At 47.4% G+C, this 57,671-nt stretch carries 53 protein-coding genes (1 of these 53 only partly in view); 28 read left to right on the plus strand and 25 right to left on the minus strand.

What is annotated here, in order from left to right; all coding sequences use genetic code 11:
• A protein-coding gene (locus B5P39_RS05075) for a S8 family serine peptidase (RefSeq protein WP_088210693.1) crosses the window boundary here: on the minus strand, nt 1–1,055 show its 5' portion. It extends 511 nt beyond the left edge of the window; only the first 1,055 of its 1,566 coding nucleotides appear in the window; the start codon lies at nt 1,053–1,055; its stop codon lies off the left edge, out of view.
• Nucleotides 1,056–1,423: 368 nt separating this feature from the next.
• Between B5P39_RS05075 and B5P39_RS05080 the strand changes: the two genes are divergently transcribed.
• Nucleotides 1,424–1,897 carry an NTF2 fold immunity protein gene (locus B5P39_RS05080; protein WP_088210694.1) on the plus strand — a complete coding sequence of 158 codons (474 nt, stop codon included), beginning with the start codon at nt 1,424–1,426 and terminating at the stop codon, nt 1,895–1,897.
• A 75-nt stretch (nt 1,898–1,972) separates the two neighbouring features.
• On the opposite strand, the gene B5P39_RS05085 is transcribed toward B5P39_RS05080, so the two are convergent.
• Together B5P39_RS05085 and B5P39_RS05090 are read right to left on the minus strand one after the other, a co-directional pair.
• Entirely contained in the window at nt 1,973–2,521 is a 549-nt protein-coding gene (locus B5P39_RS05085; protein WP_088210695.1) for a DUF1415 domain-containing protein, read from the minus strand.
• A 27-nt stretch (nt 2,522–2,548) separates the two neighbouring features.
• On the minus strand, nt 2,549–3,142 hold the full coding sequence (locus B5P39_RS05090) for a LysE family translocator (RefSeq protein WP_011623319.1): 594 nt from the start codon (nt 3,140–3,142) through the stop codon (nt 2,549–2,551).
• Nucleotides 3,143–3,449: 307 nt separating this feature from the next.
• Between B5P39_RS05090 and B5P39_RS05095 the strand changes: the two genes are divergently transcribed.
• Together B5P39_RS05095 and B5P39_RS05100 are read left to right on the plus strand one after the other, a co-directional pair.
• Nucleotides 3,450–4,052 (plus strand): DUF4136 domain-containing protein, encoded by a 603-nt coding sequence (locus tag B5P39_RS05095; protein WP_088210696.1) that lies wholly within the window; start codon nt 3,450–3,452, stop codon nt 4,050–4,052.
• Between the two features lie 295 nt (nt 4,053–4,347).
• Nucleotides 4,348–4,746 carry a VOC family protein gene (locus B5P39_RS05100; RefSeq protein WP_088210697.1) on the plus strand — a complete coding sequence of 133 codons (399 nt, stop codon included), beginning with the start codon at nt 4,348–4,350 and terminating at the stop codon, nt 4,744–4,746.
• Between the two features lie 222 nt (nt 4,747–4,968).
• Here B5P39_RS05100 and B5P39_RS05105 read toward each other — a convergent pair whose 3' ends face one another.
• The gene (locus B5P39_RS05105) at nt 4,969–5,793 is read right to left on the minus strand and encodes a DUF2797 domain-containing protein (protein WP_088210698.1); all 825 of its coding nucleotides are present in this window, start codon (nt 5,791–5,793) and stop codon (nt 4,969–4,971) included.
• 265 nt (nt 5,794–6,058) lie between these two features.
• On the opposite strand from B5P39_RS05105, the gene B5P39_RS05110 reads away from it, so the two are divergent.
• Entirely contained in the window at nt 6,059–6,946 is an 888-nt protein-coding gene (locus B5P39_RS05110) for a DMT family transporter (RefSeq protein WP_088210699.1), read from the plus strand.
• A gap of 60 nt (nt 6,947–7,006) precedes the next feature.
• Here B5P39_RS05110 and B5P39_RS05115 read toward each other — a convergent pair whose 3' ends face one another.
• On the minus strand, nt 7,007–7,507 hold the full coding sequence (locus tag B5P39_RS05115) for a glycine cleavage system protein R (RefSeq protein WP_011623313.1): 501 nt from the start codon (nt 7,505–7,507) through the stop codon (nt 7,007–7,009).
• A gap of 199 nt (nt 7,508–7,706) precedes the next feature.
• Between B5P39_RS05115 and B5P39_RS05120 the strand changes: the two genes are divergently transcribed.
• The 5 genes from B5P39_RS05120 (at nt 7,707) to B5P39_RS05140 (ending at nt 14,774) form a co-directional block, all read left to right on the plus strand.
• Nucleotides 7,707–9,965 (plus strand): ABC transporter permease subunit, encoded by a 2,259-nt coding sequence (locus B5P39_RS05120; protein WP_011623312.1) that lies wholly within the window; start codon nt 7,707–7,709, stop codon nt 9,963–9,965.
• Nucleotides 9,966–10,024: 59 nt separating this feature from the next.
• Nucleotides 10,025–11,683, plus strand: coding sequence for a phosphate ABC transporter permease PstA (gene pstA / locus B5P39_RS05125; RefSeq protein WP_011623311.1), 1,659 nt, complete (start codon nt 10,025–10,027; stop codon nt 11,681–11,683).
• 33 nt (nt 11,684–11,716) lie between these two features.
• Nucleotides 11,717–12,535: a phosphate ABC transporter ATP-binding protein PstB gene (pstB, locus tag B5P39_RS05130; protein ID WP_011623310.1), complete on the plus strand. Its 819-nt coding sequence runs from the start codon at nt 11,717–11,719 to the stop codon at nt 12,533–12,535.
• 127 nt (nt 12,536–12,662) lie between these two features.
• Nucleotides 12,663–13,373, plus strand: coding sequence for a phosphate signaling complex protein PhoU (gene phoU / locus B5P39_RS05135; RefSeq protein WP_011623309.1), 711 nt, complete (start codon nt 12,663–12,665; stop codon nt 13,371–13,373).
• Nucleotides 13,374–13,691: 318 nt separating this feature from the next.
• Nucleotides 13,692–14,774, plus strand: coding sequence for a DUF3137 domain-containing protein (locus B5P39_RS05140; RefSeq protein ID WP_086904543.1), 1,083 nt, complete (start codon nt 13,692–13,694; stop codon nt 14,772–14,774).
• A 265-nt stretch (nt 14,775–15,039) separates the two neighbouring features.
• Here the strand turns inward: B5P39_RS05140 and B5P39_RS05145 are convergent, their stop codons facing one another.
• Both B5P39_RS05145 and B5P39_RS05150 read right to left on the minus strand, forming a co-directional pair.
• Nucleotides 15,040–15,630 carry a hypothetical protein gene (locus B5P39_RS05145; protein ID WP_086904542.1) on the minus strand — a complete coding sequence of 197 codons (591 nt, stop codon included), beginning with the start codon at nt 15,628–15,630 and terminating at the stop codon, nt 15,040–15,042.
• A gap of 498 nt (nt 15,631–16,128) precedes the next feature.
• A complete protein-coding gene (locus B5P39_RS05150) occupies nt 16,129–17,058 on the minus strand; it encodes a DMT family transporter (protein ID WP_088210700.1) in 930 nt (309 codons plus the stop codon).
• 84 nt (nt 17,059–17,142) lie between these two features.
• Between B5P39_RS05150 and B5P39_RS05155 the strand changes: the two genes are divergently transcribed.
• Complete coding sequence (locus B5P39_RS05155) at nt 17,143–18,039, plus strand: LysR family transcriptional regulator (RefSeq protein ID WP_232015303.1); 897 nt, start codon at nt 17,143–17,145, stop codon at nt 18,037–18,039.
• Nucleotides 18,040–18,104: 65 nt separating this feature from the next.
• Here B5P39_RS05155 and B5P39_RS05160 read toward each other — a convergent pair whose 3' ends face one another.
• Nucleotides 18,105–18,500, minus strand: a complete 396-nt coding sequence (locus tag B5P39_RS05160; protein WP_088210702.1) for a VOC family protein — start codon at nt 18,498–18,500, stop codon at nt 18,105–18,107.
• 161 nt (nt 18,501–18,661) lie between these two features.
• Between B5P39_RS05160 and B5P39_RS05165 the strand changes: the two genes are divergently transcribed.
• The 3 genes from B5P39_RS05165 to B5P39_RS05175 all read left to right on the plus strand — a co-directional run bounded on the left by B5P39_RS05165 (nt 18,662) and on the right by B5P39_RS05175 (nt 22,368).
• Entirely contained in the window at nt 18,662–19,267 is a 606-nt protein-coding gene (locus B5P39_RS05165; protein WP_011717603.1) for a DUF502 domain-containing protein, read from the plus strand.
• A gap of 673 nt (nt 19,268–19,940) precedes the next feature.
• Nucleotides 19,941–21,917, plus strand: coding sequence for a BCCT family transporter (locus B5P39_RS05170; RefSeq protein ID WP_088210703.1), 1,977 nt, complete (start codon nt 19,941–19,943; stop codon nt 21,915–21,917).
• An 88-nt stretch (nt 21,918–22,005) separates the two neighbouring features.
• Nucleotides 22,006–22,368: a YajD family HNH nuclease gene (locus tag B5P39_RS05175; protein WP_011717601.1), complete on the plus strand. Its 363-nt coding sequence runs from the start codon at nt 22,006–22,008 to the stop codon at nt 22,366–22,368.
• Nucleotides 22,369–22,394: 26 nt separating this feature from the next.
• Here the strand turns inward: B5P39_RS05175 and B5P39_RS05180 are convergent, their stop codons facing one another.
• A complete protein-coding gene (locus B5P39_RS05180) occupies nt 22,395–22,628 on the minus strand; it encodes a DUF1289 domain-containing protein (RefSeq protein ID WP_011717600.1) in 234 nt (77 codons plus the stop codon).
• A 279-nt stretch (nt 22,629–22,907) separates the two neighbouring features.
• Between B5P39_RS05180 and B5P39_RS05185 the strand changes: the two genes are divergently transcribed.
• The 5 genes from B5P39_RS05185 (at nt 22,908) to oleD (ending at nt 29,808) form a co-directional block, all read left to right on the plus strand.
• Nucleotides 22,908–24,290, plus strand: a complete 1,383-nt coding sequence (locus B5P39_RS05185) for a methyltransferase (RefSeq protein ID WP_088210704.1) — start codon at nt 22,908–22,910, stop codon at nt 24,288–24,290.
• 254 nt (nt 24,291–24,544) lie between these two features.
• Entirely contained in the window at nt 24,545–25,594 is a 1,050-nt protein-coding gene (locus tag B5P39_RS05190; RefSeq protein ID WP_011717598.1) for a 3-oxoacyl-ACP synthase III, read from the plus strand.
• 170 nt (nt 25,595–25,764) lie between these two features.
• Nucleotides 25,765–26,727 (plus strand): alpha/beta fold hydrolase, encoded by a 963-nt coding sequence (locus tag B5P39_RS05195; RefSeq protein ID WP_088210705.1) that lies wholly within the window; start codon nt 25,765–25,767, stop codon nt 26,725–26,727.
• Entirely contained in the window at nt 26,727–28,538 is a 1,812-nt protein-coding gene (gene oleC / locus B5P39_RS05200) for an olefin beta-lactone synthetase (protein WP_088210706.1), read from the plus strand. Before B5P39_RS05195 ends, oleC begins: the two co-directional genes overlap by 1 nt.
• A gap of 142 nt (nt 28,539–28,680) precedes the next feature.
• On the plus strand, nt 28,681–29,808 hold the full coding sequence (gene oleD, locus B5P39_RS05205; RefSeq protein ID WP_088210781.1) for a 2-alkyl-3-oxoalkanoate reductase: 1,128 nt from the start codon (nt 28,681–28,683) through the stop codon (nt 29,806–29,808).
• Between the two features lie 75 nt (nt 29,809–29,883).
• Here the strand turns inward: oleD and B5P39_RS05210 are convergent, their stop codons facing one another.
• Complete coding sequence (locus tag B5P39_RS05210) at nt 29,884–31,437, minus strand: glycosyltransferase family 1 protein (protein WP_088210707.1); 1,554 nt, start codon at nt 31,435–31,437, stop codon at nt 29,884–29,886.
• 492 nt (nt 31,438–31,929) lie between these two features.
• Between B5P39_RS05210 and B5P39_RS05215 the strand changes: the two genes are divergently transcribed.
• The 8 genes from B5P39_RS05215 (at nt 31,930) to B5P39_RS05250 (ending at nt 39,329) form a co-directional block, all read left to right on the plus strand.
• On the plus strand, nt 31,930–32,169 hold the full coding sequence (locus B5P39_RS05215; RefSeq protein WP_088210708.1) for a DUF3624 domain-containing protein: 240 nt from the start codon (nt 31,930–31,932) through the stop codon (nt 32,167–32,169).
• Between the two features lie 468 nt (nt 32,170–32,637).
• Nucleotides 32,638–33,615 carry a TerC family protein gene (locus B5P39_RS05220; RefSeq protein WP_011717593.1) on the plus strand — a complete coding sequence of 326 codons (978 nt, stop codon included), beginning with the start codon at nt 32,638–32,640 and terminating at the stop codon, nt 33,613–33,615.
• 443 nt (nt 33,616–34,058) lie between these two features.
• Nucleotides 34,059–34,364, plus strand: a complete 306-nt coding sequence (locus B5P39_RS05225; protein WP_088210709.1) for a hypothetical protein — start codon at nt 34,059–34,061, stop codon at nt 34,362–34,364.
• A gap of 272 nt (nt 34,365–34,636) precedes the next feature.
• On the plus strand, nt 34,637–36,358 hold the full coding sequence (locus tag B5P39_RS05230; protein ID WP_088210710.1) for a phospho-sugar mutase: 1,722 nt from the start codon (nt 34,637–34,639) through the stop codon (nt 36,356–36,358).
• 153 nt (nt 36,359–36,511) lie between these two features.
• Entirely contained in the window at nt 36,512–36,895 is a 384-nt protein-coding gene (locus tag B5P39_RS05235) for a VOC family protein (RefSeq protein WP_011623292.1), read from the plus strand.
• A 182-nt stretch (nt 36,896–37,077) separates the two neighbouring features.
• Nucleotides 37,078–37,527: a GyrI-like domain-containing protein gene (locus tag B5P39_RS05240; RefSeq protein ID WP_088210711.1), complete on the plus strand. Its 450-nt coding sequence runs from the start codon at nt 37,078–37,080 to the stop codon at nt 37,525–37,527.
• Between the two features lie 110 nt (nt 37,528–37,637).
• Nucleotides 37,638–38,324 (plus strand): helix-turn-helix transcriptional regulator, encoded by a 687-nt coding sequence (locus tag B5P39_RS05245; RefSeq protein WP_088210712.1) that lies wholly within the window; start codon nt 37,638–37,640, stop codon nt 38,322–38,324.
• Between the two features lie 75 nt (nt 38,325–38,399).
• Nucleotides 38,400–39,329, plus strand: coding sequence for a hypothetical protein (locus B5P39_RS05250; RefSeq protein WP_232015302.1), 930 nt, complete (start codon nt 38,400–38,402; stop codon nt 39,327–39,329).
• Nucleotides 39,330–39,402: 73 nt separating this feature from the next.
• Here B5P39_RS05250 and B5P39_RS05255 read toward each other — a convergent pair whose 3' ends face one another.
• From B5P39_RS05255 to B5P39_RS05290, 8 genes are all read right to left on the minus strand, one after another.
• Nucleotides 39,403–39,705 carry an AzlD domain-containing protein gene (locus B5P39_RS05255; protein WP_088210713.1) on the minus strand — a complete coding sequence of 101 codons (303 nt, stop codon included), beginning with the start codon at nt 39,703–39,705 and terminating at the stop codon, nt 39,403–39,405.
• Entirely contained in the window at nt 39,702–40,397 is a 696-nt protein-coding gene (locus B5P39_RS05260; RefSeq protein WP_232015343.1) for an AzlC family ABC transporter permease, read from the minus strand. Before B5P39_RS05260 ends, B5P39_RS05255 begins: the two co-directional genes overlap by 4 nt.
• A 137-nt stretch (nt 40,398–40,534) precedes the next feature.
• Complete coding sequence (locus B5P39_RS05265) at nt 40,535–41,371, minus strand: AraC family transcriptional regulator (RefSeq protein ID WP_088210715.1); 837 nt, start codon at nt 41,369–41,371, stop codon at nt 40,535–40,537.
• A 169-nt stretch (nt 41,372–41,540) separates the two neighbouring features.
• The gene (locus tag B5P39_RS05270) at nt 41,541–42,209 is read right to left on the minus strand and encodes a Vat family streptogramin A O-acetyltransferase (protein WP_441347604.1); all 669 of its coding nucleotides are present in this window, start codon (nt 42,207–42,209) and stop codon (nt 41,541–41,543) included.
• Between the two features lie 130 nt (nt 42,210–42,339).
• The gene (locus B5P39_RS05275) at nt 42,340–43,233 is read right to left on the minus strand and encodes a bifunctional transcriptional activator/DNA repair enzyme AdaA (protein WP_086902536.1); all 894 of its coding nucleotides are present in this window, start codon (nt 43,231–43,233) and stop codon (nt 42,340–42,342) included.
• 13 nt (nt 43,234–43,246) lie between these two features.
• A complete protein-coding gene (locus tag B5P39_RS05280; RefSeq protein ID WP_088210717.1) occupies nt 43,247–44,014 on the minus strand; it encodes an SDR family oxidoreductase in 768 nt (255 codons plus the stop codon).
• 141 nt (nt 44,015–44,155) lie between these two features.
• Entirely contained in the window at nt 44,156–44,530 is a 375-nt protein-coding gene (locus tag B5P39_RS05285) for a hypothetical protein (RefSeq protein ID WP_088210718.1), read from the minus strand.
• Between the two features lie 114 nt (nt 44,531–44,644).
• Nucleotides 44,645–45,100, minus strand: coding sequence for a nuclear transport factor 2 family protein (locus B5P39_RS05290; protein ID WP_088210719.1), 456 nt, complete (start codon nt 45,098–45,100; stop codon nt 44,645–44,647).
• A gap of 751 nt (nt 45,101–45,851) precedes the next feature.
• On the opposite strand from B5P39_RS05290, the gene B5P39_RS05300 reads away from it, so the two are divergent.
• Nucleotides 45,852–46,736 (plus strand): hypothetical protein, encoded by an 885-nt coding sequence (locus B5P39_RS05300; protein WP_088210721.1) that lies wholly within the window; start codon nt 45,852–45,854, stop codon nt 46,734–46,736.
• 525 nt (nt 46,737–47,261) lie between these two features.
• Here B5P39_RS05300 and panP read toward each other — a convergent pair.
• The 5 genes from panP to B5P39_RS05325 all read right to left on the minus strand — a co-directional run bounded on the left by panP (nt 47,262) and on the right by B5P39_RS05325 (nt 54,458).
• On the minus strand, nt 47,262–48,911 hold the full coding sequence (gene panP / locus B5P39_RS05305) for a pyridoxal-dependent aspartate 1-decarboxylase PanP (RefSeq protein ID WP_088210722.1): 1,650 nt from the start codon (nt 48,909–48,911) through the stop codon (nt 47,262–47,264).
• Between the two features lie 242 nt (nt 48,912–49,153).
• A complete protein-coding gene (locus tag B5P39_RS05310; protein WP_088210723.1) occupies nt 49,154–50,299 on the minus strand; it encodes a glycerate kinase in 1,146 nt (381 codons plus the stop codon).
• Nucleotides 50,300–50,357: 58 nt separating this feature from the next.
• Nucleotides 50,358–51,716 (minus strand): GntP family permease, encoded by a 1,359-nt coding sequence (locus B5P39_RS05315; RefSeq protein WP_011717569.1) that lies wholly within the window; start codon nt 51,714–51,716, stop codon nt 50,358–50,360.
• Between the two features lie 271 nt (nt 51,717–51,987).
• Nucleotides 51,988–52,986 (minus strand): catalase family peroxidase, encoded by a 999-nt coding sequence (locus B5P39_RS05320; RefSeq protein ID WP_088210724.1) that lies wholly within the window; start codon nt 52,984–52,986, stop codon nt 51,988–51,990.
• A 239-nt stretch (nt 52,987–53,225) separates the two neighbouring features.
• The gene (locus B5P39_RS05325; protein ID WP_088210725.1) at nt 53,226–54,458 is read right to left on the minus strand and encodes a sugar diacid recognition domain-containing protein; all 1,233 of its coding nucleotides are present in this window, start codon (nt 54,456–54,458) and stop codon (nt 53,226–53,228) included.
• A gap of 232 nt (nt 54,459–54,690) precedes the next feature.
• Here B5P39_RS05325 and B5P39_RS05330 point away from each other — a divergent pair, with 232 nt between their 5' ends.
• The gene (locus tag B5P39_RS05330) at nt 54,691–56,196 is read left to right on the plus strand and encodes a M4 family metallopeptidase (RefSeq protein WP_088210726.1); all 1,506 of its coding nucleotides are present in this window, start codon (nt 54,691–54,693) and stop codon (nt 56,194–56,196) included.
• Nucleotides 56,197–56,323: 127 nt separating this feature from the next.
• Here the strand turns inward: B5P39_RS05330 and B5P39_RS05335 are convergent, their stop codons facing one another.
• On the minus strand, nt 56,324–57,046 hold the full coding sequence (locus B5P39_RS05335; RefSeq protein WP_176399863.1) for a uracil-DNA glycosylase family protein: 723 nt from the start codon (nt 57,044–57,046) through the stop codon (nt 56,324–56,326).
• Entirely contained in the window at nt 57,046–57,660 is a 615-nt protein-coding gene (locus B5P39_RS05340; protein ID WP_088210727.1) for a hypothetical protein, read from the minus strand. The genes B5P39_RS05335 and B5P39_RS05340 overlap by 1 nt, the downstream gene beginning before the upstream one ends.
• Between the last annotated feature and the right edge of the window lie 11 nt (nt 57,661–57,671).

Raw genomic sequence — 57,671 nt, forward strand, 5'->3', positions numbered from 1 at the left:
GTGGCTGAACCTGGGTTTTCCATTGCTGATGAGGCGACTGCCGCGCCATCGGCTGTTAAGGTTGAGGCCGTTGCCATGCCTGCAGGGTAGGTTGATAGGGTATCGACACCGCCTGCGGTCACTTCAACACAGATGCCATCATCGTTGACGGCTTTTTTACCACGACCGCTCACGCAGCTTGGGTATTGGGAGAAGTCGGCAATCTTATTGTTGGCATCGTTAGCACCGATCATCATCACCGATGGGTAACCCGCTGGATAGGAGCGCACTGAGTTACCGTCGTTACCCGCAGCCGCGACCACTAAACCACCCGCCGCAGTAAAGGCGTCGAAGGCATTCTTTTCAGTATTGTTAGCTGCGCCGCCACCTAAACTCATGCTGATGATCTTAGCGCCAGCATTGCTACATTTGTTGGCAGCATAGGCTAAGTCAGAGGAGTAACCCCAACCCGAGGCGTTGAATACTTTTACGATATGCATAGGTACGCCAGGCGCCATACCGACAACACCGATATTGTTGTCTGCCGCACCAATGGTACCCGCTACGTGGGTGCCGTGTGGGCCACCGTTCTGATTCCAGTTACCCGTACCAGAGTCGTTATCGCCAGTGATGTTGTTCCAGTTAAAGTCTGGGTTTGAGCTATCTAAACCCGAGTCAATAATACACACCTTCATGCCCGCATTTGGGTTAAAGGTCACTTCGTTGGCATGGGATTGATATACGGCATAGGGCGTAACTTGCTGGGTCATTGGATTGCCCGCATCATCGTTAAATAGCGCCATTGGATGACGGCGAACGTCTTCTTCAATCAGGGTGATATGTGGGTTGTTTAGCAGGCCTTTTACTTGGGCGAGATCTTTGCCGGTAAAAGTCGCAGCGATAAATTCATCCCCTTCAAGATTAATTTCTGCGCCCAATTTATTGGCCAGTGCTTTAACAATGCCTTTATGACCCGCTTCGACTTGAATGACATAACGATTGTCGTCGGCATGGGCTTGGGCAATAACGCCCACAGATAAGGCAATAACGGCACTGGCGATTTTGGTTAATTTCATTGTGCTTGCTCCATTTGTTATCAAGGTTGTAAGACCTAAGCGACACGGAGCATCTACTTGTGCTCCTATGGACAGACGGGTGTCTGCTGACTTAGGCGATTTCAACCTAACACAGGAATTTGTTTTTAACAAACAAATAACAAAAGTAGCAATTTGTAAACATTTTGAGCTGTAAATAAAGAATGACAATCATGGCAGCGTTAACAGCCAAGCTATCTAGGGGAAAATATGCTGGCTAATTCACCCTAAGCTAATGAATTATCATTATGTTTTTTATTGATGTGATAGAGAGCTAGGCTTGTGACCGACAGGCCGTTTGATTATAGTGTCCGCCGTAAGTATTCCTAGGAGAGGACGAGATAATCGACATGGATGAGATTGAATTAAAAGCGTATTTAACACAGCGTGTGTTATCTTTCTGCCAAAGTTGGAATGAGATCGAAAATAATCTTTATGCCAAACTGCAAGCAGAGGAAGAAGCCTTAAGCAAAGCCGTGCCCGAAACTGAGTTCCACTATGCAGAGCGGACCGATTGGTTTGCACTGCTCAATGAACAAATCTCCCCCTTATTCGATGGGTTTTGTACCGATAAGCCCCGTGTGTACGGCGGTAAAGTTCGCAACTCCTTTGGTTTTCCTTCAAAGTTTAATGGTTGTGACCATCCTCTTGAGCTGCTCGTTAACTTAAAACATAAGAGCAGAGCCGAAATCTATATCAAAACCAACACTCACTTCGAAGATGAGTATCTGTTTATCGTCCTTAAAAAGGCCGATGAATGGCGTATCGATAGCTATAAGAATCGTCGCTATGGCAATGAGAAATGGAGCGCACAAATCCTGTGATTGGGTGTAAAGCGGCGCGATCTTTCCCAAAGCTTATGCTTAGAAGTTGTTGAGTTTATAGCTTTGAAATAAAAGCTATTTCCCCATGCACTCTGCGAGTAATTTAATAAAAAATTCGCTGCCTTTACGCTCACAAAATTGAATATTGCGCTCGGGAATTGATTCGGGGTCGTTGTAGTTAGCAAGGGCTAACTCCATACTGGCCTCGCGAATAATATGCAGGGTTGGGTAGGGGGCGCGGTTGGTAAAATTGGCCGCAGAATCCTGTGGTTCATCCTCGAAGCAGTAATCGGGATGAAAATGCGCGAGCTGATACACGCCTTCATAGTCTTTGTCGAATAATGCGTCGTTCGCCATATCGACGAGATCGAGGTAAGTGTAAAAGCCCTCAAAACCCCGCGGCAGAATAAACAGTGTGGTTTCGGCTTCGGGATGCGCATCTAGATATTGGCATTCTTCAATCAAGGCTTTAAGTACTAGCTTGACTTTGGTTTGTTCAACAACGAGATAGCGAATACTGCCGCGCTCGACCTCACGTCTGGCGAAGGGGCAAATATTGTATTTCATGATCACTTTTTTCACCCAGTTATCGGTTTGTTCAATGATCAGATCTATCTCATTCATGCTAGTGCTTAACTCTTACGGCCAAAATTAGGGGGCGATCATAGGGATGATAGACGCCACAAGCAAGATGGCCATAGTGATATTAAAGATCTTCTGCTGGCGCTCATTTTTCAAAATACGTTTAAGCGCCACACCAAACCCAAGCCACACCACGGCGCAGGGAAAGGCGACGCATAAAAACACTGTGGCGATAGTGACCACTTGCGGTGTGAGATCCTGTTGCACCGAGGTAAAAGTGGCAATCGCGCCCACCGCCATAATCCAGCCTTTAGGGTTAACCCATTGAAATGCGGCGGCTTGCAAAAAGCTAAAGGGTTTAGCGATGCTCTTGCCCTCCATCTTGCTACTGCTGTTGGCAATTAGCCAAGACAGGTACAGGAGATACACAATCCCAATCACTTTAATCACTTGGTGGATAATCGGGTAGGCTTGAAATAGGGCACTTAAGCCTAGGCCGATGGCGAGGATCATAGTGGGGAAGCCAAGGCTAATCCCCATCAGATGCGGAATACTGCGTTTAACGCCAAAGTTGACCCCCGAGGTCATCAGCATAATGTTGTTAGGCCCAGGGGTGATCCCCGATGAGAAGGCAAACAACGCGATAGCGAGTATTAACTCCATAGATCTATTTCACACCTTTTGTTGTCGTTTTTGGCATTGTGATTGTGACTGAATTTGTCGCCTAGTGGCACGAGTGGCACAGACGGTAGGCGAGGCATTCTAGCGGGTAAATTGGGCGGCGCCTATACGCCCTGCGGGCTTTATAAAGTAACAAATCATAACGCATTGGGCAGAGTTGAGTGCCTTGCTGCTATTTTGCCGCAATCCTTGTCGATGACCATGATTTAACACTATGATGCATATCGACTTTCAGTCTGAGAAATAGCAACTATCCTTAAGCTGTAAAAATCGCAATAAAGGAAAGAGCATGTATTTATCACAAACCATTGGGCGTTTATTGACGCTATTAACCATCAGTTTGGCCGCGCTGACGGCCTGTGTGAGTGTGGATGATTCGCAGGCGCTGCGAACCACTATTGTGACTTCGGGGGATTTGAGCCTATTACCGCCGAGTGCCATGACCTATACCTGGCATCCCACCCTACAGAAGATCTTTGTTGACAGTCGACTCGATAAACAGCAAGTGCAGCAGCATATGCAAGATACGCTGAAAAAAGTGCTGCTGACAAAAGGGTATCGCTGGGTCGAAGATCCGCAGCTTGCTGACTTTCAAGTGGGCTTTGGCGTTGCCATGGGCACACAAATGTCGGACGAGCAGATACTCGCCGCTGCAGGCCTTGTGCCTGGGTTGTCAAACCAAGGTGTTGATCCTAAAAAGTACGATAAAGGCTCAGTGCTGATTAGCTTTTTTAAGCCGACGGGAGTCGCAGGCCAACCCACAGAAATGGTCTGGCGAGTCCTTGCCCAAGGCTTTGCCAACATTAAAGATATGGACGAAGTTAAGGCCCGCTTCGATGGTTTAATCGATGAAATGCTGTTATCGCTGCCCGTCACCCATGCGGTGCAATAGTGCGGTTATCCCAGTTCGGCTGGAAACTTCCATTTAAAAACAGATGCTTATAAACAAATAACTATAAAGAGAAGGTTATAAATTGACAGGCTTAAGACTGAAGCTGAAAGCTTAAGATCACTGTCATAAGGTATCCTCATAAGGCGAGTAAGATACTCGCCTTATGCTCTTGCGGGAATATAGGTTTAGGATGCCGCAATGATTGACTAGACTGTTCTCTGAGCTATTTACAATTACAGGTATTTTTACAGGACAGGATGTGACGTCCGCAGAGGATTTATAAAGGGAGATTATGATGGCACAAAGTATCTTTGTTAATTTAGCGGTTGAAAGTGTTCAACAATCTCGGGCTTTTTACGCTGGCCTAGGATTTGGTATCAATGAGCAATACAGCAATGAGCAGGCTGCTTGCGTGGTGATTGCCGACAATATTTATGTGATGCTGCTGGCGAAGCCTTTTTTCGCTGGCTTTACCGATAAGGCGATTGCCGATGCTCGCACCACGACAGAAGTGCTCAATTGCCTAGACTGCGACAGTCGGGAACGTGTCGACCAACTGGTTAAGCTCGCAGAGCAACATGGCGGCAAAGCCTATCGTCAAGCGCAGGATCAAGGATTTATGTACGGCCACGCGTTTGAAGATCCCGATGGACATATCTGGGAACTTGTTCATATGGCAGCGCAAGTGGGTTAGGGCAAAGCCTCAGTTCGATTGCTTCAATCTCATCTACATCAGGCTTATCCAAGAATGGCGAGCGTTGCGTGGGGCTTAAGCTTTGCACAACGCTTCTATGCCAAGTGAAGCTATCTAGCCGCTTCACTTGGCTCATCTCACGGTTTTGCAATAAGAGCAATAAGTGTGCTGACTACCATAGAGGCGCTCAACACACTCAATCAACGAGAGTTTTACCTGATCTTAGTCAGTTAACCCTACACTCACTTCATAGGCCGTGAATTTACGAATGTTAATCACGCCGGTATCGAAGATCAGATACTGACCTTTAATCCCCTGTAAAATCCCGCTTACCACCTCATTTTTATCGAAGTTGTGGGAAGTGATCTTCTTCGGAAAGGTGTCGATGGGATAGTGAATCGACTGAATCGTTTCATCTAAACGTTCTATACTGTAATCGCCTTTTTGCATGCCGATTTCGTGCAACTTAGCCTCAATTTGCGGGATCAGTTCCGCCGCCTTAGCATTTAAATCGATATCGTCGGCGTGGCCCTTAAGCATGGTTTGCCAGTGGGTTTTATCGTTGATGAGTTTGGCTAACTCCACTTCCACTAGACCCGAGATTTGTCGTGTCGACACTTTAAAAATCGGTAAACCTTGAGTCGCGCCTTGATCTATCCAGCGAGTAGGCAATTGTGTGTGGCGAGTGATGCCGACTTTGATGCCTGAAGTATTGGATAGATAAACATAATGCGGCACAAAACAATGGCTTTGTGCCCACTCTGGCTCGCGGCAAGTACCTTGGTCAAAGTGACAGGTTTCGGGCTTCATAATGCACATATCGCAACTGGCGAGCTTTTGCATACACACAAAGCAATGGCCTTGCGAATAGCTCTTTTTGGTCTTTTTACCGCAGTTACAGCAGAAGATATTACCCGTGTGGGTCAGGGTCAGCGGCTTGCCAATTAAGGGATTCAGTGGCAGCAACTCGTCGCCAACAACCAGTTGATACTGTACTTGTTGCGCCTCATCTAAGTGTGCGCGCAGCTTTTTTAGCGTTCCTAACATAGGTGGTCCTAGTTTTTTATGGTGTCACTGGGTTTGGTAAGGCATCCAGCGCACTTATGCATTCGTCATTGCGTGGTGTGCAGTATACAAGATTATCCCGCCGAGTTTAGATAGGAATTCTCGATTGAGAGCTTGACCCCATGCGTTGGTTTCTGAGTATCGCCAGTAGGGCACGGCGTAAAAGCTAACAGTATCGCAACATATTTGGACAAGCGCCCGGCATCTGGGTAATCTTGTCATCCTTTTTAATCATAGAGACTGTATCTTGCCAGCCAATTTTTTACTCCTGCTCGCCGCCGCTATCTGGGGCTTTGGTTTTGTTGCCCAAACCTTAGGGATGGAGCATTTATCGCCCTTTGCATTCAACGGGCTACGTTTCTTAATTGGTACTGTATCACTCGTTCCTCTGGTGTGGTACTTGGCTCGGCAGGGTAAAATTCATCTCGGTACGCCCAAAGATTTTGCCATTGGTTGTGTTGCGGTGGGCGGACTGTTATTTGCTGGTGCATCGCTACAACAGGTGGGACTGCTTTATACCACGGCCGCCAATGCGGGCTTTATCACTGGGCTTTATATCGTGTTAGTGCCGATATTGGGCTTAGCCCTGAAACATGCTACCGGTGCAAATACCTGGGTAGGCTGTGGGATCGCCGTGGTGGGGCTGTATTTTTTAAGCATTAAAGACGGCTTTCACCTCGGTTATGGCGATACGCTGCAATTGATTGGTGCACTGTTTTGGGCGATGCATATTTTGGCGGTGGATCATTTTGCCAAGCGGATTTCGCCCGTGTTACTCGCCATGATGCAATTTTTGGTATGCGGCGTATTAAGCCTACTTGTGTCGGCGACTATTGAGGTCACGACTGTCGATAAGGTGATTGCAGCTTGGGGCTCACTGGCTTACGCGGGGCTGATTTCAGTGGGTATTGCTTACACTTTGCAGGTGCTGGCGCAAAAGCATGCTCATCCTGCGCACGCGGCGATTATTTTGAGTTTAGAAACCGTGTTTGCGGCCATCGGCGGTATTCTGTTTCTTGGTGAAAGCTTAGGACTGCGCGCCTTGTTCGGGTGCGGCTTGATGCTGCTGGGGATGTTGATTTCCCAAGTGCCGCTGCTCTATTTAATTAAGTCTCGGCACCAGAAAGTCAGTTAACTCGCCATAAAAAACGCCGCAGGGAGTGCCCGCGGCGTTTTTTGTTGAAGGTGTTGAAGGTTAACGGCTGAGTTTATCCAGCACTAAGTCATCACCGAGGGAGTAGAGGGACTGCACCAGTTGTTCCTCTTGGGCAAGATCGGTTAGGCCCAAGCCAATGGTGGCGCGAAACAGGGCGATACCGGTATGGCCTGCGGTCTCAAACTGGCTGCTAAACTGTTCGATATTGATACCAAGGGCGGTGATGCGATTGGAAATATCCAGCACTAATCCGGGTCTGTCGTAGGACACTAGGCTGTAGGTGAGCCGCTTAACGGGTTTGAGGGCGACCGAGGTTTTTGAATAGGTGAGGGTGAGGCCGTCGATACATTCCAAGGCTTCAATCAGCTCGTCCATTTTTAGGGAAGGCACCTCGAGTAACAATATGGCGGCAAAGATCCCGTCGATATGGCGCAACTCTGAGTCTAACCAGTTACCGCCATGGCGACTCACGGCGTGGGCGATTTGCTCGACTAATCCTTTTCTATCAGGTGCTTGAAGCGTGATTAAATATCGTAGCATGGCGACTGACTCCTATTTTTTGTAAAAGGCACCTGTTTTAAAATCGGGTGTAACACAACTGTCATCTTTGCGTCATATAATTCAACGCACTTAGAATGAAGGGTGTTGTTATTGCTCAGTTTATGCTCAAACAGTGTAAGCATAGCATTTCGCAATTCCTAGCGAAAAAACTCACAGGCTTTAATAATAGAGGTTCTTAATGGAAAGTCAGGTCATTCAACCTGGTTCTGCGCCGCAAAGTATGCTGAAAGGCGGACGTTCAAGTCGCAGGGCATTTAAGGATAAAGCGGCTCAAATTGGGGTCACGATTGGCGGCACTATGGTGTTTGTCGCCTTATTGTTGATCTTCTTCTATTTGCTGTACGTGATTAAACCCATTTTCGACAGCGCGGATGTGACTCCCGTTAAAAGCGTGAGTTATCAACATGCTGAAGTCGCGACCCTGATGGTCGGTGCCGACGAGCAAAATGAGGTTATGTATCGCGTGGCCGCCGATGGCCAAGTGGATTTCTACACTGTTGCCGATGGCAGTTTACTCTCCAGTTTTACACCGCCATTACCTGCGGGTGTGAGCGTAACCAGCGCCGCGATTGCCGCACCGAGTGAGCAACGCTTCGCACTGGGGTTAAGTAACGGTCAAGCCTTAATCGTAGGGATTGAGTTTGGCTTAAGTTACCCTAACAACAAGCGCCTTATTACCCCAAAACTGCGTTACAGCGCGGGTGAAGCGCCGATCACTATCGATGAGTCGGGCAGCGCTATCCATCATTTAGCCTTTAGTTACAGCAACGATAAAATCAGCTTCGCCTACCAAGATGACAATGGTGCTTGGCGTTTAAGCCGTCTCGAAGGTCAAGAAAACATGATGACCGAAGAGGTGGAATGGACGACCACGGGCGCACTACTGCCCGATGCACCTAAAAAAGTTGCACACCAATTGATGACGCCGGATCAACGCCAATTGATGCTTCAAATGGGCAACAAGGTGTTTATCTACAATATCCGTGATGTTGAAAGCCTGGACTTAATGCAGGTGATTGATGCGGAAAAGGAAAAGTCTAAGGTTAACAACATTGCCTTACTCGCCGGTGCCAGCTCGATTCTGGTGAGCTACGACTCAGGTGTGGTAACCCAGTACTTCCAAGTGAATGGTCCAAAAGGCCGTTTATACAAAGAGATCCGTGAGTTTACCGACTTAGCGCCAGTGGCCTCGATTGCCTCTGAGTTCTACCGTAAAAGCTTTGCCGTGGTGAGTCCAGAGGGTGAGTTATCACTCCTGTACACCACCAGTGAGCGCGAACTGTTTGATGAAAAGTTTGACCTTAAAAACCCAGGTGTGATGGGCTTTAGCCCCCGTTCTAACGGCCTAGTGGTTGAAGCGAACAAGCAACTGAATATCTTCCACGTGGAAAACTCGCACCCAGAAGTGTCTTGGAGCGCGCTGTGGAATAAGGTGTGGTACGAAGGTTACCCAGAGCCTAAGTTTGTGTGGCAATCCACCTCGGGTAGCGATGACTTTGAAGCCAAACTCAGCTTAATGCCATTGGCCTACGGCACCATGAAGGCGGCGTTCTACGCCATGCTGTTTGCCGTGCCATTAGCGATTGCTGGCGCCATCTATACTGCTTACTTTATGTCGCCAAAGGTACGCGGCATTGTTAAGCCAACGATTGAAATTATGGAAGCCTTACCGACGGTTATCTTAGGTTTCCTCGCCGGACTTTGGTTAGCACCGCTGATTGAAGAACATCTACCGGGCATCCTAATACTGCTGATCCTGCTGCCGACGGCGATTCTGGTGTCGGCGTACTCTTGGAGCAAATTACCCGGCACTTGGAAACAACGTCTGCCTGAAGTCTATCAGGAGCTGATGCTCATTCCGGTTATCTGCTTTGTGGGTTGGTTCTCCTTTGCCATCAGCCCGATGATCGAAGTGGCGCTGTTTGATGGTAACACTCGTCAATTTATCACTAACGAATTAGGCATCACCTTCGACCAACGTAACGCGCTGGTAGTGGGTATCGCCATGGGCTTTGCGGTTATTCCAACGATTTTCTCGATTGCCGAAGACGCGATTTTCTCTGTGCCACGCCATTTATCCAACGGCAGTTTGGCGCTGGGCGCGACGCCTTGGCAAACCCTGACACGTGTGGTGCTGTTGACCGCAAGCCCAGGGATTTTCTCTGCTGTGATGATGGGTCTTGGCCGCGCTGTGGGTGAAACCATGATCGTACTGATGGCAACGGGTAACACCGCCATCATGGAATGGAGCGTATTTGAAGGTATGCGTACGCTGGCGGCTAACATCGCGGTGGAAATGCCAGAGTCGGCAATTGGCAGCTCGCACTACCGTGTGCTGTTCCTCGCGGCCTTCGTTCTGTTCGTATTTACCTTCTTCTTTAACACGATTGCCGAAGTGGTAAGACAGCGTCTGCGTGACCGCTATAGCTCGCTGTAATGGAGATAAGATAATGATACTAAATACTATTTCGCCAATGACCTTGAGAGGTTTGTGCAATGGGTAAGTGGGTAAAATCAGGCTCGCCATGGATTTGGATGACAGGTGGCGCGGTGAGCATCAGTTTGATTGCAGTATTAGGCCTGTTACTGCTCATTGCATGGCGCGGATTAAGCTACTTTTGGCCTGCAACGATTTATCAATGGGAACTCGAAGATAACACTGGTGCACGTTCAACCTTAATCGGTGAGATTTACGATAGGGAAGAAGTGCCGACCGAACGCTTAACCGCCGCGGGCCATGTGTTTAAACAGCCACCCGGTGAGTTTGTGACGCGTTACTTAGTGAAAACCGGTAACCGTGAGTTTGTGGGCTTAGATTTCCGTTGGATTTTAGCAACAGACATTATCAGCCGTAGCGAGCCTGCCGATGTGGCCATGCTCGAGCGTGCTAAAAACGGTAACTTTTATGGCTACCCAGTGGCCGTGATTGAAAACGGTAAACGCTTAGAGCTGAAAAACGATGCGCTTGAGTCCTCTTTGATGGAGCATATCGACCGTGCCGTAGCTTTGTCTGACAAAGCGTTATCACTGCAAAAACAAGATATTGGTGCGATTAACTACAACATCGAGAAACTGCGTTTAAAAGAGCGCCGTTACGAGTTAGATGGTGAGCTGACCGATAGCCGTAAGCTGGAGTTAGCGGCCGCGAAGGAAGCGCTCCAAAAAGAATACCATGTGCTTGAAAAAGAGCTGTTTGCCCTGCGTGATGAAGCGGCTCGCGACTCTGTTATCGTGCGCGATATGCGTGGTGTTGAGGTTGAACTTAAGCTGGATTCGGTTCTCGATGTCACCTACGTCAACCACTTAGGCTTGATGGGTAAAATCGGCAAATGGTTTGTCGGGCTAGGCCGCTTTGTTAGCGACGACCCACGCGAAGCCAACACCGAGGGCGGCGTGTTCCCTGCGATTTTCGGTACCGTGTTTATGGTGCTGTTGATGGCGATTATCGTGACGCCATTCGGGGTGATTGCTGCGATCTACTTACATGAATATGCCAAAAAAGGCCCAATCACTAAGATGATCCGCATTGCGGTAATCAACTTAGCGGGTGTGCCATCGATTGTGTACGGGGTGTTTGGTCTCGGGTTCTTCGTCTACATGATGGGCGGCTCGATTGACCAACTGTTTTACGCCGAAGCTTTACCGTCACCGACCTTTGGTTCACCTGGGGTGATTTGGTCGGCGCTGACATTAGCGATTCTCACCCTGCCAGTGGTGATTGTATCGACCGAAGAAGGCTTAAGCCGTATTCCTAGCGCGGTGCGTCAAGGCAGTTTGGCTCTGGGCGCGACTAAGGCCGAAACCCTGTGGCGGATTGTGATCCCGATGGCAAGTCCTGCGATTATGACGGGACTGATTTTAGCCGTGGCCCGCGCTGCGGGTGAGGTGGCACCGTTAATGCTGGTGGGTGTAGTGAAATTAGCACCGACATTGCCACTGGACTTAAACTTCCCGTTCGTGCATTTAGAACGTAAATTCATGCACTTAGGGTTCCATATTTATGATGTGGGCTTCCAGAGTCCTAACGTTGAAGCGGCACGTCCTCTGGTATACGCCACCTCCTTCTTGCTGGTAACAGTGATTGTGGCACTGAACTTAACCGCGATTAGTGTGCGTAACCACTTACGTGAAAAATATCGTTCGCTTGAGCATTAATCAGCGATTATCCTGAAAGTATTAGGACTGAATATGATTTCTATAGATTCGACAGCCATGAAAACCAACAACTTTGACTTAGCAAACTTGAGCCAGAACGATACCGCACTGGAGATCCGCAACTTAGACCTGCGCTATGGCGACAAGCAAGCGCTGTTTAACGTGTCGATGAAGATCCCGAAGAAGCAAGTTACGGCGTTTATCGGCCCCAGCGGTTGTGGTAAATCCACCTTATTGCGCTGCATTAACCGCATGAACGATCTGGTCGACAACTGCCATATCGACGGCGAGATTTTGCTGCACGGTCAAAATATTTATGACAAAAAAATCGACGTTGCCGCCCTGCGCCGCAACGTAGGTATGGTGTTCCAGCGTCCTAACCCATTCCCTAAGTCGATTTACGAAAACGTGGTTTATGGTCTGCGTCTGCAGGGCATTAACAACCGCCGTGAACTCGACGAAGCGGCCGAGCGTTCGCTACGCGGCGCGGCGATTTGGGATGAAGTGAAAGACCGTCTGCACGATAACGCCTTTGGCTTATCCGGTGGTCAGCAGCAACGTCTGGTGATTGCCCGTGCGATTGCCATCGAGCCCGAAGTATTACTGCTCGACGAACCGACTTCGGCCCTCGACCCGATTTCAACCTTAACCATCGAAGAGCTGATCACTGAGCTTAAGACTAAGTACACAGTGGTTATCGTTACCCATAACATGCAACAGGCGGCGCGGGTGTCGGATCAAACAGCATTTATGTATATGGGCGAATTGGTGGAATACGCCGATACCAACACTATTTTCACCACACCGAAAAAACGTAAGACCGAAGATTATATTACCGGCCGTTACGGTTAATCACCTTGCCTTTGGCAGTGATGATGTGAGTGATAAGTGATTAACGAAATAAGCCACCGCCTAGAACAGAGTTAAACATTGCAAACTCCATCTAGGCGTTGATACAGTTGAGTAAAAGGTTGGCCAAATGGAAAATATGAATTTAAACAAACATATCTCTGGGCAATTTAACGCCGAGTTAGATGATATCCGTAACCGTGTACTCGCCATGGGTGGTTTGGTTGAGCGTCAGTTAGAGCAAGCCATCGACGCCTTAAGCACCTTAGATGCTGAATTAGCGCAAAAGGTGATCACCGGCGATCACAAAGTGAACGGCATGGAAGTCTCTATTGACGAAGAATGCACCCGCATTATCGCTAAACGCCAACCAGCGGCGAGCGACTTACGTCTGATCATCGCGATTTCAAAATCGATTGCCGATCTTGAGCGTATCGGTGACGCCTGCGTGCGTATTGCCAAGGCCGCATTAGATAAGCGTTTGAATAATCAGCAACCGTTATTAGTCAGCATTGAAAATATGGGCCGCCATGCGATTCGTATGCTGCACGCAACGCTCGATGCCTTAGCCCGTATGGATGCCGATTCGGCGCTGGAACTTCATAAAGAAGATGCCAAGCTCGACCGTGAATATGAAGGCATTATCCGTCAATTAATGACCTACATGATGGAAGACCCACGCTCAATCCCCGATGTATTAGACGTACTCTGGGCCGCCCGTGCCGTTGAACGTGTCGGCGATCGTTGTAAAAATATCTGCGAATACATTATTTACTACGTGAAAGGTAAAGACGTTCGCCATACTTCCTACGAAGATATGGAAAAGGATTTAAAGGACTAAACGCCTTTTATCACACGGCTTTATCCGCAAACGCTCTGCCTAACCGCAGAGCGTTTTTGTTTTGTGTTTCTTTAGGGGATAAAGTGAACTGTAAGTCAGTCAATAAGTTTGGTTTACGCCTCTGAGGTATAAGAGGTGGTATCAAAAACACGCCAATGTTTTTGATATAAATCGTTGTTTGAAATTTGTTATTTACAATAAATAACCCTTTGTTTAATCTGACACTCGCTATAGGTTAATCTCGGCGTTAACCGACACTCGAGAGTAGAAACAGCACAATGGAATGGGCGCTGTATCGGCGATTACAGGGATAAGTAGATGAGCCAATTGTTGTATTCTTTAAAGCAGGGGTTCGAAGCCCTGAAAAGTATTCGCAATCATATAGTGGAAGCGAATTTACCCGCAGATTTCCCTCGACCCGAATTACCGCCGATATCAGAAGAGGCGAAAGCGGCACTGTTGCAACTACTCGAGCCGCTAGAAGCTTATCGAATTGAAAAACTTGAAACGAAACTTTCTCGGAAGAAATGGGCCAAGCGGTTAGGCTGGCTCCTGTGCTTGCCTGCGCTGGTTGTTGATTTGATGTCGTTAGCCTCAAATAGTGACCCAAGCATTCTGAGCTTGATTGTTCTCGCAGGCATCTTGATGTGGGTTCAGTTGCCTGAAATACAATTTAAGCGCCATTATAAGAATAAAATTTTACCTGTTTTACTCGATAAATTAGGGGATTACCAATATAGCCCCGATTCCTGTGTCAATCTGGATGCCGTGGCTGATTTTGAACTCATGCCCAGTTTTAGCAAGAAAGAAGCTGAAGACCATATTCGCGGCAAGGTAGAAGATGTTAGCTTCGAGTTTTGCGAGTTAACCTTAAAATCCCGTGGAAGCAAGTCGGATAAAATTCAATTTAAGGGTGGGGTGGTGATTATCTCTATGCCCTTTCATTTTGAATCTCACACCATTGTTAGCCAAGACTATGGTTCCCTGGGGAATGCCATTTCAGGCATCAAGCAACCCAGAGTTAAACTTGAAAGTGTCACCTTTGAGGCCATGTTTGAAGTGTATTCACACGATCAACATTATGCGCGATATTTATTGTCACCCGCAGTGATGGAACGATTGGTTGAGTTGGAGCAATTATTCCGGAAAACTGCACGAGGTTCAGGGATAAGCATCGAGTTTAAAAACAATACAGTGCTTATTATGGCGAGCTATTTTGGTAATTTATTTGATAATGTGGACATCAACTTGCCCACACAGGATATGTCAAAGATCCCATTATTACAGCAGGAGCTGGTCCTCATCACTAGCATTATCAAGCAGCTAAAACTTGATTATCTCGCGGCACAAAATGTAGCAGCACAAAAAATGCATGCGAGGATGGAGACATTAGCGAGTTAACAATAATAGTGTGCTGAGCGGTTATCTATTCGCATAGTTTTATACAGAGGATGAAACAGCAAGCATTGTTTCTTTATCACGCCGATGATTATTTGAGTCATTGGACAGAAGATTCGCCAGCGCAATGCTAGTCATCACTTGAGCCTCATCGCTAGGTTAACCATCGGATATAACGTGAGCTGTTCAAAACTTATCAGAGGGCGATGAGCGCGCGGCATATAAACCTCCTTGTTATTAACGCTGGGTGTCCAGTTTTATAATTTAATCAAAAGTTTCTTTTATCAGGTATTCTGGTAACCACATCTGACCAATCCAAATTGGGATATTTTTTCATAAGCATAGGAATATCTCTATTTTTGTTTTCAAAAATTTTCCAGTCATAATTTTCTGTGGCAGCGAATTCACCTATATAGTTTATTGAGTTTTCTTTTACTGAAAAAGTAATCGACAAATTATCTTCTGGACTCCAATGTCGATAGAATTCGCCTCGCGTCTGAAATAGCGTGTAGTTGTAGATTTCATACGTCCCCGCAGGAACAAGATAGGCGAATATATTTCCAGAATATTTACTCTCTCGATAGTCGAAATCATACGCTATAAACGGTGCTGTAGTAGACGCTTTACCTTCAATATTAAATTCAAAAAAATTTTCAGAATCCACTTTTCTAATGTTTATTCCCCAACGATCATATATAGCCGCTGCATTACGCCTAGACAACGAACCCACAATCAGAGCATACCCATCTCTATTTAAATCATTTGAAGATATATCTACCGGAAGATTAGGTCTTCCGGTCATTGCGCAGCCGCAAATAAATAAAGAGATTAGAATTGAAAATATTATTCTTAAGTTCATAAGCACTCTTGAGGTGTAGTGTTAACATTTTACTAGTGTGTATGTGCGTTAATCACGTTAGAATTGTGAAAATATGCACAATTAACTATTTGTATGCAAAGAACTTATCAGCTTTTCATTAAATGTACCATATTGAAAAAAGAACATGTGTGTTTATCAGAACGATTAATATGCCATTTTTTGTGTAATTCATTGAATTTAATATACTTTGCTTTATTTGTGCGGAGTTAATGTGCATTGTTCAACCTTAAAATCACCTATAACAGTGAAAAACCATAGTCATACATGGTTAGCCGCATACAAGGTAAGATTAAAACAGGATTATCATTGAGAATTTCTAGGGTAATTTGAGTGGACTCATTTGAATAAAATCGCTAGTTGAAACTCTTTTTTTTGGGGAGCAAAACAGTCCCAATAACTGAAATGACTTATCCGAAGTGTTAATGCCAACAATAAAGGCGAGAACTTCCCGCCTTGATTATGTTATTTGAGGATTGGCTAGGATTCAGGGCACACTTTGGGCTCGCGCTTAAACCGTAAAATTCGTGGCAGTAGTAAACCTGCAATAACCACGATAATCCCTAACAGTTGAAACTCGGTCACGGCTTGGCCGAGCATAAACGAGGTTAATACGGAGAAGATGGGGACAAAGTTAAAAAACAGTGATGCGTTGGCTGAGCCTAATTGGCGCACGCCGTTTAACCACAACAAATAGCCCGCAACCGTACCAAATACGCCGATATAGACCACTTCAGCCATGCCTAACGCCGAACTATTTACTAGCTCTGCGAAGGGATGCACCTCTGGCGAAGCCAAACATAAAGCGCCAATCACGGCAGCGCCACTCGACATGCCGATTAAGGTATAAGGGATGACTGGCATCCAACGGCTGATACCTTGGCTGAAATAGGTGTAAAAACTCCAGGCCAGCATGCCGCCAAATATCAATTTATCTCCGTGGTTTATCTGCATCGAGAAGAGGGTTTCAAGGTGCCCATTGGTGATCACCATCAGTACGCCAGTTAGACTCACCAGCAGACTAAAACACTGGGCAAACGATGGCAGCGTACGCAGGGCAACACAGGCGATCAATGATGTGATCAGCGGGCTAAGGGCCATGATTAATGAGCCGTTCGTCGCATTAGTTGACGCCAATCCCGTAAACAGGCCAAGGTTAAGTCCGCCTATTCCTACCGCGCTGACCAGAATAATCCACAACCATTGATTGATGCTTAAGTGCAATTTTGGCATACGGACGAGCTTGAGGTAGATAGCGAGACAGGCCGCGGCAATCACAAAGCGCCAGAACACTAAGGTCAAGGCATGCACTTCGCTTAACACTTGTTTCCCGATGGGAAAGCAACTTCCCCAAAAGAAGGTGCAGATAATCAGCAGGATAACTGCTTTTATCGTTGGATCAGATTTCATCGCTACTCCAGATGACTTGTCAAATACTGAGCCTTAGTGTATTGATTTCAATAATTGGATAAACAAGCAAAAGTAAGACGGTAAATGCCAATAATGAAACCTAACTATTCGTTGGACGATCTGCGCTGTTTTTGTGCTGTGGCACGCTCAGGAAGCTTTAAGGAGGCCGCCCAATCCTTAGGTATGCCGCTCTCCACTTTGAGTCGCCGTATCCGCCAGCTAGAGACCGATTTGCAATTAAGATTGCTCAATCGAGACGCTCACCGCGTTATCTTAACCAGTATTGGTGAGCAGTATTTTGAGCGCTCAGTAGCCCTGTTTGATGAACTCAATAATATTGACGAGGACTTGCATCGGGATAAGTACCAGCCACAGGGGAAAATCCGTATTTCCGCGCCGATCAATTCTGGCACTCATTTCCTGCGGTCGATTTTTTATGATTTTTTGCTGCAATATCCCGATATTCAGTTGGATTTGAGCTTTTCAAACTCGCTTATTGATATTGAAGCGGAAGGCATGGATGTGGCGTTTAGAGTGGGCAATCCTGTAGTTGAAAATTGGATTGCCAGACCGTTAAAGCATATTCACTTTATTTTGTGCTCTCATCCTGACTACGACATTTCGAGCATCACTACGCCAGATAAGTTATGCGGTCACCCAACCATCATTTGCCGCCCTATGATACCTTGGCAATTGGTGCATAAAACGACTGGCGAAGAGTTTGATTATCACCCGAACAAGGGCGTCAGGCTGGAGGTAGATGAACTGATGCTACTAACCCACGCCATCAAAACAGGAATAGGTATCGGGTACGTGCCGGATTATTTTGCGCTACCTATGATAGCGCAGGGGGAAGTGAATCATGTCCTACCTGATTGGAGTAGCAAAGCCCGTACTTTATCCATGTTATATCGGGACCGCGACCACCTCCCCATGCGGGTACGGTTGTTTATCGAGTTTGTAAAATTGCACTTTAAGTAGGGCTCATAAGTAGAGCTCGCTTTATCCTGCCTGCCAAGGTACACCGACATTTGAGCGCGTTGGGGTTATAACGCGCAGGCGGGCAGATATTCGGATAATTCCAATAGATTCAAATCGGGGTCGCGGATATAGACTGAGTTGATGCGGCCTGTGGCGCCGGTGCGCAGTACTGGGCCTTCAATAATCGCAACTTCAAGGCTGTTTAAGTGGTTGATCACTTCTTCGATATTGTGGCTGACCACAAAGCAGAGATCGGCGCTGCCGGGCGTGGCAAGGTTTGCCTTAGGTTCAAATTCGGCGCCTGCTTGGTGCAGATTGATTTTTTGATCGCCAAAACTTAAGGCGATTCGGCCCTGGCCAAATACGGACTTTTTCATCCCTAACACGCGTTGATAAAAGTCGACGCTGGCCTCGATATCTTTCACGGTTAACACTAAATGGTCTAGTCGGGTCACGCGCATATTCTTTCCCTCGATGCCGTAGCGGTTTGTTATTGGTTTTCTCTGCGCCTTACCTTACATCAAGTGCTGGTGCAAAAGTGACTCTGTGGTAGCATTTAACGCGCTTTTTAGCGTAAATAATTTATGCCTTTTTTTATCCTATTGGATTTGATGAGATTGTAATGAAGAAAACCTTAGCCCGTGGTTTGATGAACCTGCTGCCGATGGCGTTAAGCCTGTGGTTGTTTTGGTCATTGTTTGTATCGTTAGATGGTTTAGGGATTTTTATTTTAGAGTTGGTAGGGATTAACCAACATTTTGTCGGCGCGGGCTTTATCTTAGTCGTGGCCATAGTGTTTGCGGTGGGCCTGTTGTTTTCGGTGAGCCCTATTGTGTGGCTCTATGGCTGGATTGAACGTCAGCTAATGCGTTTTCCGCTGTTTAAATCTGTTTATGGCAGTATTCGTGATATCGCTTCCTTAATGAACCGTGAGGGTAAACCCAATACTCAGCAAACCGTGTTGGTTAAACAGGCCAATGGCGGGTTTGTGGTGGGTTTTATTATGACGGATACACCGCCGCAACCATTGCTCGATGCCTTACCCGAAGGGGATTGGGTGCCTGTGTTATTCCAACTCAGTTACCAAATGGCGGGGGTCACTAGCCTAGTCAAACGTGAAGATTTGATTTTAGTGGATTGGTCTTTTGAAGAGGCGATGCGCTTCAATTTAACCGCGGGGATTTCGCAAACTCCGGGCGCGGCAACGGTAAAAACTAAAGCCGAATAAGTTGGCTTTGATTTTTGAGTTAGTTTTTTGCGTCAAATAGATACATTTTTGTGATACAATCCGATGGCGACTTAATAGGTCGCCATTTTTTATGCTAATTCCGTGACTGCTGTTTAGCATTATCTGTGTCTCTATTGAGTCAGTTCTCGACAGCATGTGGTTTCTGTTCGAAGGCGCCTCAGTAGGGCTTAAGCAAGGCCGAGTCGTTATTTATTACTGGTTATTTGCTACTGGTTAACCGTTATTAGCTAATCGCGCTTTGCATTCCTTATCCTCGATATCATTAATATCGAACCGCTTACATGCATTATGTCGCCATAGAGGTTGAACCCTGCGATTCGGTCGCATGGTGTCGATGCTCGCAGCTCGCTGCCTTTGACAGGGCGGCTGGTTTTTAAAGGGCATTGCACAACAGCGGTGTCGCTGTTTATCGAGCAAATGGTTACTGACTTTGCTATTGCGTAAAAGCGCCGGGCAAACAGGCTAAGGTGAGGAAGTGTTCCAACATGAGTATGACATCACAAGGCATTGCTGTCCGCGAGTCCTTGTCATGGATTATTTGTGCATATTTCATCCTGATCACATACTGCTGAGGCAAGAGTTATCTATTATTGTGCTATCTCTTCAAAATTGAAGGGATTTCAATAGGAATTGCCTGATACAAGGGAGTTTTATGTCTATAAAGTCGAGTATAAATCCACCGGTTTTTTATTCGTCGGTCTTTTTTATCACCTTCATGGTGATGATCTGCGCCATTTGGCCGACTGAGGCCAATCACTTTTTCAAATCCATGCAGTCGTGGCTAGAAGCTAAAGCGGGCTGGTTATATATCCTTGGTGTGGCGATTTTTCTGATTTTTATCATCTTTGTCATGGTCAGTCGCTTTGGTGACATTAAGCTCGGCCCCGATCATGCTGTGCCCGATTATAGCTATAAGAGCTGGATTGCCATGCTGTTTTCGGCGGGGATGGGGATTGGATTGATGTTCTTCGGCGTCGCCGAACCCGTGATGCATTACTTAGCGCCGCCAGATGCAACGCCTGAGACCTTGGCCGCCGCCAAAGAAGCCATGAAGATTACCTTTTTCCATTGGGGCATACATGCGTGGGCGATTTACGGGGTGGTTGCCCTGAGTTTGGCCTATTTTGCCTATCGGCATAAGTTGCCCTTGTTACCCCGCAGCGCACTCTATCCCTTAATTGGTGAGCGTATCCATGGCCCGATTGGCCACTGCGTCGATACCTTTGCGGTATTGGGGACAATGTTTGGGGTCGCGACTTCCCTAGGCTTTGGGGTATTGCAGGTTAACTCGGGACTAAGCTATTTATTCGAGCAATTGCCTAATAACACCACGGTGCAAGTGTCACTGATTATTGGCATTACCTTACTCGCCACTCTGTCGGTATTTTCGGGGCTCGATAAAGGGGTGAAGCGCTTAAGTGAGCTTAACTTAGGCTTGGCCCTTATCCTGTTGCTGATTGTGTTAATTCTTGGCCCAACCGTGATGTTGCTGCAGGCCTTTGTGCAAAATACCGGTAGTTATCTCAGTGATATCGTTAATAAAACCTTTAATTTGTATGCCTATCAGCATAAGGAAGACTGGCTTGGCGGTTGGACGCTACTCTACTGGGGCTGGTGGATTTCGTGGTCACCTTTTGTCGGCACCTTTATTGCGCGCGTGAGTCGCGGCCGTACTATACGTGAGTTTTTAGTCGGCATTTTATTTGTGCCTTCGGCGCTGACCTTTTTGTGGATGACGGTATTTGGTAACTCGGCCATCGACGCCATTATGAATCAAGGCGCGACCTACCTAAGCGAAGCGGTGAATACCAATGTGCCCGTAGCTTTGTTTGTGTTTTTTGAACATATGCCTTTCCCGCATCTCCTGTCGGGCATTGGGATTTGTTTAGTGGTGACTTTTTTTGTGACCTCATCTGACTCGGGATCCTTAGTAATCGACAACCTGACCTCGGGGGGCGATAACAATGCGCCTGTCTGGCAACGGGTGTTTTGGGCATTGCTGCAGGGCGTGGTGGCCTCGGTGCTACTCATCGCGGGCGGTTTACAGGCACTGCAAACCGCTGCTATTGCCAGTGCGATGCCATTTTTATGCGTGATGCTGCTGATGTGTTTAGGGCTATACAAGGCGCTGAAAGACGATTGGCTTAAGATCAACAGCGTGCAGCTCCATACCACCAGTGTGCAATACGCTAAGACCAATATCAGCTGGGAGGATCGTATTGAAGTCTTAGTGTCGCATCCCACCGAAGATGAGGCGCGTATCTTCCTCAATAATGTGGCGACACCGGCGTTATCTAAGGTGTGCCAGCAATTTATGAGCAAGGGCCTGACGGCGGATCTTGAGTATCTCGACGGCAAAGTGCGATTGGTGATCAGCAACGAAGCCTATCAACCCTTCGTATATGGTGTGCGGATGCGCTGCTTTGAAATCGTCAATCCCGTCGGTGAAGAGTTAGAGCAGGGCAATAATTGGTATTATCGCGCCGAAGTGTACTTAGAGCAGGGCGGCCAGCACTATGATGTGATGGGCTATACCGAAGAGCAGCTATTGGCGGATGTGGTCACCCAATACGAGAAATACCTGCACTATTTGCACTTGTCCAATGCCGACCAAGGACATGTCGCCTAAACGCTTCGCGTGTTAGAAATATTGCCCCAAGGAATAACTCGGATTATCCTTGGGGCACTTTTTTAGGGGTTATCAGTTAGGTGTAAGCATGTCAGCAAATCCAGGCCAGAGTAAGTTAGATCAAGTCTTAGCCCAAGAGCGGGAATACCGTGCGAAACGTGAGGGCGGTTACCGCGAGCAAGCGCTCAAATTGTATCCTTGGATCTGTGGCCGCTGTACCCGCGAATTTACCTCAAAAAACTTAAGCGAGTTGACGGTTCACCACAGAGATCACAACCACGATAACAACCCATCCGATGGTTCTAATTGGGAATTATTGTGCCTCTACTGCCACGATAATGAACATTCACGCTTCGAAGAACTGATCCGCTACGGTAGCACCACCGAAACCAAGCAAGCGGCGGCGACCTATAATCCCTTTGCCGATTTAAAGGCGATGATGAAAAAGTAGCGATAAAAGTAAAAAGCCTGAAATTTTCAGGCTTTTTTTGCAAGTCGTGCCTCGGCTTCCAGCCATTTAGCGCGGCTTAGCACCTGTTGATTTTCGTCGCCTTCGAAATGGGCTTTGCGGGCGGGAAGTTGCGCGATAATCGCGGCGTGTTCTGCATCGCTGGCATCGCGCCAAGCGACAATCTCATCGATATGGCGAAAACAGCCCATGCAATAATCTTCATCATTTAAGCCGCAGCGGGCAACGCAGGGGGAGAGCATACTTTTCCTCTTAACAGGTTTTCGTCATCGGGTTCAATGGGTGAGGCCGCAGCGTTAACTGTTGCTGCGTTAAGGCGTATCTCCCATGCATGCCAGCGAGTAAAGCAGGCTGACAAAAATTGTGGCGATACTAGCAGCTTTAGCCGCTATTTGGGCAGCGATATTAAGTAAAATGCACCTTGATATTCGTAAAGGCTTAATGACGGCACTGTTTTCAAACTGACGGCTAAGCCCAATAAAATAGTCAAATGGAACACATCAGAGTAAAGCAAATTCAGCATGGCAATTAAGCTCGATAATCATAAGCAGGCAGGGGATATATCCGACAGTCAGGATTGGCTCAAGGCGCACTTTATCCAGTTGGATAAGTTACTTGAGCAGAGCCGCGCCCTGTGGCAAGTGCGCGCCTTTGAGGCAAAAGCACTGCCTTGGGCGGCGCAATTCCCAAGGCTTGCAACCACCCTTTGGGCGCTTGATGATGCCGTGCTCGATACTTTGGATGCCGAGCAATCGGCGTTAGTCGATGCCTTATCTCCTGCACTTAAGCAGGATCTTGCCGCGTTAGGTTTAGACTGGGATCTGTCTTTACTTCTATCCTCCTTTGCCGAACTTTCGCAGGGCTCAGATATTGATTCAGATATAGGCTTTGATATTAGCTCTGACATCAGCTCTGATGATATTGAAACTGCTACTTCACCTCGTATTGATCTTACCGAGTTGGCTCACTTTAGCGCCCATATAAAAGGCCGTAAGTGGGAGCAGATCACTGCCTTTGTGCAGCATTTGCCCGATGCGGGATTACCCGTGCTCGAGTGGTGTGCGGGCAAAGGGCACTTGGGCCGTTTGATTGCCAAGGCACGTGGTGTGGATGTGTTAAGCCTCGAGTGGCAGGCGATGCTCTGTGAAGAGGGCCAAGCCTTTGCCGATAAATGGCATTTATCACAGCGCTTTGTTTGCGCCGATGCTTTCGCTATCAACGATAAAACTAGCGAAAATTCCGCTCATCAAACCAATCCTTTTTGCGCTCAGCAACAGGCGGTGGCGCTGCATGCCTGTGGCGATTTGCATGTGCGTTTATTGCAATTGGCGGCAGCGGCGGGCACACAGGCACTGGCGATTTCACCTTGCTGCTACCATTTAATTCAAGCTAATCAATATCAAGGCTTATCAACACTCGCTAAAGACAGCGCGCTGTGTTTAAGTCGCCATGACTTGCAATTGCCTTTACAACAGAGCGTAATCGCAAATCCGAAACAACAGGCGCTGCGGCATCAGGAAATTGCTTGGCGGCTGGGGTTTGATGCGCTGCAGCGAAGTTGCCGTGGCATAGATGCTTATTTACCCTTGCCCGCCATAAAGCAAAGCCAGCTGAGCGGCGAGTTTGCCGAGTTTTGCCATTGGGCGGCGGCGCAAAAGACGGTTACCTTAGCCGCAGATTGTGATTTTGACGCTTGGCTTGAGATAGGCAAACAGCGACAAAGGTTAACCCGGCGCATCGATTTGGCCGCGCATTTATTCCGCCGTGCGCTGGAGCTGTGGTTAATTCTCGATCGCTGCTGTTTTTTGCTGGAAAGTGGTTATCGGGTAACCCTGAGGGAATTTTGTGCAACCAGCGTGACGCCGCGAAATGCGCTGATTTTGGCGCAAAAATCGAGCGATTGAAAAATAATTTGAATGATGAGGCCATACTTGCCTGTTTTTTATGAAGTATTTCTTTATTAGTTCATTTTGAATTAACGGATAGGCGGCATGATCTGCACAAGGGCTGATAAGCTCTGTGAGACAAGTCTAAGACGAAAGATGGTTTTTTATTGAATCATCGGGCTTTTCTTGTTCAAATGTCGCCTTAATGACAAATAACAACTAAAAACTGACCTAAAAGATCAGTGATCTTAGTGAGCGAATAAAACAGTTTCATGAAATATTCCCGCGTATTTATTAATAGCCTTGCCTATGAACTGGCACCTGTCGTGGTTTCCAGTAGCGAGCTAGAATCTCGCCTTGCGCCTCTATATCAAAAATTTCGCATTCCTATGGGGCAACTTGCGGCGTTAACGGGCATTACCGAACGCCGTTGGTGGCCTAAAGGGCATCAATTATCCGATGGAGCGATTAAAGCGGCGCACAAGGCAATTGCAGAAACGGGAATAGAAGTCGCCGAACTGGGCGCTGTGGTGTATACCGGCGTTTGCCGTGACCAACACGAACCCGCCACCGCTTGCCGGATTGCGGCGGCATTAGGTGTGTCGAAGGACACGGCGATTTACGATATCAGCAATGCCTGTCTTGGGGTGTTATCGGGCATTTTAGACATTGCTAACCGTATCGAGCTTGGCCAAATTAAGGCAGGCATGGTGGTGTCCTGCGAATCGGCGCGGGATATTGTCGATGTGACCATTGATAATATGCTGGCCGATCCGACCATGCAGAATTTTGCGCAGTCGCTGGCGACCTTAACCGGCGGCTCTGGCGCGGTGGCGGTGATCCTGACCGATGGCAGTTTGCCGCTGACGAATGTGCGTAAGCATCAGCTGCTTGGTGCCTCCCATTTATCAGCGCCACAGCACCATCAACTGTGTCAGTGGGGCTTGCAGGAAGTGGGGCACAATATTTACCGTGAGTTTATGCGTACCGATGCGGTGACCTTGCTCAAAGAAGGGGTCGAGCTGGCAAAACACACGTGGGAGCATTTCCTCGCGCAGCGGAATTGGTTGGTCGAGCAGGTCGATAAAGTGATCTGTCATCAGGTTGGCGCTTCAAACCGTAAACAGGTCTTGAGTGCGTTAAATATTCCGCCTGAAAAAGAATTCCCTACATATCAACTGCTTGGCAATATGGGCACTGTCTCTTTACCCGTCACTGCGGCCATGGCACACGATCAAGGCTTTTTACGCCCGGGGGATCAGGTGAGCTTTTTAGGTATCGGCAGTGGTTTGAACTGCATGATGCTGGGTATTAAGTGGTAGTTTTCCAAGATTGTTATCTGCCTTAGCCGACGCTTGAGCGCAAGGTTTGCTAGGGCATTTTTATGCTTATTGGTTTAGCGATGGGCATTAGCGATGAGCAGAGGTAAAGCCGAATTTACCTGCACAGGCTACCAATACAAAAACAATTAGAACAAAAGATAGGAAGCGTCATGTTAGACACTCTGTTGCCGTTTAAACGTCATTTTCTTAGCCGTAATGGCAACAAGCTGCATTACATCAATGAAGGCCAAGGTGAGCCTGTGGTCATGGTGCACGGTAATCCAAGTTGGAGTTTTTATTACCGTAATCTCGTGAGCGCCCTTAAGGATACTCACCAGTGTATCGTGCCCGACCATATTGGTTGTGGCCTGTCGGATAAGCCGGATGACAGCGGTTACGACTACACCCTTAAGAGTCGCATTGATGATTTAGAGGCGCTGCTCGATAGCCTAAAGGTAAACGAAAACATTACCTTAGTCGTCCACGACTGGGGCGGCATGATTGGCATGGGCTATGCGGCGCGTTACCCTGAGCGCATTAAACGTCTGGTGATTTTAAATACCGGCGCCTTTCATTTACCCGATACTAAGCCTTTACCGCTAGCGCTGTGGATCTGCCGCAATACGCTGCTCGGCACTGTATTAGTGCGTGGTTTTAATGCCTTTTCATCGATTGCATCCTACGTTGGGGTAAAGCGTCAGCCGATGTCCAAGTACATCCGCGAGGCCTATGTTGCGCCGTTTAACTCATGGGCAAATCGCATTTCGACCCTGCGCTTTGTGCAGGATATTCCGCTAAAACCGGGTGACAGAAACTATCAGCTGGTGTCGGATATTGCCGCCAGTCTGCCAAAGTTTGCCAAGGTGCCGACACTGATTTGCTGGGGTTTACAGGACTTTGTGTTCGATAAGCACTTTTTAGCCAAATGGCGCGAACATATGTCCCATGCACAGGTGCATGAATTTGCCGATTGTGGTCACTATATCCTCGAAGATGCGAGCGACGAGGTGATTACCCATATCAAACACTTTATGGCTGAGGCGCAAACGCCAGAGCCTGAAGTGCAGTCCGTTGAAATGGAACAGGTCACAGAGCCTGAGGCAGAAATTCAAGCGCCACAGGCCGCACATTAATGGCTAGGGTGGAGGATGCGCAGCTCGGTCATGGGACATCTAGCGTCGAGCAAGCAAGCGATGCCAATATTTGTCGGCATTTAAAGCAGGCCGCCCATCACATACCCCATCATCTCGCGGTTGCGGTGCAACAGGGCAAGGGCAAATCCCTTGCCAATCTGACTTACCAAGAACTCGACTTTATTAGCCTCGATAAACAAAGCGATGCCATCGCCTTCGCGCTCAATGCCCATGGGCTGACGCGGGGGATGAAGGCGGTGCTGATGGTCACCCCGAGTCTGGATTTTTTTGCGTTAACTTTCGCCTTGTTCAAGGCGGGGATTATTCCCGTGCTGGTTGACCCGGGCATGGGGATTAAAAACCTTAAGCAATGTTTTATTGAAGCCGCGCCCGATGCCTTTATCGGTATTCCTAAAGCCCATATCGCCAGACGCTTATTAGGCTGGGGTAAGGGCAGCGTGCAGCATCTTATCAATGTGGATGGCAATCCCAGCGGGCTTGCAGGCACACTATCGCGCTTACTCACGGGCGCGCCAAGTTTAGCGTCGATACTCTTATCAACAGCTAAGTCGTCTACAGCTAAGTTGCCGGAACAGGCTGAGTATCCGATGGCGCTGTTAGAGCATGATGAGATGGCGGCGATTCTGTTTACCAGTGGCAGCACGGGGACGCCAAAAGGCGTTGTCTATAGTCACGGCATGTTTGAGGCGCAAATTCAGGCGCTAAAGCAGGATTATGGCATTGCACACGGCGAGCGTGATTTGGCGACATTCCCGCTATTCTCCCTCTTTGGTCCGGCGCTCGGTATGGCATCGATTGTACCTGAGATGGATGCCAGCAAACCGATTACGGCCAATCCTGAATTTTTATTTGCCGCCATTGAGAAATACCAATGCAGCAATATTTTTGTTAATCCGGCCTTGCTTGAGCGTCTAGGCCGCGCCGGTGAGCAAACCGAATCGAAAAAGCAGCATAAACTCAGCAGTGTGAAACGCGTGATTTCCGCAGGCGCGCCCGCGACCATTGCCTCGATTGCCCGTTTTAGCAAAATGCTCAGTGACGGCGTGCCTGTACTCAATTCCTACGGCGCCACCGAATCCTTACCTATCAGCATGATCGCCAGCGATGAGCTATTTACCACGACTCAAACCACGGACAATGGCGGTGGGATTTGTGTCGGCCGCGCCATCGATGGTGTCAGTATCGAGATTATCGCCATCACTGAAGCTGATATTCCTGAGTGGGATAATGGCCTGCGTCTTAACGCGGGGGAAATTGGCGAAATAGTGGTAACAGGCCCTATGGTGAGCCAGTCCTATTATCGCCGCGAAAAGGCAACGACGGCGGCTAAAATATGGGATTGCGAGCAGCAAACCTTCAGGCATCGCATGGGCGATCTTGGCTATCTGGACGACAGTGGCCGGTTGTGGATGTGTGGCCGCAAAGCTCATAGAGTGGATGCCACCCAAGGCGGGCGGTGTATTAAACGTTACTATTCCATTCCGAGTGAGCGTATTTTTAATACCCATCCGAATGTGAAACGTTCGGCATTAGTGGGGATCAAAGTGAAGGGCCAAGGTGGCGTGAGTGAGATTGAACCACTCATCTGTATCGAGCTTGACCAATCCTTGGTGTGCAATAAGAGCGCGCAGCTCTATCAAGAGTTGATGGCGATTGCCGAGCAGTATAGCCAAACTCAGGGGATTCGACGTTTTCTCATTCATCCCGATTTCCCCGTGGATGTGCGCCACAATGCAAAAATATTTAGAGAAAAATTAGCCGTTTGGGCGCAATCGCAAACCAAAGGCTGATTTCAATTTAGCTCATTTTTAACTTAAATAGGGTCGAACTTTCGACCGTTTGTTCGTGGCACGTTTTGCCGCGAGTGGTGCCTTGTTGCACTTAATCACTGAATTGAATACTAAGATGACACTCACTGTCACGGAATGCGATATGACTGACAATCCTGCTGTTCTTCAAGCCGATGCGACACAAACTGGCCGTGGCGATAACCTCGCTCAAGCAGGCTTTGACCCGCGTGAGCAAGCCGCGCTTCATGCCTTGGCGGCTAAGGTCAACCATGCCTTTGTGACCGGCGCGGGCGGATTTTTGGGTAAGGCCATTTGCCTACGTTTGGTCGCGGCTGGGATTAAAGTTACTGGGTTTGCCCGTGGCCATTATCCTGAGCTTGAAGCCCTTGGTGTGACTATGGTACAGGGGGATTTAGCCAATCCTGAGCAAGTCAAACAGGCTATGCAGGGCTGCGATATCGTGTTCCATGTGGCCTCAAAAGCGGGTGTATGGGGCGACAGAGACAGTTATTTTTGCCCGAATGTGAAGGGCGCCGCTAATGTGATTGCTGCTTGTAAAGCACTAAAAATCAATAAGCTAGTCTATACCAGTACCCCAAGCGTGACCTTTGCGGGCGAGGATGAATCGGGAATCGATGAGTCGACGCCCTACGCCAGCCGCTTTTTAAATTATTATGCCCATTCCAAGGCGATTGCCGAGAAGATGATGCTCGATGCCAATCAAGCCTCGATAACCGCGTCGGCGTATGCGTTAAAGACCGTCGCCCTGCGGCCGCATTTGATTTGGGGGCCCAATGATCCGCATCTGGTGCCTCGGGTGCTCGCCCGCGGTCGTTTAGGTAAGCTCAAGCTGGTGGGGCGCGAGGATAAACTGGTCGATACCATTTATATCGATAACGCCGCCTATGCCCATATTCTGGCGGCCGTGGAGCTTTGCCAAGTCTCGCCTAAGTGCCAAGGGAAAGCCTATTTTGTCAGTAACGACGAGCCAGTGACTATGGCCAAGATGCTGAACCTCATCCTAGCCTGTGATGGGTTGCCGCCTGTGACCGCGCGCGTGCCACAGACCCTAGCCTATGTGGTGGGCGCTGTGTTAGAAACGGCGTATCGATTGCTGAATAAGCAAGAAGAGCCGATCATGACGCGCTTTGTCGCTAAACAGCTTTCCTGTAGCCATTATTTCGATATCAGCGCGGCAAAACGAGATTTAGGTTATCGTACACTGGTGACAATAGACCAAGGTATATGTCGATTAAAAGCTTCGTTATAGATGTTTGATTATTAAATAGAAATGTAAAAATGAATGCGTTTAAATTTGATTGATTAAACGCATTCCATTTACTGACTAAGAGTATTTTCTTATCGCAATGTCACACAGTTTGTTATATATTTTTTCAATTTGTAATTGACTATTCATGTTTGTATGGAAATGAGAGGAGAATAAATTAGTTTCAGATTGTAAGAAATTATCATTCTGTAGTTCAAGTGCATACTGCATATATTCTTTCCAATTGCTAAATCTACGTTCCTCTGGGACTATGTTACTTATATGCCCATAGTTTAATGTCACTACGGGTAAGCCATTTATTATTGCTGTTTGAGAGCTTGTGCCTCCACCAATTCTTTTAGGATTCAAATAAACATCAGCCATCAAACAAACAGATGCTAAGTCATCTTGAAATCCAATGTTTATCACTTTTTTTCTATCAATTAATTCAGCGTCAAAATTACTTGAAAGACTAAAACTGTCTGTACCAGAGAAAATAATATGTGCATTTTCGTTGCTTTTAATAAGACCGTTGCAAATTTCGATAAACTCAGGGGTTACTTCTCTATCCATCCTAGTGCTTACTACTAAATAAATGAAAGAATTATTATCCAGACCCAATTTTTCTTTTGAGGCGGGAATGTCAGCCTTTCCCTCTGGAGTGACCAACATATTCTCGAGCATAAAGTCATTATGTTCATATTTAGATGCTAGCTCTCTATGGTTATCATCGAAAAGGCTCCCAGGAACAAAATAGCTATCGCAGTGTGCAAATGGGACTACACCACCAGTGGTTGCAAATATCGATGGGTAAATTCCAAATATAGCCTCCTGAACTAAAAGATTTTCACCATGTGAAATAACTGCATCTGTATCTAATGATTTAAGAATGTCTAAAATATCTAATACCTTTCTTGATGACATCATCTGTTTCTCAATAGATACTATTTTAATTTTCTTATCTTTAAATTGCATATAGTTAATATTTAGCTCAGATGTTCCATTTAAATCTTTATTGACATTAAATCCTGTAGGATTTATTAATCCAAGAGTATTGTGATAGTTGAATCCATTTGAATTAATGATTGTTACATTACAATTATGATAAGTTTCTAAGTGGCATGCAATGTTGAAAGATTCTCTGGTTGGGGAATGTCTCATCCCAAGAATTTGTGGACTTAATATGACAATGTTTTTAACCTGATTAACATTTTTTTTGTTTTTATATTTATATAGTTTTAACCAATTATTCATGTCATTAGATAAATTTTTAAAGATATTTCTTAATGATGTTGTATTAACCGGGGTTGAGTTTGTAAATAAACGATTTCCAATATTCCAATATATCTCGTAAAAGCTTTGAGGTGACATGTTTGGTGGGCATGAATTGATAATTTTTTCTAAAAATCTAGAGTTTTTTGTTAAGTCAAATAAAAAGAAGTACAAGGAATTTAAGTTGTCTATCGGTGGTTGATTTGTAAGATAGTGTTGTATCACTTGTTCTTTATTGTACTCATCAATCTGTTCATAAGCCGATTTTAACGTGCTCAAGTATGAAAAAGATTCGTTATCTAATTTAGCTTCGATAAATATTAAATCTATAGTAAGAATTATGTCATTTGAAAAATTCATTAAGTTTCCCTATTTTAGTGAATTTGTAAGGTAGGCATATTTGATAAATTTTTATACTATTTTTCTGCTTAATTGTACATAGTTTTATGTTTTGTTGGGAAAATTTTGGTATGGTTCAGTGTTAGAAAAGTTAAACTCAGAATTCAGATAATAACTGCTCCTAATTGTGCGATATATCATGCCGAAAATCTTGCAGTGTCAAGCGTTACCACAATTTGGTGGCAGAGTCAGACGTGGCAAGGCTCAGACTAGGATTTGAACTCAGTACTACTCTTAGAAACAGCACGAGTGCAGCAAACGATTATTCTAAACATATATGGTCAGTTATTTAGTGTCGTTTGATTATTAATCAATGACTATTTACCTCTTTCAAAATATTTCTACTGTATCATTGTTTGAGATGATACATGCAATGTGTATTTGATAAGTGTTTTGTGTATATTTACTTTTTCAGTTGCATTACAGGAATTCACTCTATAGTTAGGGAATATTATGAGTTGTGGTGAATGTAAAACGTCAATTTTTAGGCAAAAAATAGGTCGCTGTAAACGCTGCATGTGGCAGTTGACGCTGCTGTCGCTTATCGATTGGCCTTTGTGGTGGTATCTCTACAGTGACGCTCCTCGAGAGGTCAACTCCATCGCCTTACTGTTTTTCTGCTTAGCCTTTAGTGGCCTGTTGTTACTGCATCTTGTGGTATTAGTCGCCCGCCGTCTGCTCGGGCGTGAGTAGTTTTTCACTTCCCATCGAATCTCCTTTTTATCCTTTGTGGTGAGCGGTCACACTTGCCATTTACACTATTTGAAACGGCCATGCTTGTCCGCGAACTTTTTCATTTTCGCTTAATGCTCAAGTGGTACACAGTGCGCTGAAACAGCTCGCTTTTTATCGTCTTAGCGAAAAATACTGTCGATTGGTGCTGAGGCGTGATGAGTGATGAGCTCACGCGATTATTTTACTCCGTGATCCCGTGAGTGTTAGGGCTAGGCTTAAATCTGAACTAAGTACCATAAATACTCTGATGATAAGGGTTCGTGTAACGAGTTTTTTTGGCTGATAAGTATGGATTTAAACAAATTTTAATCTGACATTTTAAGGTTTTTACCCTGTTTCACTGTTTTTGGTATCGCCAAGTACTAAGATCGAATGTGGCGATGGAGCCGAGAAAACTCGGTATTTTTTTAGGTTTTAGGGAGTGTTATGGAGTTTTTAACCACGTTATTTGTGGGTTACCCGATATGGGTTTGGTTAATGTTTTTTGGCTTTGTGTTGGCATTGTTAGCCTTCGACTTAGGTGTGCTACACAAAGAGCAGCACGAAATTACCGTGGCAGAGAGCCTTAAATTATCGGCCTTTTACATTTGTATGGGTCTGTTGTTCGGCGCTTGGTTATGGTGGTATAAGGGCTCGACCGCGGGGATGGAATACCTCACGGGTTACCTTATTGAAAAGTCTTTATCTATGGATAACGTCTTCGTTATCGCGCTTATTTTCAGTAGCTTAGGTATTCCCCGTTTGTATCAACACCGAGTGTTATTCTGGGGGATCATGGGCGTTATCGTGCTACGTGCCATTATGATTGGCTTAGGCGCGGCGCTGGTAGCGCAGTACCAAGGCGTGTTGGTGTTATTCGGCCTGTTCTTGATTTTCACTGGCATTAAGATGCTCTTTTCCGATGATGAGCATGGTGATATCCAAGATAATAAGTTTTACAAGTGGTTACGCTCTAAAATGCGTTTTACGCCAAGCCTTCATCAAGAGAAGTTTTGGGTAAGGGGAGAGGAGCATCAACTCAGCAAAGGCTGGTGGGCAACGCCCTTGTTCTTGGCGTTGATCTTAGTCGAAACCGCTGATCTGGTGTTTGCGGTGGACAGTATCCCGGCGATTTTTGCGATTACCCAAGATCCTTTTATCGTCTATACCTCTAATATCTTTGCTATTTTAGGTCTGCGGGCATTGTATTTCGCCCTCGCGGCCATGGTGCATCGTTTCGAGTACCTCAAGTATGCGCTATCGGTCGTGTTAGTGTTTATCGGCGTAAAAGTCGGACTGGTGTACTTTAATCACGAAGGCATTGTGGACTTTAAAATCCCAACGGCCTTATCCCTTGGCGTCACTTTCGGCCTCTTGCTGGCGGGGGTATTATTCTCCCTGTGGAAGACGCGCGAGCAGAAGTAAGTTAATGTTTTTCTATCTAAAACTGGCGCCATAGTGCGCCAGTTTTTATTCGGTCATCCCAAAGAATGGTTGTGAATTGCCTAGTTTATCGGCCGATGAAATAATTTCTATTTGCGGTTTTTAGGTTTGGTAAAAGTGCGCAAACTGTTCTATTTTTCGTATAGACAGACGTTTGGCTCGGGCTTTCTTTCTACCTGAGTAATCGTTCGCCTAACAGCGCACTGAGCCAAATATAAAGAGTCTGTTTTCATCAATTTTGCAATAATAACAATAAATTATTAGCACCATCAACTTTGTGGCTTAGCTCATTATCTGCCGGAATGGGGCGACAGTTTGGTTCATTCTGAGATGTTGACCATTACGCCACGCCATCATTACAAATAATCGAACAAATGACAGCGAGCCAGGCCGTTAATGCCGAGGTTCGTACGAGGAGAAAGATCATGTCTATGGTGAGTGCGAAGGAATTTGCTCATTGGCTAAAGAAACGCTTCGAGGGTGTCGAAAAGGGCGTGAGTTTAACTCGAGAAGATATTAATCAGCTGACCGGACGCCAAAATTTTTCATTGGTGTTTGTGCATGATATTCACTACGAGTTGATGCGTTATGGCATCGCCTTTGTAACAGACACGGGGCGCGATACTTATTATCTTGTGCGGGTTTTCGATAAACCTTGGCGCAATCAATTGGAGCAGGACTCTGAAAAGGAGCTGTTCTCTAACGTAGTGTCGATTAATTTACTGCGTTAAGACGGCAATTCGTGGCATTTATCAGTGCAATTTTGCTTGAGGTGGTGAGTGCTTTCGACGCACCACAGCGCGCTGCTGCGCAAGTTCGACAGCCCCTGTTACATAAGGATTAACAGGGTTAATAAATCGCATCTTTGCGTGACTTCCCGTCTACTAAGTTCGTTACACTCTCCCTCTTTACACTTAAATCCGCCGTGAAAAGTGCAAATTCGCTTGTTCTTCGACATGGATTTTCCTAAGGTGATTGAAAATGATTTTCACTGAGGCCCCCTATGAATACCCATTTGCAATTACAGGTTAAGCATTGGCTCGAAAATGACCCAGATCCCCGCACTCAGGCACAACTGCAAGCCTTAATCGATGCCGGAAATGACGCCGAACTCGAGGCACGTTTCGCGGGACGTTTAGAATTTGGAACCGCCGGATTACGCGGTGTGGTGGGCGCAGGTCCTATGGGCATGAATCGCTTGGTTATCCGCCAAACGTCTGCAGGGCTTGGTGCCTATCTACTTGAACAAATTAAAGATGCCGCCGAGCGCGGAGTCGTGATTGGTTACGATGGCCGCCACGATTCACGCACTTTCGCCCATGATACCGCCAGTGTGCTCACCGCGATGGGGATTAAAGTGCGCCTCACCGCCAAAGTGGCACCAACGCCGCTGGTGGCCTTTGGCGTTAAGCATTTTAATGCCGCCGCCGGTATTGTGGTGACCGCCAGCCATAACCCGCCACAATACAATGGCTACAAAGTGTATTGGGAAAACGGCGCGCAGATTATCCCGCCCCATGACTCAGGTATCGCCGCTCAAATTGAGCTGGCGGCAACTCAAGCAATTCCGTTTATGGATCAGGTGGAGGGGACCAAACAGGGCAAGCTTATCTGGTTGCAGGACGATTATTACGAAACCTATCGCCGCGGCGTGATGCACGCCAATGTGCTGCAAAATAACACCGCGCCCGAAAAAGTCAGTCTTGCCTATACCGCGATGCACGGAGTGGGCGCAGAAATGGCTGAAACCGTGCTTAAAGACGCAGGTTTTACCCAAGTGTATTCGGTGGCGGCGCAGCGCGAACCCGATGGGGATTTCCCAACGGTTAATTTCCCGAATCCGGAAGAAAAAGGTGCGATGGACTTAGTCATCGCCGAAGCGAAAAAGCATGGTGCTATGCTAGCTTGTGCCAATGACCCCGATGCCGACAGATTCGCGGTTGCTGTACGTAAGGATGATGGCGAGTATCAAATGCTAACGGGCGACCAAGTGGGTGTGCTCTTTGGCCATTATCTGTTAAGCCATGCCGCGAAAGACCAACGACTGGTGGGCACGACTATTGTGTCCTCCAGTCTATTATCTAAAATCGCCAAGGGCTTTGGGGTTGAAAGTTATACCACGCTCACTGGTTTTAAATGGTTGATGAATGTGGGGATTGCGCAGAGTCAGCCTGATAATCAATTCCTGTTTGCCTACGAAGAGGCGCTGGGTTACACCGTCGGTAACATGGTGTGGGATAAGGACGGCCTATCGGCCTTAGTCGCCTTCGCCCAATTAACCGCCGAGCTTGCCGCCAAAGGGCAAAGCATTTGGGATAGACTCGAGCAGATATACCGCGAGCAGGGTTTCCATCTCAATGCTCAAGTTAGCATTGCCTTAAAACCCGACACTCCCAATATCGGCGCCTATCTGCGTGAACATCCGCCGCTGGCAATTGGTGAACATGCCGTGGTGTCGACCGATGATCTCAAGGCGTTAGAGCGCCGCTTTGCCGATGGCAAGGTTGAGAAAATCAATCTGCCCGCCAGTGATGTATTAACCTACCGCTTAGCCAATGGCGCGCGGGTGATAGTACGGCCGTCGGGCACTGAGCCTAAAATCAAGTGTTATTACGAGGTGGTCGAGCCTATGACGGCGCAAGACACCTTAGCCAGCGCCCAGGCTCGGGCAACTCAGGCGATGGAGGCGTTTATTTCTGCCCATCAGGCGAGCCTACCTAAATAAGCGCTTTTAGCGCACTCAATAAAATCAGCTTCACTCAAAGGCTACTGACATGATGTTGTCAGTAGCCTTGTTTTATTCTTGTTGTCGTCTGCTGGTGAATCACATTTATAACATGATGAATCATCGGCATTTTTCAACAAGGAGAAAGTGAAAATGTTATCAATTGCACCGTTAGTCTGGGGTGAAATTCCTGTCAGTGATATGGATCGTGCCATCGCTTTTTATCAACAACATTTCGGCGTTGAATTTAAACGTGACGATATGGAAGACATGCAATACGCGACGCTGGTAACAGAGGAGGAAGGCGCCGCCAGCATTGGCCTCGTTAAATGCAGCATGAGCAAACCGTCGATGGAAGGTAGCACTGTATACTTGCATTTCAGCGCACAATTGCAACCTTTAGTGGATAAACTCGTGGCCGCCAATGTGACTATGCTATTGCCTGTAACGCCTATCAAAGACGGCGGTTGTGGCTACATCGCCCTGTTCGTGGATAGCGAAGGCAACAAGGTCGGCCTCTGGTCGCAAAATCAGTAATGTAAACCCTGCAGAGTCGTGCCTTGGCACGGCTCTCGGTACTGGTGTTTAGTACTGATGTTTACGCCGATCTTTAATTCGAGTGGATACAGTCAGTTCTGCGGATAAGAGCGATATGCAATAACGTCCCGCGATAGCCTTAAACAAGCAACAGCAAATTTCAGTGATGAAGGTAAAGGATAATGGAACAGGTTTTTATGGCGGCTCAACCTATGCTTGGGCTGAGTACGCGCACCAACAATAGCACCGAAATGGCGGATGAGGGCGGCAAGATTGCAGCGCTTTGGCAGACATTCTTTGAATCATCACAACTCACGGCGATGCTCGATTCTCCCATGTATGGGGTTTACTACGACTATGAATCGGATATGACGGGAGATTATTCGGTTTTAGTGGGGAAAAGCGTTGAGTCTGTCAGCGAGACCGGCCCTTTTACGGCATTACAGCTACGAGAAGGAAACTACCTTAAGTTCAGTGCACAAGGGGAAATGCCCCACTGTGTGGTTGATCTTTGGGGACAGATTTGGCGCTACTTTAGTACAGCTGATTGTCCGCATCAGCGTGATTATCAAACGGACTTTGAGGTCTATCGAAGCGCCGATAAGGTCGAGATTTATATCGGGATCGTGTAGGCCGAATCCATAACGCTTTGCCTGTACAGTATCGCTTGGGCGGGTAAGCTTTAGCGGTTAAGATCCCTAAACTTTCGCAGCAAAGCCAATTTGAGGTGTGATTACTGTCCATGCGCCGTGCCGACCGCCTATTCCAAATAGTGCAAATTCTTAAACATCGACGATTAACGACCGCCCAAGAGCTGGCGGACCGTTTAGAAGTCTCGACCCGCACTGTGTACCGCGATGTGCAGGATTTATGTTTGAGCGGCATTCCCATTGAAGGGGAGGCGGGTGTGGGCTATCTATTGCGCCACGAAGTGAATGTGCCGCCACTGATGTTTAACGAGGCCGAATTAGAGGCGATTCAAGTCGGCATGCGAATGGTGCAAACATGGGGCGGCAAAGAGCTTGGCAGTGCGGCGCGTCAGGCGATGATAAAAGTGGAGGCAGTACTCCCTAAGCGCTTGCAAGCCTATCAATCCTTGATGTTTTCGCCGGATTTTTATTTAGATTCCAACGAGTTTCAGTTTCTCGATCCGCTGCGTAATGCGGCCCAGCGCCGTGAGTACGTCAAACTCTTCTATCAAGATGTGAATAAAGCGCTGACCGAGCGTGAAGTGCGGCCGCTCGCCATCTATTTTTGGCGCGGCACTTGGACCTTGCTGACATGGTGCGAATTACGCCAAGATTTTCGCAACTTTCGGGTCGATCGTATTACAGGATTGTTAAGGCTTAACCGCCATTTTGAACCGACGCCGGGGCAGGAATTAGAGGATTATATTTGCTTGATGGATTCACAAAATGCACAAATATAGTGCAGTCCATTACTCGCTGCTGATATGTTCTGCTAGAATCAAACGATAGGGACTGGTTTCATATATGTAGTGGGCATGTACATGATAATATTTAGGCATTTTAGTTTTTTAATTATGCTGGTTTATATTAGTACATGCTTTTTTCCTTCTTTGTCATATGCTGTTGACTCTTTTATTACTAATCCTCCAGAGTCTGATAATGACTATAGATATCAATATACCTATGATCTATTGGCATTGATTATTGATGCAACAAAGGACGATTTTGGTGATGCTTCGCTAGAGGTATCTGATGTTGTGATGAGTCGTAATCGAATTTTTAGAGAGTTATTAGAAGGTAACAACATTAATGTGATGGCAGAAGCTTCTAATGTTACTTGGGATCAGCAGCTTATTCCTGTAAAAATACCTATCCGTAAAGGGATCCAGGGAATTAGGTTATTTATCATCAAGAAAGATAACTTACCCCTTATGGCGAATATTAAGACTTTAGCAGAGTTAGCGGCGTTAGATACGGGGTCAGGTAGTCAATGGTCTACGAAAGTCGCCATGCAAAAGGCAGGGTTTAATGTGATAGAAAGTACTCAATATGATAATTTATTCAATATGTTATCTGTTGGGCGTTTTGTGACATTTGGTCGAGGAGTTAATGAAGTTTTTCAGGAGGTGGAGCAATTTAATAAAAAATATCCCGATTTAACCGTAGATAATAATGTTTTACTTTATATTCCATTAGCCACCTATTATTACGTATCACCAAGTCAACCTCGTTTAGCAAAAAGAATACAAGTAGGCCTAAAGAGAATTATTGAAAATGGCCAGTTTGATACATTTTTTTATCAGCGACACTGCGATCTTTTATTAAAAAGTAATATTAATAATAGGATCGTTTTTAAGATTAATAATCCACTAGTTTCTGAGGCGGAAATGACTTCTATTGTTGGAAAGGACTTCTTAATCAATCCAAGTAGTGACTTTTCGAATTTATGTGAAAAATATCATTAAGTCACTATTCTCTTGTATATTTAGCTTTGCCTTAAAGCTATTTTACGGTTGTTTACACTGTAAGATTTAAGCCTCAATGAATAGTGAAAAATAATCCCATGCTCAGCACTGTGGTCAATAGGGTATTACGCGTGACAAATGCTAATACTGTTGCGACCACAGCGCATATCAAGTAGCTGTTATCTAAGCTTAAATCGAGTTTTCCCTCCTGCACAAATACGATAGGTGCAAAGATGGCTGTGAGTACGGCGGGTGCCGAATAACTCAAAAAGGTCTGGGTATTTTTACTCAGCCTTAGCGGCAGTTTTGGCTCAAGCAGTAAATGCCGACTGATAAACACCACCGCCGCCATTGAAAAAATCATTAACCAGATCATAGGTTTTCCTCAGCTTGGGTGGCAGTCGTGTCGATTTTGGGGGCTGGCTGATCCTCGCCCGTGACTTTGGCATAGAGCACGCCGGCGCTCATCCCCGATAGGGCGGCAATTAACAGTCCCGCCTGAATATCCAGCACGGCGCACACCACAGCTAAGGTGAGTGAAACCAGCACACAGACTAGGATTGACGGCTTTTTCACCGTCGGGACTACAAGCGCAATAAAGGTCGCGGCAATGGCAAAGTCGAGCCCTAATTCGCCTAAGTTATCGATAGCATTGCCCGCGATAATGCCGAGCAGGGTGGCGAGGTTCCAACCAAGGTAAAAACTCAGACCGCCGCCCAGCGCGTACCAAGGATCGAATTTATGCAGCTTGCCTTGATTAGCAATGGCAAAGAGTTCATCGGTTAATAAAAAGCCCAGAGTGAGGCGCCATTTCAGTGGTAAGGGGCTGATTTGGCTGCGCATCGCCATGGCGTACAGCAAGTGACGCGAGGTGATCAGCAAGGTGGTGATTAAAATGCTCCACAGACCAATCCCCGCCTTAACCATGCCGAGCGCGACCAATTGCGCGGCGCCCGCAAAAATAATCGCCGACATGGCCTGACTTTCTATTGGTGTTAGTCCGACCTCAATCGCGAATGAGCCCGCGAGGATCCCCCAAGGAACTACGGCAATGGTGAGTGGCAACATGGCGAGTGTGCCCTTGAAAAAGGCCTTGGTCTTACTGGATGAATGGGTGTGGACAATATACGGCTCAGACACTCTGGCTCCTCACAACGCTGGGATAAAAAGAATATAAGGGGTTAAGGCTAACGTAAAATCAGGGCTTAAGCTTGGATAATATTGCGGCCGATCCCCTTGGCAAATTGCCCTGGGGTGAGCCCGACAGTCTTTTTAAAATGGCGGTTTAAATGGCTCTGATCATGAAAACCGCACTCCATGGCGACATCGAGCAGCTTGATCCCTTGGCCGATTTTCTGTTTTGCCAGTCTGACTCTGGCCTGAGTTTGATAGGCGTGGGGCGGCAGACCATAACAACGTTGGAATTGTCTGAGCAAATAATAGGGGCTTAATCCCGCGAGTGTGGCCAACTCTTCGAGGGAGATATCGGCCGCGGGATGATCGTCAATAAAGGATTTCACCAAGGCTAATGCAGGCTTAGCGTTTGCCCCCAAGTGTTCACTGGGATAATTACATCCATGGCGCGCCATCAGTTGCGTCAGGCTCGAATAGACCAGACTTTCACGTAGTAGGCGATTGTCCGAGGTATCTAAGGTGCTAAAGGTGAGGCGCAGCAATTCGGCAAGCTCGGGGTCGTGCACTACGGGTTGTGGGAAATAGGGCGCGCCGCGAGCTGAAGTGAACTCCTGAGTCATATTGGCAAATTGGGCGGGAACGGGATACATAGCACGATAGGACCAGCCGTCCTCGGTGGCGCTACAGCCATTATGTACTTCGTCGGCATTGACAAGAATAATGCTGTGTTTTGGCGCCACATGGTTGCCACCCGTGCGATAAAAACGCTGAGCGCCCGTTTCAATCACGCCAACCGTGTAACCTTCATGGGTATGGCGACTAAAATTTTGCTTATGGTAGTGGGCGTTAAGTAGCTCAAGGCCCCCAAGCTCATTGGCAATGTGGTAGGCCGCATGTTCAGTGTTCATTTGGCCTCCTTTATCGACTGGATGAATGGGCGAGAGCGTTTATCAAGACCAAGGCGTTTAATGCTTGTTTTGCCAGATAGTAACCCAGAACGCTTCGACACTTTTGTACAAAATTGCGCTTTGCCGTGTTTTTGGGGAAGTTTTGGGCGCCGCTTTCTGCCGCCAACGGTCAGGGCTGCGTGTGTATTTCATCGGCTAAGCGGGCTAGTTGGCTAAGATCGGCGCCCACAATGGCAGGTAGATGCTCGCTGATTTTCTCAATCGGCCAATCCCACCACGCAATGGCGAGTAGCTTGTCGATTACCTCTGGCTCGAATCGCAACTTAATCACAGTCGCAGGGTTACCGCCGACGATGGCATAGGGCGGCACATCCTTAGTGACCACGGCTTGGCTGGCGATAATGGCGCCGTGGCCGACGTTGACGCCGGGCATAATGGTAGCGTTATAGCCTATCCACACATCATGGCCTATGCGGGTGTCGCCCTTAAAGGGTAAATCCTCGGGCTTAGGTGCCGCCTTTTCCCAACCATTGCCGAAGATATAAAAGGGATAAGTGGAAAAGCCCGACACCTGATGATTGGCGCCATTCATAATGAATTTAACATCCCGTGCAATGGCACAAAATTTACCAATAATCAGCTTATCGCCAATAAAGTCAAAGTGATAAAGCACGTTAGACTCAAATCTTTCGGGCCCCGCTGGATCGTCATAATAGGTGTAATCGCCGACGATAATAGTGTCACGGCTAATAAAGTTCTTCAGAAAGCCCACTTGAGGAAATCCTTTTAAGGGGGATTTATCATTCGGATTAGGTCCCAGTTGGGATGGGAAATGCATCGGCATGTTTGCCTCCCTGATGATTTAATGGTTAAGAATTGGGTCGTCGCGCAGTTAGAATTAGAGCTAAGTTAAGAGTCGAGCGCCGTTAAGCACTGGAATGCTCAGTTATACCTGCTGGTGGATCTTTTTACTCACAATAGGCCGCTTCCCTTGCCAATATGGCATGTTTGCGGGTTTCACCCCAGCGATAGCCGCCAAGTTCACCACTTTGACGTAGCACTCGATGGCAGGGGATAAGTAATGCCACCGGATTGGCACCAATCGCCGTACCGACGGCGCGTGAGGCCTTAGGCTTGCCAATGGCCTTGGCAATATCACCATAGGAGGCGACCTCTCCCTTAGGTAAATTCAGCAGGGCGCGCCACACATTAAGCTGAAAATTAGTGCCTTTTACCCAGAGTGAGAGCGGGGCTGGCTCGCCTTGGTGTATAGCCTGAGTATTAGGTGCTGTTAAATTAACCTCTGCGGCACTCGAGCCCGCAAAGTACTGGCTAAAGAGGTGATCAATTAAGCTTGCCGTTTGCGCCGTGTCCTCATAAATGGTGGCCTGACTCCAGCTTTGCTTTAAACGTTCTAATGGCAATTGAATTTGCTGCATATCGACAAAATCAAACTGGCAAATGCCCCGGGCCGTTTGGGCGATAAAGGCCAAACCGAAGGGCGTAGGATGATAGCCATAGGCAATGCTGATCCCTAAACCCTGCTGGCGATATTCGAAGGGGGTGACCGCCTCGAGTTGCACAAAATGATCGTATAAGCGCGAGCCACTGCTCAGGCCTAACTCATAACTGGCACTCAAGGTCGAGTGGGACGGCTGCTGCAATAACTGTTTTGCCCGCTCTAGGGTTAAGGCCTGCAAATAACGTTTGGGAGTGATCCCAGCCCAGCGACTAAAGAGCCGCTGAAAATGGAATTCACTTAAATGGACGTGCGCCGCAATTTCCGCCAGTGAGGGTTGATGACCCACATGTTGACGAATAAAGTCAATAGCACGCGCAATTCGCTCGTAATCTTGGGTCATCGTTATCCATTCCCTAGGTTTTACAGATGGACACACCACCATCGACCAATAAGGCTATCCCTGTGGTAAAACTGGCCGCATCGGAGGCGAGATATAGCGCCGATTGGGCAATTTCCGCGGGATCTGCGAGGCGCTTGAGGGCATGGAGGTTCTTCACAAAGGCCATGGCCTCCGGGGTATTAGCAAACTCCCGCCCCATGGGGGTATCTGTACCGCCAGGCAATAGCGCATTGACCCTAATGCCGCGAGCGCCGTATTCAACGGCCAAGGATTGGGTTAAGCCAATCATCCCCGCTTTACTCGCCGCATAGGCCGCCGTTTGCGGAAAGCCTATGGTATAGCCAACAAAGGAAGATGTAAAAATAATCGACCCTGCGCCACGTTTAAGCATTTGTGGTAATTGATATTTTGCCGCTAAAAATGCACTGGTAAGGTTGGTTGTTAGGGTGTTTTCCCATTCGGCACGGCTAAGCGCATCCGAATCCACACCTAACTCGCCATTAATGCCGGCATTGTTAAAGGCGATATCCAATCCACCATACTGCTCGACGGCAAGCGCCACTAAGTCACTGGCATACACCTCGTCGGTCACATTGCCCGCCAGATAAACCGCTTCACCGCCTTGAGTGATGATCTCATCCACCAATGAGGCCAATATGGCGCCGCGACGCGCCCCCAGTACCAGTTTTGCGCCTTCACGGGCAAAGCGTTTTGCGGTGGCATAGCCAATTCCCGAACTTGCCCCAGTAATGATTGCGACCTTTCCCTGTAACACTGCCATAGATATGTCTCCATTGATTGCCTCGGCCAATATGCGCCGATAGAGACATAGTGAAGGTTTAGGGTATGCAACTCGACCCGAATCTTGCGCTTTTATACTCGGCGCTAAAGTCGTGGAAGTTTGGCGGATTGCTACGGAGTTTTAGACAACGCCAGCAGCATAAATCAGTAGCAAAGACAGCGGGGCGGAAACAACACCGATTAAGCGAAATTGATTCTTAAACGCTTGGGCTGACCATAGGGCAAATTTACGATGCTTACTCGGCGGCGTACATGCCAAGCCTATTCCCACACAGAGTAAGACAATGCCTATCGCAAGAATGATCTGTGGAAATCGGGTGTCGGCGCAATATTGGATAAAAATGACACCCGCAATAATTCGGCTAACCACTTCAACAATATGGAAGTAGGGCCGTTCGCTAAATACAATGATACCGTTAGCGAACGCTGCAGGCTTAACGACCATTACAAGGCTAAAGAACAGCATCAATAGGCCAAAAGCCGCAATAAAATACATCGCTATTCCGTGTCTTGTGAGGTGTGTTAAAGCCTATATCCAAAGGTTTAATCGATACTGTTCACCGCAATAGCTTTAAGCCAGTATCGATTTCCCCTCTTTATCGCACAAGCCTTACCAGAGCTCTTTTACAAGAGATATTTTGCCATCGGTAAAGCCAAATAAGACGAGCAGGGGCTGCTCTTGCTGCCATTGTCCATCGGGTTGAATGCTGCCGTGGGCATATTCGACGGCGACATGGTTTTTACCCACAATGTAATTTAATACCCGCTGTTCCTTCGGCTGTTGATAGGCGCCCCGAGCAATATTGCGGATAAAGGCACTGCGCCAACTGGCCCTATCAAAATTAGCGCCATATTCGAGGTGGATATAATTCACATTGGGATGCAGTAATCCCAGAAAATCATCGACATCTTGTTCGCTAGAACCCGATTGGCTGACCTTATCTAGAGCTTTAAAGTAGGCATGAATTTGCGGTAATTGGCACTCAGCATCACAGGTTTGGCTCGCATTTGTGGATGGACTCAGCAGACAACAGAGGGTGAGCAATATCGATAAATAGTATTTCATCGCAACTCCTTTGCATTGGTTATAAAAATGTCTAAATATTGATTTTGGCTAGATTACTCTGCCGTGGTGCAAAAACCAACATCGAGCAAACCTCGACTATCTGGAAGGCAAACATTTATTTATCAGCTCATTTTTGATGATTGTTTTACCTTGTTATTCAAGATTAAAACAACGTCGTGGGTTTCACCCCCTGATTTATAATCAAGAGTCGACCAAGGAGGACTGCTCGTCCTATCCTCCTTGGATGCTCCAAGACGCCCCAACGGAGTTGAAAGCCCCTTGTGCTCATTGCCAAATTTGCTATCGCTTCCGAAGGATGCGTCCCTGCACCTGCGAAAGCTAGCTTGCCATCCATGGCAAGACTCACGCAATTTGTCTATTCGCCCTGCGGCAACTCCGAGGGGAAGGTGAACTCCTTCATCTTTTGTGTTATTTGCAAGTCATGCAAAGCAAACCGAGTAATGCTTGCCACCACTTTTAAAATTTAACAATGGGTGTCTCGTTAAGCTTTTAACGCAGCGCCCCGCTGCATGATGGCCGCAGAAATGGATATTAGCCCAAGCGTGCTAGCCAAGCTGGTTCCATAGGATTATGTGATGAAGGATATGAATACGAATGAGGTGGTTAAGGGGAGCATAACAGGCAAGAAGACCGAAAAAATCAATCTTATCGCATAAGTCATTACATAACGACTTGATTTGTTAACGATTCATGTTAATTTGGGAAAGTTAATTAGTATGGGATGCTGGAAATGTTTGAAGATATTAGCAGTGCTTTGAAAGCAACTTTATATGAAAGGATGTCGAGCCCATTCATAAGTTCTTTTATTATTTCATGGTGTTTTTTTAACTATAAAATAATATTTATTCTATTCTCTGGCATGGAAACTAGATATAAGTTCTATGAAATTGAGCTTATACAGTCCCAAGCTCAAAATTTAATTGATTATCCTTTTTTTGACGGCTCGTTCTACCCAAATATTTTCTTTTATCCTATGTTGGCGGCACTGTTTTACACTTTAATCTTCCCGTTTTTTGAAGTTGGACTTACATTTGGTTGGATGAAAGGCCAGCAGCTCGTAAAGTCAACAAGAGTTAGAATTGAAGATGTTACCCCTGTTTCACAGGAGCGATACTCTGCATTGTTTAAAAAAATGAGGCAAAAGGATAAAGAGTATGCTGATGATTTAGCAAGTAAGGATGAGCAATGTGCAATTGATTTGGGCATAGAGAAAGCGAAAGTGAAAGAAAAGCAAACTGAAATTGATGAGTTGAATAAATCAATCACAGATCTTGAAGGTACAATAACTTCGCTTGAAAATACAATAAAAAACTTATCGGAAGAGAATAAAAAACTTAACAAAAAAGGTAATTCTGGTTCTAAAGTTAATTCGGTGTCTAAGGACGAAAAATTAGAGTATAAAATTCTTACTGCAATTATTAACTCACCTGATTTTAGAATTTCTAAATCGGGGCTGCTTCAGCAATATACCGGTCAATACAAGCTAGAGGCTGATAGGGTAATTGATTATTTGGTTTCCCAAGGCCTATGCGAACAATTCAGAGATAATCGTGGGAATGAACACTTAAGGTTATCTAATGAAGGTAAGCGTTATTTTGAGTCATTATCTGGCTAGTAGCGGGGGTACGCTTTTCTCCTGCCTAACATCTCCATATACCTATAAGCGCACTTAGCCAACGCTGTGAAGCGTAGGCACGTTAATCCGCCGTGAGGCAGCGTATCCCAATGAGAAAACCACCCACCTAGGTGGTGATTGCTGTCGACGTTGTCTATGCCGCTAATCGCGTCATGTCTGTTCACCATTTGATTGGTTAAGGGGGAGAACATGCGTACAACAGCTAAACTCCCATCTTTTTAAAACGTTGCCGAAGATTGCACTGAGGTTTGCTAAGCCGAATTCGATTGCGGACGTGACCTTCGATGATATGGATATCATCGCAGAGCCGCCATGGATGGCTTCACGGCGTGTCACGGAAGCAATGGAATTCGGCGTATCCGCAACGAGATCAGAAGTGCTTTGTTTTAACTTAACCTTCCTTCATCCCTGCCCTGCAAACAAAAACAGCCGCAAATATTTGCGGCTGTTTGTGATTAACACTCTGTATTTGAATGAGATTTAAAACTTACACCAAACTACTCGTTATTCAGCGACCATAGCCAATAATGCAGGTAAAAACTCTTTATCCAATGCGGCAATTTCACCTTGCTCGATAAGCACTTGATTTAGGATCTCATGGCTAGTCAACGGATTAGCTAATACCACGCGAAACACCACAGTAGGCTGTCTAAAGTAGCGCGCGGGTTGAATACGGGTGCGCGAGACAAAGGATTTACCCTGTTCGCGTTGGTGTTTTTGAATAAATTGGGTTAGACCATCGAGCAGCTCATTAAATTGAGCGAGTTTGGCCTTATTGCCTTGTTCTATCGCCAGTTGCATCGCCGCCTGCACATTCGCAGGCACATAACGATAGGTGAGCAGGCACAGCTCTGGCGCTGTGACTAGCTCAAAGTCAGGGTGTGCGTCGATTTGCTCGGCAAAATAACGGGCTTTTTCAAGGCTGTTATTGATCAGGATTTCGTAACCATCGCGGCCGATAATCTGCAAACAGGCGTGCACTAACATGGCCATGCCGGGGCGTGAGCCTTCGAGCGTTTGGCTGCCTAAATCCTTAGAGCCTCGGCGCAAAATATATTCGGCGTGGTGAGCAATCGCATGGGCAAACTCAGGATTTTTAAACAGCACCATACCCGCGCCCATGGGGACATACATTTGCTTATGGGCATCGATGGTGACTGAGTCTGCTAGTTCAATACCATCGAGTAAGTGACGGTATTTATTGGATAATAAGCTTGCGCCGCCCCAAGCCGCATCCACATGGAAGTGGCAGTTTAGCTCACTTGCTAAGGCGGCAAGTTCGCGCAGTGGGTCGATATTGCCCGTCTCGGTCGTGCCAGCCACCCCAACAATCGCCATGACTTTAATGCGTTTATTCGCCAGTTCGGCGGCGACTTCGCGCATTTTGGTAACGTCGACTTTATTATTGCCATCGGTTGGGATGCTGATGATATTGTCGCGACCGATACCGAGCAGATCGACGGCCTTACCTAAGGAGTAGTGGCCACGCTCGGAGACCAGAATCGCTAAATCATCGAAGCCATAGTGGCGCAGCGCCTTGATTAAGCCTTCGCGGGTCACGCCTTTAAAGTCGCCATCGGCCTTGAGTAATTGGTTGCGGGCAATCCACAGTGCGGTGATGTTAGCCACTGTGCCGCCGGAGCAAAATGCGCCGAGGGAATGGTTGGCGCTGTGCATCCAATTACGATAAAAATCATCATCTTGAGCGTAAATCAAATGGTGCATCATGCCGAGCACTTGACGCTCAAGCGGCGTAAAAGCCTTGGATGTTTCGATTTTAACCAAGTTTTGATTCAGCCCCACCATCATCTTCGACAGTGGCAACACGAAATAGGGCAGTGCCGAGGTCATGTGGCCGATAAAACTGGGCGCCGCCGTATGTACCGAATGCGCCACCAAGTTTTGCATAATTTCGTCAGTGTAGTCGGAGACAAAGCGCGGCTGGCTTGGAATTTCAAAGGCTTGAAAATCGGTTTCGATCTCGGAGAGCGGCTTTTCCAGCGCGGCAATGCTGTCACCCAAAAAGCCGGCTAAGTCCTCGGAAAGCTTCTGCTCGATAATGCTTAAGGTGGATTCCGCATCTTCGGGCACAGTGAAAATTCGCATCAAACTGTCTTCGGATGCGATGGCTTGGCGAGGGAGTTTTTGGGTCATGGGGCTTGCCGTCTATTAATTCTTATAGTGAAACCGCAAAGGTGATTAAGAGTATAACCAAATACATGGCGCTTAAACCCGTTTACGGATTACCAAAAAGGGAGCTCACTTTACTGCAAGGCCTTTTAGGCATCAAGCACTAAAACACCGCTTAAGTCAGTGCTTGGGTTACAGAATAAACAAAGGCGCTATGAATAGCGCCTTGGGTATATGTCGTTAGCTATCACAACACTAAGGTAAAGTTAGCGCTGGCCCAGCATCAAGACGGCGCCAATATTACGGGCGGTATTGGTCAGATTCGCTTTGGCATTCGCCAGTACATCGTCCAGTGGACTTAAGTGTGGAATGATGGGGAAAATCGCCGCCATACCTTGCTCAAGCACGGCATTGGCATTGTCGCCAAGACAACCCGCAACCCCGATAGTCGGAATATTTTGCAGCTGCGCTTGCTTTAAGACGCCCATCGGAGTTTTGCCAAATATGGTCTGGCCATCGATTCGGCCTTCGCCGGTGATTACAAGATCCGCGCCGCGAATTTTGTCTGCCAGTCCCACCGTTTGCATCACAATCTCGACACCGGGTTTAAGCTCTGCGCCTAAAAAGGCCATTACGCCAAGGCCCATACCGCCCGCCGCGCCCGCGCCAGCTTGGTTGCGGTGATCGGTGACGCCACTTTGGGCAATCACATCGGCATAGTGACTCAGTGCTGCGTCTAAGGTGCTGATCATCTCTGGCGTTGCGCCTTTTTGCGGGCCAAATATGGCCGAAGCACCACGCTCGCCACACAGCGGATTATCGACATCGCAGGCCACTTCAAAGGTACATTCTTTCAGTAGTGGATGAGCATGGCTCATATCGATACTGGCAAGCTGAGACAGCGCCGCGCCGCCCGCACTTAAGGTTTTACCTTGTTTATCCAGCAGTAAAATATCCAGCGCTTGGGCCATACCTGCGCCGCCATCATTAGTCGCACTGCCGCCTAAGCCTAAAATAATGTGCTTTATCCCGCGATTGAGCGCATCACAAATCAGCTCGCCCGTACCATAACTGGTGGTGAGCAGCGGGTTACGCTGATCCCTTGGTACATGGTGTAAACCCGAGGCGGAGGCCATTTCAATCACCGCAACCGTGCCTTTGGCTTGCTGGCCTAAAATGCCGTAATGGGCTTTGACTTTATGGCCCAGTGGCCCCATGACCTCTAAATTGACAATGCTGCCGCCAGTGGCATCGACCATAGATTGCACCGTCCCTTCGCCGCCATCGGCGACGGGAATTTTGACAATCTCACAGTCTGGGATCACTTGTGTTAAGCCTTGTTCGATCGCATTAGCCACATCGAGTGCGCTTAAGCTTTCTTTAAAGGAATCGGGGGCGATAACTATCTTCATTCAAAATCCTACAGCTTTTTGGGCGCAGGGGTGCGCCCAAGGATGAGAAAAGTGCGGCTTAGAGCAGCACTAAGCTTAGTACATACACGGTCAGCATTGCGGTGACGCCTTGGATAAGGGTCGCCATGGTTTGTGCTTTATAGGCTTGTTTAACGCTCATGCGGCTAAATTGAGTGACCACCCAGAAGAAGCTGTCGTTGGCGTGGGAGACTGTCATAGCGCCGGCACCAATGGCCATTACGGTTAACACCCGGCCCATATCGCTACCAAGACCAATATCGCCCAGCATAGGTGCGACTAAGGCTGAGGTTGCCACTAGGGCGACGGTAGATGAACCTTGAGCCGATTTCAGCGCGGCGGCGACGATAAAGGGCATAAAGATACCCACGCCGAGCGCCGACAGTGAGCTACCGAGGAAGTCACCGATAGGAGTGGCTTTTAACACGGCGCCGAAGGCACCACCGGCACCGGTGATCAAAATAATCGGTGCTGCGGCAACGAGGCCTTGGCTGATGCGCTCGCTAAACTCGGCAATCTTGTTATCGCTTTTCAGTAACAACAGTGACAGGAACAGACCAATAAGCAGGGCGTTAACGGGTTGGCCAAGGAAGACTAACAGGCTGAATAGGCCTTCTTTGCCCAGTGGTGCAGACGGGAAGTTGGCGATAGAGCCTAAGCAAATTAATAGGATAGGCACAAAAATCGGTGCAAATGCTTTTAATGGGCTAGGGAGAGTGCCATAGCTTTGTTTTAAGGCTTCAAAATCAGCGGCTTGAGCTTTGAGTTCTTCAGCGCCTTCGCCATCGGGTTCAACACTGGCAAAACGGTTCGCCCAGAACATCCCCGCGAGCGCGGCAACGGCGGCAACCAATAAACCGACACCAATCACTAAGCCTAAGTTGGACTCTAGCCCTAAGTTGCCCGCCGCGGCGATAGGGCCTGGCGTGGGCGGCACGAAGGTGTGAGTGGCATACAGGCCTGTGGCTAATGCCACACTCATGGACACGCTCGAGACCTTCATGCGGTTGGCCATGGATTGTTTAAGCGAGTTTAAGATCACGAAACCCGAGTCACAAAACACCGGAATCGACACTAAATAACCGATAATGGACATAGTGAGTGTGGGGAAGCGTTTACCCAAGACTTTGATCACCACGTCCGCCATGGTAATGGCGGCGCCGCTCTTTTCGAGGATGATACCGATAATGGTCCCTAATACGATTACCAGACCGATATAGCCGAGGATATTACCAAAGCCTGTGGTGATGGTTTTGGCAATATCGCCACTCGGTAAACCGTAGGCGAAGGCGGCGATAAAGGCGGCCAGAATTAAGGTTAAAAACGGATGGAGCTTAAATTTTGAGGTCGCGATAACAATAAATGCAATCACGCCGATGAGGATGAGCACTAAGTTCATAGGTTGTCCCGTTCAGTCTTGGCTGAAGTTCTTAAGTGGTTTTGGCTGTTTTTGTAGGGCGCAGTCTTTATTTAACCCCAAGTCAAATAAAGGTTGCTTTAAGGTCAGCCTATTATTGAACACTGTAAACTGAATAGCTTTGGGTAAATCGACGGAATTACGGGCGGAATTGACCATTATTTTGTGCGTGTGCACAAAATAATAGCCGTGAATTCGAATGTAATGCTAAGAATCTTGTTTTGCTAACGCGAACCGCTAGCCGCGAACCTTGCTATTGACGGCGGATAAAGGACTCGACATATGCCGCGGTGCGGGCATTGAGAATTGGGTCATCCGACGCTGCTATGCCTTGGGGGAGGAGTAGAGGGTTAAAGATGCTTCTATCGCATTGTTGTACTTGAGGATCGCTGTCGCGCTTACCATCAATCACCACTTGACCGACGAGAATGCGCTGGCGGTTTTCGGGCCAGAGCACTGTCGGGTTATTGATCTCATCGCCTTGTTCCGCTAACTGAATATACAGATCCCACTTGGCGGGTTGAGATTGAATTCGCTTGAGTAACTCAGGCTTGAGAAAGTCGTCATCGAGCTGTGCCAATGCTTGCGGAGTGAGTGCTTGCGTGCCCGCTACGGGTTCAAAAATCCATTTACCCGCAATGCTGTTATTTTGCTTATCGGTAAACAGAAAACTGTTCACCCCAAAATACTGGCTATTGGCAAAACTCGGGCTCGGCGGCAATTGTTTTAGATAGTCGAAAAAGGCTTTGGCGTCGGGCTTATTATCGATAAGCCATTGCTTACCTTCGGCGCCTTGCTTGGTTTTAGTTTGGAACAGGTAAAAATCCTCAAGGTTACTGGCAAAGAAGACTGGCACATTGGTGGTAACAAAGTTGAGGTTCTCCCGCTCTCCATCGATTTTCAATGACATAAAGCGCCCGGGAGTCTTGTCGGACAGCTTAGGATTGGTGCCGCCGAGGGAAAAACGGGCGGTCACTTTAATGGGATTTTGATTAAAAAAGGGAATGTTGAGTGAATCGTGCAATTGGGGATTGGGGGCAAAGTAGCCCGAGGTACAAAATCCTTTTGTATGATTACGCAGTTTCACTTTTTTACCCGCCTCGCGACTCGCTGCATCTGGCGTGCCGTTCACTGCATCCACTAATTCGGGAATGGTACGCTCCGCCGCGCTGGCAAGTGGGGCGACAAACACTGAGCCGACCATTAGGCAAGCGGTGGCGAGTGAGCTGAGTTTGGCATGATATGGCTGCATGGGGTTTCCTTCCTTAAGCAATTTAACCGTATGGGTGTCTTGTGCATTTATAGGAAAGGACGAGGCGAAATTATCTTTCACTTATTTTGTGAATATCTGATCAGCGGACAGCAAAATTACGCAACGCCTGCTGGATTAAGTCTGCGTTTGAGCGAGTGATAATTGCTCGCTCATTTCAATTTATTCATTGAGTTAACGCTTGCTGATGTTGAGTTTTACTCTAGCGGTGATATGGGGCTCTACTCGAGTCGGTAATTTGAGGTATCTATCAACTGTCCAAGATAAAGACTTAACAGTCCGTGGAGGGAATGGATGTCACTCTTGGTGAGTTGCTGAATTTTATCTAACCGATATCTTAGGGTATTTCGATGAATAAACAATGCATTAGCACATTGCTGCGCATCACCAAAGTGAGTGATATAGGCGGCTAAAGTCTTACGTAGCTGGCCATTTTTATCGGCCTTGGCTAACTGTTGGTAGGGGCTGGCCAGCGCCTGACCACGCCAATCATGCTTGAGTCCCGATAACAGTACTTGCAAGGAGTAGTCTTCAAACAGGTATTTTGTGCCCTCGGGGTTAAGCTGTTTGCCTAAGTTTAAGGTTTCCTGCGCGGTTTGGTAGGAGCGGGCAATGCCGCCTTTTTCAGGGAAAAAATGCCCAAGGGCGATTTTAAAATGTAAATCCATCTGCGCCGGTAACCGCTGCAGCAGTTTATCGATACGCTGGTTTTCAAGCTCGGGATCCCATTGTTTACCATCCAGAAAGGCGGGTTTTAGGATCACCAGTTGCGACATGGAGGTCATGGCAATCAAGTTGCCGCGATCGGGGTTTTGCAGCAAATGCAGCACTTGTTTGAGGATTTCGCTGACTCTGGGATTACGCTCGTCTGCGTTTTGCTCGCTCTGGACTAATGGAGAAAACGCGGCGGATTTGTGTTGGGTAGGCGCGGATTGTTTTTCACTGACCTCAATAATGGCGGCCACTCGCGGCAGACTGATATCGATGTCGAGTTGTTTGGCCCAGCGATGCAATTGTTCATCGTCATCGGTTTGCGCCTTAATCAACTGCAGAATAAATTCCTCACGCTGACGATTTTCCCACTGCTGCTGATCCTGCTGGTTGGCTTGTTCGACAATCATCTCGGCGGTCATTTTGAGCAGCTCACCGTAGTGGGTTAACTCGGCAGGATCGCCAGTAATACCAATCACCCCAATAATTTGCCCTTGATAATGCAGGGGTAAGTTGATGCCGGGTTTGACGCCATATAAGCCAGAGGCCACTTCTTCACTCAGTTCCACATTGCGGTTTTGGGCGATGGCGAGCAGCGCGCCCTCGTGGGTCGAGCCAATACGTTTGGGATCGCCCGAACCTAAGATCACGCCCTGACCATTCATCACATTGATATTGTGCCCAATGATTTTCATGGTGCGACTCACAATTTGTTTGGCGATGTGTTGATCCAAAACGTACATAACTCACCTTAATTTTCAAACGATTGAGAAAGGGACTGGCGCAAGCGGCAATCTGGTTAGGGTAATGGCAAATAAGAGAAAAGGGCAGGTGTTTTTTAATCTTCTATACTGAGAATTGAACCTAACTCTCGTTAACTTTGTTTTAACAAGTGAGAAGGGTGCAGATTGAAGCCAAATTTTGTTCCCTTAAGTGTCATTGGTTCCTCTGTGACCTATGGCAAAGGATATCGCGATGAAAGTTTATCTCTTACCTTCAGCAGTGGCGATCTGTATTGCGGCGAGTCTTCAGGCGCAAGCAGTCGAAATCAAAGTGAATCACGGGCAATCCCTCTCGGCAGCGGCTGGGTTAAGCCAACAACACAGCTTTAAAGCGGTTAAAACGGTAACGCTTAATAAAGGTCAAACCAAAACAAAGGCGTTGCAATATTTTAATGGCGTACTCGTATATGGCCATCATCTGGTGGTGGGTAACGATGATAGCGAACAGAGTGCGATTGGGAATGTCGCACAAATTGCGGATGATTTTTCGGTAGAGGCAGGGATTTCTCAAGGACAGGCGATTGCGGCTTTGAATCGGTTATATCCAGGTTCGGCGGCAACGGGGAAAAAGGATGTTGAGCTAGTGATCCTGATGCAAGACGATACCCCGAGATTAATGTATCGGGTGTCCTATTTAAGTGACCAAACCGATGCACTGTCTCGGCCAACGGGCTTTGTCGATGCGCAAACAGGTGAGGTGCTTGAGCATTGGAATGAAATTATGACCGCCAAAAATAACGTCGGTAAACCCGGTAGTGGGGGAGGCGGCGGTTCAGGTGGCAACAGCACTTCCTTTGATGCAACGGGCCCTGGCGGCAATGCCAAAATCGGGGATTACTATTACGGCAGTGATTACGGTTTTCTTAAGGTGAGTGAGTCTAATGGTACATGCACTATGACCAACGCCAATGTAAAAACCGTGAACATGGCGAACTCGACCCGCCGTGGCTCGGTGTTCACCTTTACTTGCCCAGAGAACACTTATCAGACGGTCAATGGCGCTTATTCGCCTTTAAATGATGCCCACTATTTCGGTGGCGTTATTTTTAATATGTATAAGGATTGGTATAACACAGCGCCGTTAACCTTTCAGTTAGAGATGCGGGTGCATTATGGTCGTAACTATGAAAATGCCTTCTGGGATGGCTCTGCCATGTCCTTCGGTGATGGTGCCAGTTACTTCTATCCCCTCGTCAGTTTGGATGTTTCCGCCCATGAAGTGAGTCACGGTTTTACCGAGCAAAACTCAGGCTTAAATTACAGTGGCCAGTCAGGCGGTATCAATGAGGCGTTTTCGGATATTGCCGGTGAAGCGGCCGAGTTCTACATGCGTGGCAGTAACGACTGGAAAGTGGGCTACGACATAGTCAAAGGCAGCGGCGCACTGCGTTATATGGATAATCCGCCTAAGGATGGCCGCTCAATCGATAATGCCGCCAACTACACTAGTTCCATGGATGTGCATTACTCCTCTGGGGTGTTTAACAAAGCCTTTTACACGCTAGCGACCAAGAGTGGTTGGGATACCCGCAAGGCGTTCGATGTGTTTGTTTTAGCGAACCAACTTTATTGGACACCGACCTCGACCTTTAACAAAGCGGCCTGTGGGGTTCAGCAGGCGGCGAGTGCCAAAGGTTCTGGTTATCCGGTGGCGGATGTGGCTGCGGCATTTTTAGCGGTAGGGGTTAGCTGTCAGTAATCTTGTTATGAGTGCAGCGATTTGATGACAATTAAGCCGTAAGCCTAAAACCGTTTCTAAACTCCAGTTTTCAAGCTCTAATTTCGAAGCCCCTTAATGGGGCTTTTTATTGGGATTTGAGCAGGTTTTATTTCGGATCGGGAGTGCTCGCCAGCAGGTCTGCGATTCTTGCTTGAAGAGTGGGGAGCAGTTCGCGATCAAACTCGGGATGCTGTTTTAGCCAAAGATTGTTGCGCGGACTTGGATGGGGCATGACCATCAGCCTTGGCCAATATAACGCCCATTGCTCAATCGCTTGGGTCACTGTGATCTTCTTGTTCGCTTGTGGGGTGGATACCGCTATCGCTTGAGAGTTTAACGCGCCGTCTGTCACTATGGCCTGCGCGCGCGGCAGGTGGTGATCAATGGCATATTGACCAAGGACCAGCACTAACTCTATCTGAGGCATCAAGGCCAATAACTTCGCATGCCAAGTTGCGGCGCACTCGGGGCGGGGTGGCTTATCACCCTGCTTTTTACCATTGCGTTCAATGGTTCCCGGAAAACAAAATCCCATCGGCACTATGGCAAACAGCGCAGGGTCATAAAATTGTTCCCGACTGACATTAAGCCAAGCGCGCAGCCGCTCGCCACTGGCATCGTCGAAGGGGATACCCTTATGGTGGTTTTTTACGCCGGGAGCTTGGCCTGCAATTAAGATCCGTGCTTGGCTACTGGCTTGCAAGATGGGTTTTGCTGGTAGGGGCAATTCGGCCTGACACAGTTGGCAAGCGCGGATTTGCTGGAGCAATTCACTTAACTCTGCTGAGCCATTTGGCTCGCTAGCTGGGTGCGACATATCTGTCATCATCAAGCCCCAAGTTTGCTCAATAGATGGTAGATCCAATAGCCAAAGAGCGCATAGGACGCAACTAATACACCATAACTCAATAATTTGCTGCCCAAGGCTTTAGTGGGAGCCTTAGCATGAGAGGCTAAAGCAATATGCCCCAAGATAATGGCAAGCAGGGCGCAGGGTGGTAGTAGATAACTGATGCCTAACACGAATAAAGCACCAAGACTCAGCAGCCAGTTCGCATGTCGGGTGCTGGGCTGATTAAGTTGGCGTAATTGCAACGGTAATAAAATCAGTCCAACGCCGACAATGATCATGCCGAGATTGAGTGCAAAGTCGCTCCAAGCACGGTGATCATAAAGGGTTAAGGCAAAGGCCAGCAGTGGTGCTATCAGTGCGAACAGCACATGGCGTTTAGCAAAAATGGGATTGCGATACTGACCCGCAAAAAAGAACAGCCCCTGCATCAAGGCGTTGATCAGGGTAAATCCACCCAGTCCGACGATGATAACTAAGCTCGCCGTGCCACCGCTAGAATCGAATGCCATGGCAGGGGTAGCGAGCAAACTTAAGCCTACCGAGGCGGGCAGAGGCGATAAACGCCAAAAAGAACAACTGAAGGACGACATCTAAGATCCAC

This window comes from Shewanella sp. Shew256 (assembly GCF_002196695.1).
Lineage (GTDB): Bacteria > Pseudomonadota > Gammaproteobacteria > Enterobacterales > Shewanellaceae > Shewanella > Shewanella mangrovisoli.

Excerpts from the sequence above, each read along its gene's own strand:
- B5P39_RS05080 (WP_088210694.1), top strand. The coding sequence starts at position 1,424 with ATGGATGAGATTGAATTAAAAGCGTATTTAACACAGCGTGTGTTATCT.
- B5P39_RS05085 (WP_088210695.1), bottom strand. The coding sequence starts at position 2,521 with ATGAATGAGATAGATCTGATCATTGAACAAACCGATAACTGGGTGAAA.
- B5P39_RS05090 (WP_011623319.1), bottom strand. The coding sequence starts at position 3,142 with ATGGAGTTAATACTCGCTATCGCGTTGTTTGCCTTCTCATCGGGGATC.
- B5P39_RS05095 (WP_088210696.1), top strand. The coding sequence starts at position 3,450 with ATGTATTTATCACAAACCATTGGGCGTTTATTGACGCTATTAACCATC.
- B5P39_RS05100 (WP_088210697.1), top strand. The coding sequence starts at position 4,348 with ATGGCACAAAGTATCTTTGTTAATTTAGCGGTTGAAAGTGTTCAACAA.
- B5P39_RS05105 (WP_088210698.1), bottom strand. The coding sequence starts at position 5,793 with ATGTTAGGAACGCTAAAAAAGCTGCGCGCACACTTAGATGAGGCGCAA.
- B5P39_RS05115 (WP_011623313.1), bottom strand. The coding sequence starts at position 7,507 with ATGCTACGATATTTAATCACGCTTCAAGCACCTGATAGAAAAGGATTA.
- B5P39_RS05120 (WP_011623312.1), top strand. The coding sequence starts at position 7,707 with ATGGAAAGTCAGGTCATTCAACCTGGTTCTGCGCCGCAAAGTATGCTG.
- pstA (WP_011623311.1), top strand. The coding sequence starts at position 10,025 with ATGGGTAAGTGGGTAAAATCAGGCTCGCCATGGATTTGGATGACAGGT.
- pstB (WP_011623310.1), top strand. The coding sequence starts at position 11,717 with ATGATTTCTATAGATTCGACAGCCATGAAAACCAACAACTTTGACTTA.
- phoU (WP_011623309.1), top strand. The coding sequence starts at position 12,663 with ATGGAAAATATGAATTTAAACAAACATATCTCTGGGCAATTTAACGCC.
- B5P39_RS05140 (WP_086904543.1), top strand. The coding sequence starts at position 13,692 with ATGAGCCAATTGTTGTATTCTTTAAAGCAGGGGTTCGAAGCCCTGAAA.
- B5P39_RS05145 (WP_086904542.1), bottom strand. The coding sequence starts at position 15,630 with ATGAACTTAAGAATAATATTTTCAATTCTAATCTCTTTATTTATTTGC.
- B5P39_RS05150 (WP_088210700.1), bottom strand. The coding sequence starts at position 17,058 with ATGAAATCTGATCCAACGATAAAAGCAGTTATCCTGCTGATTATCTGC.
- B5P39_RS05155 (WP_232015303.1), top strand. The coding sequence starts at position 17,143 with ATGCCAATAATGAAACCTAACTATTCGTTGGACGATCTGCGCTGTTTT.
- B5P39_RS05160 (WP_088210702.1), bottom strand. The coding sequence starts at position 18,500 with ATGCGCGTGACCCGACTAGACCATTTAGTGTTAACCGTGAAAGATATC.
- B5P39_RS05165 (WP_011717603.1), top strand. The coding sequence starts at position 18,662 with ATGAAGAAAACCTTAGCCCGTGGTTTGATGAACCTGCTGCCGATGGCG.
- B5P39_RS05170 (WP_088210703.1), top strand. The coding sequence starts at position 19,941 with ATGTCTATAAAGTCGAGTATAAATCCACCGGTTTTTTATTCGTCGGTC.
- B5P39_RS05175 (WP_011717601.1), top strand. The coding sequence starts at position 22,006 with ATGTCAGCAAATCCAGGCCAGAGTAAGTTAGATCAAGTCTTAGCCCAA.
- B5P39_RS05180 (WP_011717600.1), bottom strand. The coding sequence starts at position 22,628 with ATGCTCTCCCCCTGCGTTGCCCGCTGCGGCTTAAATGATGAAGATTAT.
- B5P39_RS05185 (WP_088210704.1), top strand. The coding sequence starts at position 22,908 with ATGGCAATTAAGCTCGATAATCATAAGCAGGCAGGGGATATATCCGAC.
- B5P39_RS05190 (WP_011717598.1), top strand. The coding sequence starts at position 24,545 with ATGAAATATTCCCGCGTATTTATTAATAGCCTTGCCTATGAACTGGCA.
- B5P39_RS05195 (WP_088210705.1), top strand. The coding sequence starts at position 25,765 with ATGTTAGACACTCTGTTGCCGTTTAAACGTCATTTTCTTAGCCGTAAT.
- oleC (WP_088210706.1), top strand. The coding sequence starts at position 26,727 with ATGGCTAGGGTGGAGGATGCGCAGCTCGGTCATGGGACATCTAGCGTC.
- oleD (WP_088210781.1), top strand. The coding sequence starts at position 28,681 with ATGACTGACAATCCTGCTGTTCTTCAAGCCGATGCGACACAAACTGGC.
- B5P39_RS05210 (WP_088210707.1), bottom strand. The coding sequence starts at position 31,437 with ATGAATTTTTCAAATGACATAATTCTTACTATAGATTTAATATTTATC.
- B5P39_RS05215 (WP_088210708.1), top strand. The coding sequence starts at position 31,930 with ATGAGTTGTGGTGAATGTAAAACGTCAATTTTTAGGCAAAAAATAGGT.
- B5P39_RS05220 (WP_011717593.1), top strand. The coding sequence starts at position 32,638 with ATGGAGTTTTTAACCACGTTATTTGTGGGTTACCCGATATGGGTTTGG.
- B5P39_RS05225 (WP_088210709.1), top strand. The coding sequence starts at position 34,059 with ATGTCTATGGTGAGTGCGAAGGAATTTGCTCATTGGCTAAAGAAACGC.
- B5P39_RS05230 (WP_088210710.1), top strand. The coding sequence starts at position 34,637 with ATGAATACCCATTTGCAATTACAGGTTAAGCATTGGCTCGAAAATGAC.
- B5P39_RS05235 (WP_011623292.1), top strand. The coding sequence starts at position 36,512 with ATGTTATCAATTGCACCGTTAGTCTGGGGTGAAATTCCTGTCAGTGAT.
- B5P39_RS05240 (WP_088210711.1), top strand. The coding sequence starts at position 37,078 with ATGGAACAGGTTTTTATGGCGGCTCAACCTATGCTTGGGCTGAGTACG.
- B5P39_RS05245 (WP_088210712.1), top strand. The coding sequence starts at position 37,638 with ATGCGCCGTGCCGACCGCCTATTCCAAATAGTGCAAATTCTTAAACAT.
- B5P39_RS05250 (WP_232015302.1), top strand. The coding sequence starts at position 38,400 with ATGTACATGATAATATTTAGGCATTTTAGTTTTTTAATTATGCTGGTT.
- B5P39_RS05255 (WP_088210713.1), bottom strand. The coding sequence starts at position 39,705 with ATGATCTGGTTAATGATTTTTTCAATGGCGGCGGTGGTGTTTATCAGT.
- B5P39_RS05260 (WP_232015343.1), bottom strand. The coding sequence starts at position 40,397 with ATGTTGCCACTCACCATTGCCGTAGTTCCTTGGGGGATCCTCGCGGGC.
- B5P39_RS05265 (WP_088210715.1), bottom strand. The coding sequence starts at position 41,371 with ATGAACACTGAACATGCGGCCTACCACATTGCCAATGAGCTTGGGGGC.
- B5P39_RS05270 (WP_441347604.1), bottom strand. The coding sequence starts at position 42,209 with ATGCATTTCCCATCCCAACTGGGACCTAATCCGAATGATAAATCCCCC.
- B5P39_RS05275 (WP_086902536.1), bottom strand. The coding sequence starts at position 43,233 with ATGACCCAAGATTACGAGCGAATTGCGCGTGCTATTGACTTTATTCGT.
- B5P39_RS05280 (WP_088210717.1), bottom strand. The coding sequence starts at position 44,014 with ATGGCAGTGTTACAGGGAAAGGTCGCAATCATTACTGGGGCAAGTTCG.
- B5P39_RS05285 (WP_088210718.1), bottom strand. The coding sequence starts at position 44,530 with ATGTATTTTATTGCGGCTTTTGGCCTATTGATGCTGTTCTTTAGCCTT.
- B5P39_RS05290 (WP_088210719.1), bottom strand. The coding sequence starts at position 45,100 with ATGAAATACTATTTATCGATATTGCTCACCCTCTGTTGTCTGCTGAGT.
- B5P39_RS05300 (WP_088210721.1), top strand. The coding sequence starts at position 45,852 with ATGTTTGAAGATATTAGCAGTGCTTTGAAAGCAACTTTATATGAAAGG.
- panP (WP_088210722.1), bottom strand. The coding sequence starts at position 48,911 with ATGACCCAAAAACTCCCTCGCCAAGCCATCGCATCCGAAGACAGTTTG.
- B5P39_RS05310 (WP_088210723.1), bottom strand. The coding sequence starts at position 50,299 with ATGAAGATAGTTATCGCCCCCGATTCCTTTAAAGAAAGCTTAAGCGCA.
- B5P39_RS05315 (WP_011717569.1), bottom strand. The coding sequence starts at position 51,716 with ATGAACTTAGTGCTCATCCTCATCGGCGTGATTGCATTTATTGTTATC.
- B5P39_RS05320 (WP_088210724.1), bottom strand. The coding sequence starts at position 52,986 with ATGCAGCCATATCATGCCAAACTCAGCTCACTCGCCACCGCTTGCCTA.
- B5P39_RS05325 (WP_088210725.1), bottom strand. The coding sequence starts at position 54,458 with ATGTACGTTTTGGATCAACACATCGCCAAACAAATTGTGAGTCGCACC.
- B5P39_RS05330 (WP_088210726.1), top strand. The coding sequence starts at position 54,691 with ATGAAAGTTTATCTCTTACCTTCAGCAGTGGCGATCTGTATTGCGGCG.
- B5P39_RS05335 (WP_176399863.1), bottom strand. The coding sequence starts at position 57,046 with ATGATGACAGATATGTCGCACCCAGCTAGCGAGCCAAATGGCTCAGCA.
- B5P39_RS05340 (WP_088210727.1), bottom strand. The coding sequence starts at position 57,660 with ATGTCGTCCTTCAGTTGTTCTTTTTGGCGTTTATCGCCTCTGCCCGCC.